Source organism: Pseudomonas sp. UBA4194 (assembly GCF_002379585.1).
Lineage (GTDB): Bacteria > Pseudomonadota > Gammaproteobacteria > Pseudomonadales > Pseudomonadaceae > Aquipseudomonas.
This window is the reverse complement of the sequence record NZ_DFUE01000028.1, coordinates 1-54,390: the sequence shown is the minus strand read 5'-3', so window position 1 is coordinate 54,390 and position 54,390 is coordinate 1. Positions and strand designations below refer to the sequence as shown.

The window sequence follows — 54,390 nt, the reverse complement described above, 5'->3', positions numbered from 1 at the left end:
GAGCACAGCCGTTGGTACAGTGAGCCTTGGCCATCCAGCGGCAGCGAAGGGGGGACCCGCGGTTGCAGGATGCCGTAGCCGGTGACCACGCGGCGCCCGTCCGTGCTCATCCGTGGCCGGTTGAGTGGATGCGCGAGCTTGCCGACCAAGCGCTGGGCGGCGTCTCTGGGCAGGCGGGTGTCGGCGTCCAAAGTAATCACGAAACGGACGTCGGCAGGCACCTGGGAAGGATCGCCAAAACTGGTATCGGTGGCACCGCGCAGCAATTGATTGAGTTCATGCAGCTTGCCGCGCTTGCGCTCCCAGCCCATCCAGCAACGCTGCGCCCGGTTATAGCGGCGCTCACGGTACAGCAGCAGGAAGCGCGGCCCAGCAGGGGTGGCCGGGTAGCGCTGGTTAAGGCTCGCCAGGGCAGCGCGTCCGGCCAACAGCAACGCTGCGTCGCCGGGCATGACTTGTTCGGCGGCGTCGGCGCCGTCCACCAGCAGCGCAAAACACAAGTCGCCCCCGGTGCCGGACAGATAATGGACTTCCAGTTGCTCGATCTCGCCCAGCAGTTGTGCTTCGCTGCCCAGCAAGGTGGGGACCACGACAAGGCTGCGCCACTGCGTGGGCACGCCGTCGAGCATTTCCAGCCCCGGCAGCGTCACGGCACCAAACGAGCGGGCGACGGCCCGGTTGAGCAGGCTGCCGGCCAGCTCGGAAGCCGGCAGCAAGCCCAGCAGGCCCAGTATCACCAGCAATATCAGCGGGGCGCCCGCCAGTGCCGCCAGCGTAATGCCTACCAGTGTCAGGGTCAGGACCAACAGAATACCCACGTAGCCGCCGACGCCCAGCGCGCGGTGCCAGCGCAGCAAGCGCAAGCCCGAAGAGGGGCGAAAGCCGATGGCCTTTTCCAACGCCGGCCGACCTTCGGCAATCAGCAGGTAGCCTGGGTCCGCGCTGCGCGCGTCGGCGGCTGCGCTCCCCAGCAACAAGGCCTGCTCGACGATTTCCAGCTCTGAACGCGGCGCCCCCCGGGCCAGCTGTTCGACGGCGCTGCGGTACAGGTTACGCGTAGCGAAATCCATGCTGGCGAACGGGCTGGCCGCGCGCAGGCAGGCATCCACCAGGCTGACATCTTCGAACAGCTGTGCCCAGTCGATGGCGGAAATGCTGCGCATGCTGTTGATGATGTTGCGCATGCTCAAGTTGGAAGCGCCTTGGCGCTGCTGGGCATGGCTGACCGCCAGCTCGATGGTGCTGTGCTGTTGCGCCAATCGCTGGATCAGCCAGGCCAGCGCCGGGGTGGTGCTTGGGTCCTTGTCGCGCAAACGCTTGGCCAGGTGGGCGGCGAACAGCTCGGACAGCGGCGCGGTGTCGCGGCTCAGGATGTCGCTGTCCAGCGCAGTGCGTCCACAACCGACACTGAACAAACGCTCGGCAAGTCGCTCGGCGTCCGCGCGGGCCAGTCGCGCCACGCTGATCTGGTCGGCCAGACGGCGCAGGTTCTCGATCAGCACGATGCGCAAGGTGATCGCCACTGCCCAGAGCTCACCGATGGTCAGCGGCTGGACCTTCTGGTAGGCGTCGATGAAGCGGCGCAGCGTCTGCGGGTCGAAATAGCTGTCGGTGTGGGCCACGAACGCCCAGGCCAGACCAAACACCCGCGGATAGCCGGCGAAAGGGCCAGTGGCCAGTTTGGGCAACTGGCGGTAGTAACCAGGGGGCAGGTCCTCACGGACTTCGCGCACCTGTTGTTCGACCAGATGATAGTTGTCCAGCAGCCACTGCGCCGCAGGCACCACCCCCACCTCCGAGGCCGCAGCCTCGGCTGCTTCGTTGTAAGCCAGCCTGAGTACGCTGGCATTATCCTTGAGTCGCTTGTGCAGAGAGCTGACTCGCGGAGGCCTGCTGCTTATGGTCTGGGCCGTGGCAAGGCTCTGAGCGTGCTGTTCAAGACGCTCGATGCCGAACAGCTCTTCACGTACGGGGGCGGTGGAGTGCCAGGGAGAATTGCGCACGGCCGGGCCGAAGGGGGTATTCAGAAACGCGTTCATTGCGGTTATCCGTTACCCAGGGGGGCAAGGCAGCATGGCACATCCGCGGGGTGCACACGTGATAGTTCGGCTCAGCGGGTGGTGGGGAGGGTGGGAGGGCTGGAGATTCTCGGTGAATGGTCTCCTCACCCCAGCCCTCTCCCTGGGGAGAGGGGGCTAAAAGCAGGTCGCGTTCATCCGCAATATCGCCGTACGGCTCCCTCTCGCGTTCGCTGAAGTGATTTATTCTGGTTCACGGTTCGCCTTGTCTGTATAGGCGAATGCGGCTACGCAAATAACTCCAAGCACAAATGTGGTCGCGCTGAGTACATATAGAAGTGTGCTGAATGCACGGGAAAAGATTTCCGCGTCTTGGGCATCATTCAATTTTCCCATGGCCATCTGAGCGGGTAGGGTGGACGAAGTTTTGCTAAACCCATCCGCGCTCAGCTCCAGGCCAATGATGGTGGAGAAAATCGCAAGCGCTCCAGCAACACAGATCGCCTCGCCGCACGCGCGCATAGTCGTGAATATTCCAGTTGCCATTCCTGAGCGTTCGAGCGGCACAACGCTTATGGAAAGGTCATCCATGAGCCCCCATGGAAGCCCGGCACCTATTCCGATGACTACCATGGGAGCCGCAAATCGATACCACGACGCTTCGGTTGGCACCGTGGCCAGCCAGGCGAGGGCGGCCGCGGCGATTAGCAAGCCCACGCAACAGATAAGGGTCGCCGGAGCATGTCTGGAAAGCACTGACGCTCCGTAAGGGATGATCATCATCGGGCCGCACAGCGCTATCATCAGCGTCCCAGCCTCAATCGCGGGCATGTTCTGTGCGGCTATCAGCCGAATCGGCAAGACTATCAAGAGGACGATGAAGCACACTGCTGTTGCAATGGGCAGGAGCTGGACACCGACGAAACGCCAATCGCCAAACAGCGAAAGATCGAGCATTGGCCTCTGGTGGTTCCGTTCAAGGCCTATGAACAGAACGAAAACCGCCATTGCCAGTATCAGAGTGCTGCAGGTTTCCAGCTCAGAAACCTCGCTCCCGGTCAGCCGCATGATTGCAGTAGTGAACAGCAACAGGCTGACCGTGAAGGTGATCAAGCCCCGCAGGTCCAGTAGCGCGGCATCGGGGTCCCGGGTGTCACGCATCGTGGGTAAGGCAATGAGCAGCGCCAACGTGCCGAAAACGCTACCCAACCAAAAGATCGACCGCCACCCTAGCGTGTCAACCATTAGCCCTGCCAACACCGGGCCAGAGGCTAGGCCCAGCCCAAATGCGGTCCCCAGTAGGCTGTAGGCCTTGGTGCGCTCGTGGCCATGAAATTCCTGCGCCAGTGATGCCGACCCGCCAGCCATCGTCAAGGCCGCCGCAATACCTTGAGCGCCTCGGAGAACGTCGAGTAGCACGACGCCGTCTGCCATGCTTGCTGAGGCCGACAGGAACACAAAAGCCGCAAGGCCTGCGCAGAATACTTTCTTGCGTCCCCACTGATCTGCCAGCGATCCGGCGGCCATCACCAGACACCCGAAGCCCAATGCAAACGCGTTAACGACCCAAGCAAGTGCTACGGGCGTTCCGCCCAACTCCGCTTGGATCGCGATCAGCGCCATCGCGGGTCCTGTGTATTCCAAGGGCAGTATGAGCCCCGCGACGCACACTGAGAGCAGTACCAGCCAACGGCGCTCGGACGGTAGAGGGACAACGGTAAGCATGAGAGATCCAGCGGGAGTAAAAGACATACCCAGACTATTCAGGTGTTTACCGCATTGACATGGCTCAGAATCCATAAGCTAATTGCGTTATGCGCATGAATAACGAAATCGATCTTTGGCGTCTGTTCTTTCGGATTGTCGAGCGAGGCAGCCTGACCAAGGCTGCAGATGATTTGAATCTCGAGCCATCATCTGTCAGTCGACGGCTGACGGGTCTTGAGCAGCGATTGAACGTTCAGTTGCTGAACCGCTCCACCCGACGCGTCACTCTCACCGACGCAGGTGCACGGGCGTATGAACAAATGCGCCCACTCATCGATGAAATGGAGGGGATACTGGCTGACCTCGACGGCCAAGCACCCCAGGTCCTAGGGCCGATCAGAGTCACTGCGCCGGTCAACTTCGGTGAGCGCTTTGTTACCCAGTGGCTTACCGCGTTCCAGCGCGCCCACCCAGGCGTCCGATTCGACCTGGTCCTGGCTGATAGTCGTTTGGATTTGATGGCCGAAGGACTGGATCTAGCGCTCAGAATCGGCGAAGTTCCCTCTTGCGACCTCATCGCACGGCGAATCGGCAGCATGCCTCATCTGCTATGCGCCAGCCCTGGATACCTGGCTAAATATGGTCGGCCACAGACACCTGCCGATTTGCCTTCCCATCGGGCGATCCTCTATTCACTGGCGCGGGATCGCAAGAGCACGCTACTCAGGTTGCATCGCAACGGAACTGAAGCGAAGGTAGAGCTCAACGGTGCGTTCTTCTTGAACAATGTGGGCGCCATTCACGCTGCGGTACTCGACGGAGCAGGTCTGCATGCCGGTCCTAGCTGGCTATTCGAAGACGCGATTGCCTCGGGTAGCCTGGAAGAGTTGCTGGTTGGCTGGCGTATAGCGCCGATGCCCGTTCACCTGCTCCGGCTCAAGGGCCGCTATGTGCCGAGAAGGGTAGAGGTACTGGTGCAATGGTTGGAGCAGAGCTGGCGGGAAGCAGGTCTCCCGGAATGAAGGCTTGCCGTCCGCTGGAAGGGTGAACACAAGAACAGCTGGAGCAAGGTCCCCTCACTACGGTGAGAGGACCCTTTACCAACCATCTCATCCCATTCTCAGTGCGCAATATTCTCCAACGCCAGGTTCCGCGTCCGTGGCCCGAACACGCCGATGGTGATCATCACGATCAACATGCTGCTGACGATGAACGCCAGCACCCCTGGCGTGCCGGCCTGCTCCAGCAGGAAGCCGATGATCAGGCTGCTGAACACCGTGGACAGGCGGCTGAACGAATAGCAAAAGCCCACCGCGCGGGCGCGGATGTGGGTGGGGAACATTTCGCTCTGGTAGGAGTGATAGCTGAAGGTCAGCCAAGCGTTGCAGAACGTGATCATGGCGCCGCAAAGAATCAGCCCCAGGGCCGAGGTCTGGAAGGCGAACAAGGTGCCGAAGGTCATGGTGCCCAAGGCCGAGCCAACGATGCCCCATTTGTTCTCCACGCGGTTGGCGAAGCGCACGAACAGCAACGGGCCCAGCGGGTAGGCCAGAGTGATGACGAAGGCATACGCCAGGCTGTGGGTGACGCTGACGCCCTGGCCATTGATCAGGGCGGGCAGCCAGTTGCCGAAGCCGAAGAAGCCGATGGCCTGGAAGATGTTGAAGACGATGAGCATCACTGCGCGGCGGCGATAGGGCGGCTGCCAGATGTCGGCAAAGCGGCCATTGGCTTGTACCGGTACGTCTTCGAGCTGAGGGGTGTCCAGCGCTTGGCCGTGGTCCTTGACGCAGCGCGCTTCGATGTCGTCCAGGATCGCTTCGGCTTCATCCAGGCGGCCGTGTTGGGCCAGCCAGCGAGGCGATTCGGGCAGTCGCGACCGCAGCCACCAGATGAACAGCGCAAACACCGCGCTGGCCAACACCACCCAACGCCAGCCGGACACACCGAACGGCGCCTGTGGTACCAGCCACCAGGACATCAGCGCGACCGCGGGCACCGACAGAAACTGTACGAAGAAGGCGAAGGCGAATGCCGAGCTGCGCATGCGCTTGGGCACCAGTTCCGACAGGTAGGTGTCGATGGTGACCAGCTCGATACCCAGACCGATGCCTACCAGAAAGCGGCACAGGATCAGCCCCAGGGCGCTGTCCTGCAGGCCCATCAGTACGGTGGCGGCGGTGTACCAGATCAAGGCGAAGGTGAAGATGGTGCGTCTACCCAGACGGTCGGCGATCGGGCTAAGCAGGCTGGCACCGAAAAACAGACCTAGAAAGGTTGCCGAAGCGAAAGCGGCCTGGTCTGACACGCCGAACACGCCTTGAGCCCCCGTAGCGAAAATGCCGTCCTTGATCAGACCGGGGCTGATGTAGGCGGTCTGGAACAGGTCGTACAGTTCGAAGAAACCGCCGATGGATAGCAGCGCTACCAGCTTCCATAGAGTGGCCACGGCTGGCAGGCGATCGATACGGGCGCTGACGAGGGCGGCGCGCCGGGTGTCCACCACCGCACCGGCGGTGGATGTAGCACTGAAGGCAGACATGCTTGTTATCCAGAGTTTTTGTAGTCAGCCATTCTAGGCAGATGTTGCAGGATGTGTTTGCGGAATACACCTTCACCAACCCCCCGAAGGGTGAATTATTGCGCATCCCGTAGCAGCGGCGTAAGCCGCGTCCAGTTTCCCCCCATTAATCCGCAGTGAAATACAGATTTTCCAGTAAAGGGAGGGGAAGCGGACGCGGCTTACGCCGCTGCTACGGTTGACGGCGGCGGGAAACGTAACAATACTTTGCAGAGATTCATATATATGACTACATAACTACAACATCGAGCCATGACCATGAACAGCCTCCTCAGCGATGTTCGTCTGCCCTTGTATCAACGTCTGCGCGACCAGCTCGCCCAGCAAATTGCCGCCAATCGCTGGCGTGCCGGTGAAGCCATCCCTACCGAGGCCACCTTGGCCAGCGAATATGGCTTGTCGGTAGGCACCGTGCGCAAAGCGATCGACATGCTGGTGAGCGAGCACATTCTGGAGCGCCAGCAAGGTCGCGGCACCTTCATCCGCCGCCCGCAGTTCGATTCATCACTGTTTCGCTTTTTCCGCTTCCAGAGCCTTTCGGGTGAGCGCCAGGTGCCCGAGAGCCGGGTGCTGGTGGTGGAGCCGATGAGTGCGCCTTCCGCCGTCAGCGAGTCCTTGCGGCTCAGGCCTGAGGCGGACGTGATTCGTTTGCTGCGCCTGCGTCTGCTGGAAAGCGAGCCGGTACTGGTTGAAGAAATCTGGCTGCCGCGCGAACCCTTCGAGGCGATCCTGGATATCGACCTCAACGAACAGGGCCCTCTGCTGTACCCCATCTATGAGCAATTGTGCGGGCAAGTGGTGGCCTCGGCCGACGAAACCCTCACCGCCGAACCGGTGAGCGACGTTCACGGCCGGTTACTGCGCATCGCCGAAGGCAGCCCCGTGGTGGTCATCGAGCGTCTGGCCCGGGACTACGCCGGCCAACCCCTGGAATGGCGCCGCTCCCGCGGCCGTGCCAGCCACTTTCGCTACAGCGTGGAGATTCGCTAGACGGGCCAGCGGCTCTATCTGCCGCCGCCAGGCCCGCATCCGCGACCTTGAAAAACAACACAACCAATAAGGACAACCCCCTCATGTTCAAGTGGTATCGAGACGTCACCGCGCGCGAGCGCAAAACTTTCTGGGCCTGTTTCGGCGGCTGGGCCCTGGACGCGCTGGAAGTGCAGATGTTCGGCCTGGCCATTCCGGCTTTGATCGCGGCGTTTGCCCTGACCAAGGGTGAAGCTGGCGCCATCAGTGGTGTGACCCTGGTGACATCGGCCCTCGGTGGCTGGCTCGGCGGTACCCTGTCCGACCGCTACGGGCGGGTGCGCACGCTGCAATGGATGATCCTGTGGTTCTCGTTCTTCACCTTCCTGTCGGCATTCGTTACCGGCTACGAACAATTGCTGGTGGTCAAGGCGCTGCAAGGCTTCGGCATCGGTGGTGAGTGGGCAGCAGGCGCGGTGCTGATGGCCGAAACCATCCAAGCCAAATACCGCGGCAAGGTCATGGGCACGGTGCAGAGCGCCTGGGCAGTGGGTTGGGGTGCCGCCGTGGGCGTGTTTACCTTGATCTACACCTTCGTACCTGAGGATATTGCGTGGCGGGTGATGTTTCTGGTGGGCTTGCTGCCGGCACTGTTGATCGTCTGGGTGCGCCGCCATGTCGAAGAACCCGACGCGTTTCAGCGTCAGCAGAAAGCCAAGACCCCGCCCAAGAGCTTCGCCGCTTCGATGGCCGGAATCTTCCGTCCGCAGTTGCTGCGCGTGACGCTGCTCGGCGGGTTGCTGGGCCTCGGCGCCCATGGGGGTTATCACGCGGTGATGACCTGGTTGCCCACCTTCCTCAAGACCGAACGTCAGCTGTCGGTGCTCAGTTCGGGGGGCTATCTGGCGGTGATCATCGTTGCATTCTTCTGCGGCTGCGTGGCCAGCGGGTTCCTGGTTGACCGCCTGGGCCGGCGCAAGAACATCATCCTGTTCGCGTTGTGCTGCACCCTGACAGTCCAGGCTTACCTGTTCCTGCCGCTGACCAACAGCCAGATGCTGTTCCTGGGCTTTCCCCTGGGGTTCTTCGCCGCGGGTATTCCAGCCAGCCTGGGCTCGTTCTTCAACGAGCTGTACCCGGCCGACGTTCGCGGTGCGGGCGTGGGCTTCTGCTACAACTTCGGTCGTGTGCTGTCCGCGGTGTTCCCGTTCATGGTCGGCCACATGAGCGAATCCATGTCGCTGGGTTCGGCCATCGGCATCGATGCCGGTATTGCCTATGGCGTTGCGGTAATCGCTGCCCTGGCATTGCCGGAAACCCGCGGTCGCAATCTCGACAGCGACCAACCTGCCACACAGGCCGCCACGCCCGCCGGCGCTTCGCGAGCCTGATTCCTTTACCCGGGCGCTGCGTGCGCCCCTGCAATGAAGATCTGTGCCATGTCCGCAACACCCCGTGCGCCGATGCTCGGCGTCGACGCCCACGCTCACGTTTTCGATCGATCCCTGGCGATGGTCGCCGAGCGTCGCTACAGCCCTGACTACGACGCCACCCTGGCGCAGTGGCTGGTGCATCTGGATCGCTGTGGCCTGAGCCATGGCGTGCTGGTGCAACCGAGTTTCCTCGGTACCGACAACCGCCACCTGTTGCATGCGCTGCAAACCGCCCCTCAGCGTTTGCGCGGTGTAGCCGTGGTGGACCCCACGATCAGTGCCGCGCAGTTGCAGCGTATGGCCGGCCTGGGCGTGGTCGGCATTCGCCTGAACCTGATGGGCCAAGCTTTGCCTGACCTGACCAGTCCTGCGTGGCGACCGCTGCTGGAACAGGTAGCCGAATTGGGCTGGCATGTCGAACTGCACCGGCCTATCGAAGACATCCCGTGCCTGGTGAGCAAGCTGGCGGTGTATGGCTGCAAGGTGGTGATCGACCACTTCGGTCGACCCCGGGCCAGCTTCGGCGCGCAGCACTCCACGTTTCAGGAGATGCTCCGGCTGGGCGATTCAGGGAATGTCTGGGTAAAGACGTCCGGCGTGTATCGGCTGGGCGGTACCCATGCGGAGAACCTGAGCTTTGCCCGCGCTGCGATGCCGATGCTGATCGAGCACTTCGGTTGCGAGCGCCTGGTGTGGGGCAGTGACTGGCCCCACACCCAGCATGAAGCCGAAGTGGATTACGCGGGCCAGTTTGCACTGTTCAAGGAGATGGTGCCGGGGCAAGCGCAGCGCCAGACCATCCTGTGTCAGGGGGCCCAGGCGCTGTTCGGGTTCTGAGCAACTAGAGGCTCGAGCGCAGGGGGATCTCTTCCCGTGGGGCAACGGTGCCGTCTTCGGCGTGGCCGATCATCTCGTCATGGGCGCTGCCTTGCACCAGGTACAGGCGCACGTCGCTGACGCCTGAGAGTACCTTGCGCGCTTCCTCTACCGAGGCCACGTGCAGGGTCGCGCCATGGCTGTCGGCCACCGGCACCGAGGCGCCGTCGACCAGGGCGTGCAGGACGTAGGAGCCGCCTTCCATGGACATCAGGTTGAGTTCCTGGATCTCGCCGTTCTTGATGTGGCTGTTGAGCTTGTCGATGTTCATCTGGACCTCGGGGACGGGGGGTGGTGGCCTTGGGGGCATTGTCATATCGAGGTGGGGTGGGAGGGGGAGTTCAATTTGTGAGGTTGTGAGGTTTTGGTGCTGGGGTGAGGGGACCATCCACCACAAATCCAAGATCAAATCTTCCACCGCCCAGCCGTCTTCGCCAGCAATCCCTGCAACCCATCCAGATTGTTCACCAGTTGCAGGGTCAACAACCGATACCCCACCAGCTCTCCGGGAATCACCCCATGGACCTCTTCATCGGGCGTCTGGGGCTTGCGCTCCAGGCGGTCGGTGGCGCCATCGCGCAGGGCCCGGGCCATGCCCACCAGTTGCCGGCGGATCTGCCGATGCTCACCGCTCAGGCAGGCCTGCAATTGGGCCATGGCGTTCTGATCGGTGCCGCTGGGGCGCAGGTTGGCGAGAATTTCCAGGGTGCTGAGGCACATCCGGTAATGCCCCTGAATGGCATCGAGCTCGGTCATGGAAATCTTCACTTCCTTGGACACCGAAGGCATCAGTGAGCGCAGTTGCACCATGTTGGCGTTGAGTTTGGACATCAGCTTCAGGTGCTCGTCGGCGGTCACCGGTTGGCCGCTGATGATGCGGGCATGAATGGTGGCGCAGTTGCGCAGGCCGGTGGCCAGGTTGTAACGCCAGGAGTACACCGCGTACAGCGGCAGGGCGAAGGAAAAGGCCAGCGCCAGGACGATGCCGATGAGGATGTCGACGGTGCGCCACAGGCCATCGGTGATCGGGTTGTCGCCATGCCCGGCAACGATGAACAGGGTAATGGCCGAGAGCAGGGCGGTGTAGCCGCCCTTGCCGATGGCGTGGTAGGCAAAGAAGCCGCAGGCCACCGACATCAGCAGGTAGGTTGCCACCGGCACTTCGAAGTAGTTTTCCTGGGCCACCACCGCCAGGCCCAGGGCGGCGCCAATCAACGTCCCGTAGGCACGCTCCACGGATTTCTTGCCGATGTTACCGTGGTGCTGCAGGCCGCCGATGACGATCAGCAGGGTGACCGAGGCCCACTCGCCATGGGGCAGGTTCAGGCCGGTAGTAAGCATGATCGATACCAGCAGCGCCGCGACGATGCGTGCGGCGTGGATCAGGCGCGCGTGGCGATAGCGGCGGTAGGGGTCGAGCAGAGGGCGCAAGAAGCGGCGCAACCAGACGGGTAGGGCGATAGATTTGAATGCATTCATCCGTTAAATGACCATGGGTGTCTGGAATAAGTCCGAACCGCGGCTGTCGACTTTGGGTCCGATGCGGAATTGTGTCATGGCTGCGGCCATTTTTCTTGTTCAAGGAATGCTTTTGTCGATGGGTGCGCTCAGCCGTTTCAAGGTTTTCATCAGTCAGGGCCGGCGCGCCGTGCAGCTGGTTTGGTCAACGTCACCGGGGCTGTTGCTGGGATTGGTACTGGCGACCCTGGCCGCAGGCATCCTGCCGGCGTTGGCCGCCTGGCTGGGCCAGCGCATCGTCGATGCGGTGGTAGCGGCCATGCGGGTGCACAGTGAAAGTGGCGTCGCCCCGCTGTGGCCGGTGCTGCGCTATGTGCTGATGGAAGCCGGGGTGCTGGCATTGCTGGCCGCAGCGCAGCGGGCACTGTCGGTGCAACAGGCGTTGCTGCGCGTACAGCTGGGGCAGAAGGTCAACACCCTGATCCTGGAAAAAGCTCAGACCCTGACATTGATGCAATTCGAGGACTCGGAGTTCTACGACAAGCTGGTGCGCGTACGCCGCGAGGCTTCCACCCGGCCGCTGGCATTGGTGAGCAAATCCCTGGGCCTGGTGCAGAACCTGATTTCCCTGGTCAGCTTCGGCGTGCTGCTGGTGCACTTCTCGCCCTGGGCGCTGGTGATTCTGGTGATCGGCGCGTTGCCGGTGTTCTTCGCCGAGGCGCATTTTTCCGGCAATGCCTTCCGCCTGTTCAGCCGCCGGGCGCCGGAAACGCGTCGACAGAACTACATCGAGACGCTGCTCTCGCACGAGGGCTACATCAAGGAGGTCAAGCTGTTTGGCTTCGCGCCGTTGCTGCTGCAGCGCTACCGCGACACCTTTGCCAAGCTCTATGCCGAAGACCGCAAGCTCACCTTGCGTCGCGACGGTTGGGGCTTTCTACTGGGCCTGCTGGGCACCGCGGCGTTTTACCTGGCCTATGGCTGGATCGTTATCGACACCATCAACGGCGCCATCACCCTGGGGCAGATGACCATGTACCTGGTGTTGTTCAAGCAAGGTCAGGCGGCGGTGAGCAGCAGCCTGACCGCCATCGGCGGGCTGTATGAAGATGGCTTGTACCTGGCCGACCTGTACGATTACCTGGCGTATCCAGTGCAACTCAGTCCCGGTGAGCTGACCGAGGGGATCAAGCCTGGCGACGGGCTGCGCTGCGAGAACCTGGGCTTTCGCTATCCGGGCGCTGCTGCTGCAACGCTTCAGGGCATCGACCTGCACCTGACCCCTGGACGCAGCCTGGCACTGGTGGGCGAGAACGGTTCGGGCAAGACCACCCTGATCAAGCTGCTGACCCGCCTTTACCGACCTGACGAGGGCCGCATCCTGCTGGACGGCAGTGACCTGCAGGACTGGCAGGAAGACGCGCTGCGCCAGCGTATCGGGGTGATCTTCCAGGATTTCATCCGCTATCAGTTCAGTGTCGGCGAGAACCTGGGTGTGGGTGACATTCGCGCCTTCGACGATGGGCAACGCTGGCGCGAAGCAGCCGATCAGGGCATGGCCGCGCCGTTCATCGAGCGTATGGAGCAGGGCTATGCCACGCAGCTCGGACGCTGGTTTGCCGGCGGCCAGGAACTGTCCGGCGGGCAGTGGCAGAAGCTGGCGCTGTCGCGCGCCTACATGCGCCGCGACGCCGATATCCTGATCCTCGACGAACCTACGGCAGCGCTGGATGCCGGCGCCGAAGCGGCGGTGTTCGAGCATTTTCGCGAATACGCCAAGGGCCGCATGACGCTGCTCATCTCGCACCGCTTTTCCAGCGTGCGCAACGCCGATCATATTGTGGTGCTGGAGCAGGGTAGAGTGCTGGAGCGGGGCGATCACGCCACGCTGATGGCTGCCGGGGGACGGTATGCCGAGTTGTTCAGCCTGCAGGCCGAGGGCTATCGTTGAGCCATAGCTTTTGCCGGTGACGGCCATAGGTTTTACACATTGGCCGTCTAGACTGTGGCGGCTAAGCTTTTGGGGGCCGGTTCGCTGAGTGCCTCCAACGAAGCGATATCGAGATGATGAGTGAACAAGAATGGGCTCGACGCCCACTTGCCGTACAAACCGACCAAGGGTGAACTACGCATGTCCAATGAATCGAAATGTCCTTTCAATCACGCGGCGGGCGGCGGGACCACCAACCGCGACTGGTGGCCCGACCAGCTGAACCTGAAAATCCTGCACCAGCATTCGTCCCTGTCCGACCCCATGGGCGACGGCTTCGACTACGCCAAGGAATTCAAGAGCCTGGACCTCAACGAGGTCAAGAAAGACCTGCTGGCCGTGATGACCGACTCCCAGGACTGGTGGCCGGCTGACTTCGGCCACTACGGGCCGTTGTTCATCCGCATGGCCTGGCACAGCGCCGGGACCTACCGCACCGGCGACGGCCGCGGCGGTGCGGGTGCCGGGCAACAACGCTTCGCGCCGCTCAACAGTTGGCCCGATAACGTCAGCCTGGACAAGGCGCGGCGGTTGATCTGGCCGGTGAAGCAGAAATACGGGCGCAAGATCTCCTGGGCCGACCTCATCGTGCTCACCGGTAACGTCGCCCTGGAATCCATGGGCTTCAAGACCTTCGGCTATTCCGGTGGCCGGCCCGACGTCTGGGAACCCGACGAAGACGTGTACTGGGGCAACGAGAAAACCTGGCTGGGCGGGGATACTCGCTACGGCAAGGATGCCCAGCCGCCGGGCGAAGGTGTGATCACGGCGGAAGCGGACAAGCACGGCACCGAGGAAAGCCGCACCGACAACCCCGAGCGGACCCTGGAAAACCCTTTGGCGGCTGTGCAGATGGGCCTGATCTACGTCAACCCGGAAGGGCCGGAAGGCCACCCCGACCCCGTGGAATCGGCCAAGGACATTCGCGAGACCTTCGGCCGCATGGCCATGAACGATGAAGAAACCGTGGCGTTGATCGCCGGTGGGCATGCCTTCGGCAAGACCCACGGTGCCGGCCCGGCCGACAACGTGGGCGCCGAGCCTGAGGCCGCCGGGCTGGAGGCGCAAGGCTTCGGTTGGCACAACCGTTTTGGCACCGGCAAGGGCGGCGACGCCATCACCAGTGGCCTGGAAGTGACCTGGACCTCGACGCCGACCCGCTGGAGCAACGAATACCTGGAGAACATGTTCAAGTTCGACTGGGAACTGACCAAGAGCCCGGCTGGCGCCCACCAGTGGACGCCCAAGAACGGCGGCGGAGCCGGTACCATTCCCGATGCCCATGACCCTGGCAAGCGTCATGCGCCGACCATGCTGACCTCCGACCTGGCGCTGCGTTTCGACCCGGCCTATGAACAGATCGCTCGGCGCTTTCGAGACAACCCCGAGCAGTTGGCCGACGCCTTCGCCCGCGCCTGGTTCAAGCTGACCCACCGCGACATGGGCCCGTTGAGCCGCTACCTGGGCCCGGAAATGCCAGGCGAGGAACTGTTGTGGCAAGACCCGCTGCCGGATGTCAGCCATCCGCTGGTGGACGAGCAGGATGTTGCTGATCTGAAAGCCAAGGTGCTGGCTTCCGGGCTGTCGGTTTCGCAACTGGTTTCAACCGCCTGGGCGTCGGCTTCGACCTTCCGGGGTTCCGACAAGCGGGGTGGGGCCAACGGCGCGCGCATTCGCCTGGCGCCGCAGAAGGATTGGCCGGTCAATCAACCCGACAAACTGGCGGTGGTGCTCAAGACCCTGGAGGGCATCCAGAGCGCGTTCAACGCAGGGGCGTCGGGCAAGAAGATCTCCCTGGCCGACCTGATCGTGCTGGCCGGTGCTGCGGGTGTGGAGAAGGCCGCGCAGAACGCTGGCCATTCGGTGAAGGTGCCGTTCAGTCCAGGACGGGTGGATGCCTCGCAGGAACAAACCGACGTGGAGTCCTTCAGTTTCCTGGAACCGGCGGCCGATGGCTTCCGTAACTACCTCAAGCGTCGGTACACCGTGGCGGCGGAAAAGCTGTTGGTGGACAAGGCGCAGTTACTGACTCTGAGTGCGCCGCAGATGAGTGTTCTGCTGGCGGGTCTGCGGGTGCTCAAGACCAATGCCGACGGAGGGGCCCATGGGGTATTCACCGAACGCCCTGAAGCCCTGACCAACGATTTCTTCGTGAACCTGTTGGACATGAACACCGAATGGAAGCCGACTTCCGGGGCCAATGAGCAGTTCGAAGGCCGTGACCGCAAGACCGGTGCTGCCCGCTGGACTGCCACGCGGGTTGATTTGGTGTTCGGCTCCAATGCGCAGTTGCGGGCAATTGCCGAGGTGTATGGCAGTGCGGATGCGCAGCCGAAGTTCGTCGAAGACTTCGTGGCGGCCTGGCACAAAGTGATGAACCTGGATCGCTTTGATCTTCAGGAACGATGAGGCTGGTTCATATCCGAAAAGTGTAGGGCCCTTGCCGGCCCCATCGCGGGCAGAGCCCGCTCCCACAGGGGATTGGGGTTGTATCACCCCCTGTGGAAGCGGGCTCTGCCCGCGATAGCCACCCACCAATCCCAGGCCTCCCCCACACCCCCTGTGGGAGCGGGCTCTGCCCGCGATAGCCGCACCGCTATTCTCGCCTTGGAATCCTCGCTCAATCAGCCCTGATCCCTGCTTTGGCAATGATTGACTTGCTCAACTCATAGTTCGCACGGATCACTGCTTCGCTCTGCTCGGTAGTCAAACGCTGAGGCGCCATGCCCAGTGCTTTCAGTTCGGCAATGGTCTGCTGCTCGGCGAGCACGTCATCCAACGCTTTGCGCAAGGTCGCCAGCACTTCAGGCGGCGTGCCCGACGGCGCCATGGCCAGAAACGCCCCGGAGAAATTCCACTCGGGGAATGTCTCTGTCAGCGACGGTACCCCTGGCAAGTCCGGGGCCTTGTCTGTGCCGAAGAACGCCAGCCCGCGCAGTTTACCCGCCTGTACGAAGCTGTTGGCCAAGGGGTCACTGACCAGATCGATGTGGCCGGCCGCCGCGTCCGACAACGCTTGGGCGCTGCCCTTGTAAGGCACGTGCAGCAGATCGATGCCGCTCAGCAGCTTGAGATATTCGGTGGAGATATGCCCAGGCGTGCCATTGCCTGAGGTGCCGTAGGTCAGCTTGCCGGGATGGGCCTTGGCATAGCTGATCAGCTCGGCGATGGAATGGATCGGCAATTTCGGATTGACCGCGATCACCGAACGCGACCCCGCCAGGTGGGCGATGGGCGTCAGATCCTTGAAGGGGTCGAACTGCACCGGCACCAGTTGCGGCGCAATGGCCAGGTTGCCAATCGAGGCATTGAACAACGTATAGCCATCCGCCTGCGCATGGGCCACGTAGGCGGCGCCCACCGTGCCCGCCGCGCCGGGCTTGTTCTCGACCACCACTGGCTGGCCGAGGCGATCGGCCAGATGCTTGGCGACGATACGGGCGATGTTGTCGTTGGTGCCACCGGGGGTATAGGGCACCACGTAAGTAATGGCTTTTTCGGGAAAGGCGGCCTGAGCCAGCATGCTCAGGGATGCCAGCAGCGACATCGTTGCCAGGTGCAGAAGGGGACGCATGAAAACCTCGGAATGCGAATGAAGATGGACATATAAGATCATTTATTCTTATTATAAATCTATCGATACATGCGCATCCGTAATAACCATTTCGTCTATCCTTATGACCGCCGAGGAATGCCAATGCCCACCGGCACCACATTGACCCGTCAATGGGCCGAGCACTTGCTGGCACTGCAACCGCAGCAGCATGCCGCCGTCATGTCCGCTGCCAGAGCCGGACTGGTGGACTACCTGGCCTGCGCCCTGGGTGGCGCGCACGACCCTGGCCTGCACATCGTCGAATCGGTGTACCCGGGCACCGCCACCGGTACGGCCACGGTATTGGGCCGCGGCTATGCCACCGACGCGGGCCGCGCCGCGCTGCTCAATGGCTACAGCGGCCACGCCCTGGACTACGACGATGTCCAGCGCAGCGTCCGTGGCCATCCCAGTACCGTCTTGCTCCCAGCATTGCTGGCGCTGGCCGAGATCCGAGGGGCGTCGGCCGAGCGCCTGCTTGGCGCCTATGCGGTGGGGGTGCAGGCCATGGCGAGCCTGGGCCTGGCCACCGGTCCTGCACACTATGAAGCGGGCTACCACAACACGGCGACCCTGGGCGCCATTGCCGCCGCCGCGGCGTGTGGTTGGCTGATCGACTTGCCAGCAGCGCCGTTGACCGTCGCCATCGGCATCGCGGTTACCCAGGCCAGCGGTCTGCGCGCGCAGTTCGGCAGCCAGGTCAAGCCGCTGCACGCGGGCCTTGCCGCCCAGGCTGGACTGAACAGTGCGTTACTTGCAGAGGCCGGGTTGACCGGCGCCACGGAAGCGTTGGACGGCGAGGGTGGATTCTTCGCGCTGACCAGCCACGGTGCTGCGACACCCCTTGAACTGCTCGCGCCAGTAGACGTCTGGCAGATCGTCCAGCCCGGGCTTGTTTTCAAACGCTACGCCTCCTGCGCCGCCACCCACCACGCCGCCGATGCGGCCCTGGCACTGCACGCTGCCGGGCAAATCCACGCGCCGGCTATCGAAACCCTGCGGGTGATATTTCCTCCCGGTTTGACGGCGCCACTGGCCAAGACCTTGCCCACCGATCGCAGCGCTGGACGCTTCAGCGTCGAATACGTGGTCGCCCATGCCCTGGTGCATGGGCATCTGGATTTCGCCGCCTTTGGCAGTGGCCCGATCGACCCGTCCACCGCCGAGCTGATGAAGCGGGTGCAGGTCGATATCGACCCCTCGGCCCCGGCCATCGGTACATCGCCACTGGCCCGTTTCAGCGTGCTGCAAGTCACCCAGATCCAGGGGGCGCCGCAAGCATTGCGCGTCGATGCGCCACGCCCCGGCGTGCCGGCGGAGAAATTCGCCGCTGCCCTGGGGCGGGCGCCTCGTGCCCGGGTGCTGCTCGAGCAGATTCAAACCATGCACAGCGCCGACGACCTGCAGAGCTTGTTGGCGGCCCTGGCTCTACCCCCTACCCGTGATGAGAACGCAGAATGAGTCAGACCCTCAAACAGATGCGCCTAGGCCTGTTCATCCAGGCCGCCGGCCACCACGCCGCGGGCTGGCGCTACCCTGGCGCGCAGAGCGGCAGCGAGAACTTTGCGCTGGTCAAGCAACTGACCCTGGCCGCCGAGCGCGCCAAGCTGGACATGGTGTTCTTCGGCGACAAGCTGGTGACCGGGCCCAAGGAACACCCCTCGATGATCGTGCGTTTCGAACCGCTGACCCTGCTCGGCGCACTGGCTTCGATCACCGAACGTATTGGCCTGGCGGCCACCGCCTCGACCACCTACGGCGAGCCATACACCCTTGCGCGGCAGTTCGGCACCCTGGACAAGATCTCCGACGGGCGCGCCGCGTGGAATGTGGTCACCACCGGCTACGACAGCGCCGCCAACTTCACCCTGGCCAAGCACCCCGACCACGAGCGCCGCTATGCCGTGGCCGAAGAGTTCGTCGAAGTGGTGCGCGGGCTGTGGGACAGTTTCGAAGATGACGCGTACGTGCGCGATGCCGACACCGGGGTCTACCTGGACCCGGCCAAAATGCATGCGTTGCAGCACAAGGGCGAGTTCTTCGATATCGCCGGTCCGTTGAACCTCACCCGCGGGCCCCAGGGCCACCCGGTGCTGATCCAGGCGGGCTCGTCCGGTCCCGGCATGGCGCTGGCCGCGCGGGTCGCCGAGGTGGTGTTCACGGCTCAGCAGGATCTGGGCTCGGCGCAGCAGTTCTATCGTCAACTCAAGGAGCTGGTGGTTGCCAACGGCCGCTCGCCGGAGCATTGCCTGGTGATGCCCGGGATCATGCCGATCATTGGCAGCACCGAAGCCGATGCCCACGCCCGTTTCGAACGCCTGCAACAATGGACCGACCTGGACGCCGCGTTGCTGCTGGTGGGCGATCGCCTGGGACAGGACCTGAGCGGCTTCGACCTCGACCAGCCGCTGCCGGATCTCCCCCTGCCGGAAAACATGAAAAGCCGTGCGCAGCTATTGCTGGATCTGTCCCACCGTGACGGCCTGACCCTGCGCCAGATCTGCAATCTGGCTGCTGGCGCGCGTGGCCACAAGATCGTGGTCGGCACGGCGCAACGGGTGGCCGATGAGCTGATTGCCTGGTTCGAAGGGCAGGCGGCCGACGGCTTCAACCTGATGCCTTCGCATTTCCCCGAAGGCCTGGATATGTTCGTCGATGGCGTGCTGCCGATTCTGCGCAGCCGTGGCCTGTTCCGACAGGACTACGAGGGGCGCACCCTGCGCGAGCACCTGGGGCTGCCGATCCCGCGTAACCGCCATGGCGGTGCGGGCCGATGAGCGCGCCACGGCAACGGGTCGATTTCAGTGTCGGTCTGCTCTATCTGGTGTTGGGCATGGGCAGCGCCTGGCTCGCTCAGGGCTACGGTCTGGGTACGGCTGCGCGGATGGGCGCCGGTTTCTTTCCTTTCTGGCTGGGCATCGGGTTAGCGCTGCTCGGCGTGGGCTCGCTGCTCGGCGCCTGGTCGCGGCAACGGCAGGCGCAACAGATGGCTGCCTGGGCCTGGCGCCCGCTGGGCTGGGTGCTCGGTGGCATCTGTCTGTTTGCCCTGCTGCTGCAACCGGCGGGCCTGGTACTGGCGACCATCACCCTGGTGGTGACCAGCAGCCGCGCCAGTCATGCCTTCACCTGGCGGGCAGCACTGTTCAGTGCCGCCTTGCTCAGCACCTTCTGCGCGCTGGTGTTCGTCGCCGGCCTTGGCCTGCCGCTGCCGCTGTGGCCCGCTTTTACTCGGTAATCATTCCATGGAACTGCTTGACCATCTGGCGCTGGGTTTCACCACCGCGCTGACCCTGCAAAACCTGATGTATGCCTTCATTGGCTGCCTGTTGGGCACGCTGGTGGGGGTCCTTCCGGGCCTTGGCCCAGTGGCCACCATTGCCATGCTGCTGCCGGCTACCTATGCGCTGCCGCCGACCTCGGCGCTGATCATGCTGGCCGGTATCTACTACGGTGCCCAATACGGCGGCTCGACCACGGCGATCCTGGTCAACCTGCCGGGGGAATCGTCCTCGGTGGTGACGACGCTGGACGGGCACCAGATGGCTCGCCAGGGGCGGGCAGGGGTGGCGCTGGCCACGGCGGCGCTGGGCTCGTTCTTCGCGGGCACCGTTGGCACCGTGCTGCTGGCCGCGTTTGCCAGCCCGTTGACCGACCTGGCCATGGACTTCGGCCCCGCCGACTATTTCTCCTTGATGATTTTCGGCTTGATCGGCGCGGTGGTCCTGGCCTCGGGCTCGGTGTACCAGGCCATCGGCATGATTCTGATCGGCCTGTTGCTCGGCCTGGTCGGCACGGACGTGACCTCCGGCGTGGCGCGCTTCACCCTGGGGCGTCTGGAGTTGATCGATGGCCTCAATTTCGTTTGCCTGGCCATGGGCGTATTCGGCGTCGCCGAGATCGTGCGCAACCTGGAAGGCGATCAGCGTCGCGAGACGTTCACTCAAGGCCTGGATCGCCTGTGGCCCGGGCGCAAGGATTTCAAGCGCATGTACCCGGCGGTACTGCGCGGCACTGCATTGGGCAGCGTGCTGGGCATCCTGCCCGGTGGCGGTGCTGCGCTGGCGTCGTTTTCGGCCTATTCGCTGGAAAAGAAAGTGTCGCGCCACCCGGAACAGTTCGGTCAGGGTGCTATCGAGGGGGTGGCTGGGCCAGAGTCGGCCAACAATGCCGCCGCGCAGACCTCATTCGTGCCGCTGCTGACCTTGGGCATTCCGTCCAACGCGGTCATGGCCATGATGATCGGCGCCATGGTCATCCATAACATTCAGCCCGGCCCCATGGTCATGAGCCAGAACCCGGAGCTGTTCTGGGGGCTGATTGTCTCGATGTGGCTGGGTAACCTGATGCTGTTGGCACTGAACCTGCCGATGCTGGGTATCTGGGTGAAGTTGCTCAAGGTGCCGTATCGCCTCATGTATCCGGCGATTCTGGTGTTCTGCGCCATTGGGGTGTTCTCGGTGCAGAACGCGGTGGCCGATATCTGGCAGATGGCGTTGTTCGGCGTACTCGGTTACCTGCTGGGGAAATTGCGTCTGGAACCAGCGCCGCTGCTGTTGGGCTTCGTGCTGGGGCCGTTGATGGAAGAGAACCTGCGCCGGGCGTTGCTGATTTCCCGAGGCGATTTTTCGGTGTTCGTGCAGCGGCCCATTTCATTGGGTCTGCTATGCGCCGCCGTGGCCCTGGTTCTGCTGTTGGTGGCTCCTGCTCTGCGCAGAAAACGCCAGGTGGCGTTCGAGGAACCCTAGGCAGCGTCGTGGGTGGTGTTTAAACAAAATGTGACACCTTGCTAGGCAAAGGACGGTAGCCAACCCTTAAACTACCGCCCTCCTTACAAGGCGATAGCGCATGAACGATCAACTCACCCGGCGCCGCGTGCTGGCCGGCATGGGCATACTCAGCCTCGGCGCCCTGGCCGGCTGCAGTGACAGCAACAAGCTTTCGTTCAAGTACGGCAAGGACTTGAGCAACCAGATCCTGGGCCGCACCTTCCGGCTCAAGGACCCGCAAGGCAACGAGAAAACCTTGTCGAGCTTTCGCGGCATGATGCCCATGGTGTTCTTCGGTTTCACCCAGTGCCCGGCAGTGTGCCCGACCACCCTGGCGCGGGCGGCACAGGCCAAGAAACTGATGGGGCGCGACGGCGATCGTCTGCAGGTGATCTTCATCACCCTGGACCCGGAACGCGACACGCCTGAAGTGCTCGATGCCTATGTGAAGGTCTTCGACCCCACCTTCGTCGCGCTGCGCGGCACCCTGGAGCAGACCGCAGCGGTGGCCAAGGAATTCGGCATTTTCTACGAGAAGGTGCCGATCGGCTACACCTACACTATGTCCCATACCTCCACCAGCTATGTCTATGACTCCCGTGGCACCTTGCGCCTGGGGCTGTCCCAATCCCTCAACGCACAAGAGTGCGCCGAGGACCTGCTCACTGTGATGGAAGTTTGCTGATGATCCGTACTGCCTTTATCAAGACGACCCTGATGCGTACGCTGCTGGGGCTGACCCTGGCTGGCACGGCCAGCCTTGCCCTGGCACAGACGGTGGTCACCGACCCCTGGGCCCGCGCCACGGTGCCCGGCCAGCCGGCCACCGGCGCCTTCATGACCTTGACGGCCGAGACCGATAGCACCCTCGTGGCGGTCGCCTCGCCGGTGGCCAAACTGGCGCAGGTCCATCAGTCGTCGATCGACAACGACGTGATGAGCATGCATCAAGTGCAGCGCGTGGCATTGCCGGCGGGCAAGCCGGTGGTGTTCGATCCCAGCGGTTATCACGTGATGCTGATGCAATTGACCGGGCAGGTGAAGGAGGGCGACGTGGTGCCATTGACCCTGACCATCGAAGACGCCAAAGGCGGCACGCAAACCCTCGAGGTAAACGCGCCGGTCCGGGCATTGAACGGCATGACGCATGAACACGGGCATGGCATGAAGCATTAAGAGTTTTCCGAAACCGCACCGTACGGCTCCCTCTCCCCTAGGGCGATACGGCGATCCGGGAGGGCTGGGGTGAGGGGACCATCCCCACAATTCCCCCTCCTGGCCACACTCCCCTAATCCCTAATCCCCATGCGCAGACAAAGGCCGCGCCACACTCTCCAACGACCGCCGCTCCGCAGCCACCCCCCAGCGCGCCTGCACCCCAGCCGCCACCAGCATCAACCCGGCCCCGATCAGATACCCGACAAACACATTGCTGCGCTCGCCACTTTCAATCAAGGCGCCAAACAGCGTCGGACCAATGATCCCGCCCAGGCCGGTGCCGAACGCGTAGAACACCGCAATCGCCAAGGCCCGGATTTCCAGTGGAAACGTCTCTGCCACCGTCAGGTAAGCCGAACTGGCCGCGGCCGAAGCGAAAAAGAAGATCACCATCCACGCCACTGTCTGCTGCACGACGGTGAGCAGCTCCTGCTCAAACAGATAGCCGCTGATGGCCAGCAGGATGCCGGACACCGCATAGGTCAAGCTGATCATTACCCGCCGCCCGACCACATCGAACAACCGTCCCAACAACAACGGCCCGCAGAAATTACCCAGGGCGAATGGCAGTACATACCAGCCGATATGCTCGGCCTGCACGCCATAAAACTCCGCCAGGACCAGCGCGTAGGTGAAGAAGATCGCATTGTAGAAAAAGGCCTGGGCGGTCAGCAGTACCGTGCCCACCAGCGCCCGCTGCCGATGCAGCACAAACAGCGTGCTGAACACCTCCTGCAGCGGTGTATGGTCACGGGCTCTCAGGCGTAGCGGCGGCTCGGTTACCGGTGGCAATGGCTGGCCGCGGTCGCGATAGCCTTGCTCGATCTGCTCGACAATCCGCAAGGCCTCTTCGGGGCGGTTGTGGATCATCAGCCAGCGAGGACTTTCTGGCAGCCACAGGCGCATCAGCATGATCAAAAGGCCGAGCAGGGCGCCGATACCGAAACACCAGCGCCAGCCCAGGTCGCCACCCACGATGTCCGGGTCCAGCAGAATGATCGAGCCGAACGCACCCAAGGCTGCACCGATCCAGAACGTGCCGTTGATGGTCAGGTCGACCCAGCCGCGAAAGCGCGCCGGGGTGAACTCCTGGATGGTCGAGTTGATGGCGGTGTACTCACCGCCGATGCCGGCGCCAGTCAGGAAGCGAAACAGCAGGAAGCTCCACAGGCTCCAGGAGAACGCGGTAGCCGCCGTAGCGCCGATGTACAGAAACAAGGTAATGAAGAACAACTTGCGCCGCCCCAAGCGGTCGGTAAGCCAACCGAAGAACAAGGCACCGAGTACAGCACCGGCGATATACACGGCGCCGGCCAGGCCAATATCGCTGTTACTCATCTGCAACGCCGGACTGTTCTTCAGCGCACCCGATACCGAACCCGCCAGGGTGACCTCCAGCCCATCCAGCAGCCAGGTGATGCCCAAGGCAAATACCAGCAAGGTGTGAAAACGGCTCCATGGCAGACGATCGAGGCGGGCGGGTAGGTCGGTTTCGTAGATCCGGGCGTGATCGTCGGTGCGAGTGTCCATGGCGAATCCCTTGCGTGGGGGGGGATCAAGCAGATGTGAGCATGTGAGTGACGCGGGTGAGCGCCAGTTCCCACACTCAGGTTGCGGCGCAGCGACCGCCGACGTTGAACGCTATGCTTGCTTCCGCCAGGGTGCGCCCATCCGCCGCAGCAAACTAATTGCACATGGCAACGGTCTGTATCGATAGACGACCCTGGCACCCAATCTGCAAGGGTGCTACCGCCAAGAGATTAATCAAGGTTTCCGATCTATGAAGCAGCTTGATCTACAGGTCATTCAGCAGGCCCGAGCGTGGCTCGCCCAAGGCCAGCCGATCTGGTTGTGCACGGTGCTGTCCACCTTCGGCTCGGCGCCACGCGGCCCGGGTGCGATGCTGGTGGCGCTGCCGTCGGGTGAACATTGCGGGTCGCTGTCGGGCGGTTGTGTAGAGGATGATTTTCTGGAGCGCGTAGGCGCCGGTTATTTCGCCCCACACAACCAGGTGGTGCGTTATGGCGAGGGCGGTCTGGCGCCGACGATGGCGCTGCCGTGCGGTGGCGTGCTGGACGTGTTGGTGGAGCATGTGACGCCCAGCGACGAGGCACATCAGCATCTGGAGCAGGTGGAGCAGGCGTTTGCCGGTGGTCAACTGGTGTCGCGTCAAGTGCGGCCCGGTGGACAGCAGCGGCGCATTCGCCCAGGCCATATGAGCGACCCCAGGGTGCAGGTCAACGACGAAGAAATCAGCATTCGCCTGGGCGCCGTGCAGCGCCTGGTACTCGCTGGCCTGTCACCCGTGGCGGAGTTCTGCGCAGGTTTCGCGCTGACCTTGGGTTACGAAGTGATTCTGTGCGAGCCGCGCCCGGAGGTACTGGCGCGGTTCAACATGCCAGGCGTGGATGTCCGTCCGGTATTGCCGGCCGTGTTCATCGCCGAAGGCGGCTGCCATGCCGCCACCGCAGTGGTGGCCCTGACCCACGATCCGCGCCTGGACGATCTGACCCTGCTGGAGGCCGTGCGTACCGATGCGTTCTATGTGGGCGCCATGGGCTCGATGCGCACCAGCGAGAAGCGTTTCGAAAGGCTGGCCCGCATCGGCGGGCTGGATGCCGCAACACTCGAACGCATTCATGCGCCGATTGGCCTGCGCCTGGGCAGCAAGACACCAGCCGAAATTGCCCTGGCAGTGATGGCAGATGTGCTGCGCGCCGCCAACGGAGTGGACCGGCGAACCCTTTAAGATCAGCGATGCATCAGCCACGACAATCCGCTTCTAGCCCCCTCTCCCCCAGGGAGAGGGCTGGGGTGAGGGGACCATTCACCGCTAATCCCGCCCCTTACCTACACCCACACCCACCCCAACCCGCTTCAACCGCAACGCATTCCCCAGCACAAACACCGAAGACATCGCCATCGCTCCCGCTGCAAATTCCGGCGACAACCTCACCCCAGCCCACGGATACAAAACTCCCGCTGCAACCGGAATCAGCGCAGCGTTGTACGCAAAGGCCCAAAACAGGTTCTGCCGAATATTGCTCAGGGTCGCCCTGGACAACGCAAGGGCCGTGGACACACCCATCAGGCTGCCTGACATCAGCACCACATCCGCCGCTTCGATGGCCGCATCGGTGCCGGCGCCCATCGCCATGCCGACGTCGGCCTGGGCCAGCGCCGGCGCATCGTTGATGCCATCGCCAACGAACACTGTGGTGCCGTAGGCCTGTTGCAGGCGCTTGATGGCGGCCACCTTGCCGTCGGGCAGCACCTGGGCTACCACTTCGTCGATCCCCAGCTGGCGGGCAATGGCCTGGGCGGTGCGCTGATTGTCACCGGTGATCATGGCCACCTTCAGGCCCAAGCGGTGCAGGTGCTCAACGGCCTGCACGCTGCTGGGCTTGAGGGGGTCGCTGACGGCGATGATTGCCACCAGTTGTCCGTCGATGGCCGCATACAGGGGCGTTTTGCTCTGTTCGGCAAGCTGCGTGGCGCTGTCGCCAAACTGGGCAGGGTCCAGGCCCAGGCGCGTCATGTAGCGGTCGGCACCGATGGCGACAGCGCGCCCCGCCACGGTGCCGCTGACGCCGTAGCCGGTGACCGAGTCGAAATCCGACACGGTCAGAGCCGGTGCGTCGATGGCGACCGCAGCGTCGACGATGGCCCGGGCCACCGGGTGCTCGGAATGCGCTTCCAGGGCCGCCAGGGCTGCCAGCACGTCGTTGCGTTCCAGGCCCGGTGCCAGAATCAGGTCGGTGAGGCGCGGCTTGCCTTCGGTCAGGGTGCCGGTCTTGTCCAAAGCGATGACGCGGGCTTGCTGCAGCGACTGCAACGCCTCGCCCTTGCGAAACAGCACGCCCAATTGTGCCCCACGGCCGGTGCCGACCATGATGGAGGTGGGGGTAGCCAGGCCCATGGCGCACGGACAGGCGATGATGAGCACCGACACTGCATTGATCAGCGCCATGCCCAGGGCCGGTTCAGGGCCCAGCAGATACCAGGCTAGAAAGGTCAGCAGTGCCAACAGCATCACCGCGGGCACGAACCACAGCGTGACGCGGTCGACCAGCGCCTGAATCGGCAGTTTGGCGCTCTGCGCCTGCTCGACCATCGCGATGATGCGTGCAAGTACGCTGCTGGCACCCACGGCGGTGGCTTGAACCTGCAGTGCGCCGTTCTGATTGAGCGTGCCGCCGACCACGCCATCGCCCGGCCCCTTGTGCACTGGCAACGGTTCGCCGGTGACCATCGATGCGTCGACGAAGCTGCTGCCCTCCAGCACGGTCCCGTCTACCGGAATGCTTTCGCCGGGGCGCACCTGGACCGTATTGCCAAGCTGCACCTGATCCAAGGGCAGTTCGACGAAATCGTTATCACGCTGCACCCGCGCTGTTTTCGCACCCAGGGTCAGCAGCCGTTCAATGGCCTGGGAGGTACGGCCCCTGGCGCCGGCCTCGAGATAACGGCCCAGCAGTATCAAGCTGACGATGACTGCGGCGGCTTCGTAGTACACCGCCACTGTGCCCTCAGGCAGCACCTGCGGCGCAAAGGTTGCCACCAGCGAAAAGCTGTAGGCCGCGCTGGCGCCCAGCACCACCAGCGAGTTCATGTCCGGTGCGCCGCGTAGCAAGGCTGGCACGCCTTTGGCGAAGAATCGTGCGCCGCACACGAACAGGATCAGGGTGGTCAGCGCGCACTGGATCAGCCAGCTGTTGCGCAGGCCCAGGGTGCTGCTGACCCAGTGGTGGAAAGCGGGGATCAGGTGTGCGCCCATTTCCAGAGCGAATACCGGGGCAGTCAGCGCTGCTGATACGAGCAAATCGCGGCGCAGTACGCGGCCGTCCTCGGCATGGCGCTGACGGCTGCCGTTGGCGCCCTGGGGTTCGAGCAGCGCCGCGCTGTAGCCGGCTTTGTCGATGGCTTGAATCAGCGCCTGCACCTCGACCGCACCTTCGGTCACGATATGGCTGCGTTCGGTCGCCAGGTTCACGGCGGCCGAGCTGACCCCGGGCACCTTCAGCAAGGCCCGCTCGACACGCCCGACGCACGAGGCACAGGTCATGCCCTGGACGCTGAGATCGATGACGGGGTTCGGCATGGCGGTAAGTCCTTTTCTATGGAGTGGCGCTTGCAGGATCAGCCCTGCCACCGTGGCAAGGTCAAGGGCGGCGTTGTGTGCATCGGACCAAATATAGGCAGTCGGCGTTGTGCGCAGGCCATTCGCCGACCCTGATGAAAAAATGGCAGGATGTGCCTACAAGAAACCGGAGACCTGCCATGAAGATCGTTATCGCCCCCGATTCGTTCAAAGACAGCCTGAGCGCCGCCGGCGTTGCCGCGGCCATTGCCCAAGGTGCGCGGCAGGCGCTGCCTGACGCCGAATTGATCGAGATCCCCATGGCCGATGGCGGGGAGGGCACCATGGAGGCGATCATGGCGGCCTGTCACGGCGAGCTGCGCTCCCTGACGGTGGATGGGCCCTTGGGCGAGCCTGCCCAGGCGCGCTGGGGCTGGCTCCCGGATACTCGCACGGCGATCATCGAGATGGCTGAAGCCAGCGGCTTGCAACTGGTGCGTCGAGACCAGCGCGATGCCTGCGTCAGCAGCACCTTCGGTACCGGCCAGTTGATCGGCGCGGCGGTGCAGGCCGGGGCCGAGCGGGTGGTACTGGCCATTGGTGGCAGCGCCACCAACGATGCCGGCACGGGTATGCTGCGGGCACTGGGCATGCAACTGTTCGATGCTCAGGGCGCCGAGCTGCCCCGGGGTGGGCTGGCACTGGCGCAGTTGGGAGAGGTCGATATCAGCGACCTCGATCCGCGCCTGGCGAAGGTGCGTTTTGAAGTGGCTGCCGACGTCGATAATCCCCTCTGCGGGCCCCACGGCGCCTCCCATATTTTCGGGCCGCAGAAAGGTGCGTCACCCGAGCAGGTGTTGGCACTGGACCATGCCCTGGGGCATTTCGCCGATCACAGCGCCAAGGTGCTGGGTGAGGATGTGCGCGATGTGCCGGGTTGTGGCGCGGCAGGGGGCATGGGGTTTGCGGCCAGGGCGTATCTGGGCGCATCGTTTCGCCCCGGCGTGGAAGTCGTGGCCGAACTGGCGGGGCTGGCGGCAGCGGTGAAGGGCGCAGACCTGGTGATCACCGGCGAGGGACGTTTCGATGCCCAGACCTTGCGCGGCAAAACCCCTTTCGGCGTGGCCCGCGTGGCCAGGGCCGCCGGTGTGCCGGTGGTGGTGATCGCTGGCACCTTGGGCGAGGGCTATGAAGCGATGTACGAGCACGGGGTGGCTGCCGCGTTTTCGCTGACCAGCGGGCCGATGACGCTGGAGCAGGCGTGCGGCGAGGCGGCGGGTCTGTTGGCTGACCGAGCACGGGATGTGCTCAGGGTCTGGGCGTTGGGACGGCGGTGAAGGGTCGCCATTCCCAGATCCCCGCCCTAGACCCGCTCGCGCATGAAAAAACCCGCCACGTACTTGCGAAACGTGTCCAGGCTCTTGAAGTCCGCCAACCGCTTGAACGTCTCCGAACTGGGTTCCGGGCCCAACGGCTCTTTCATCAGGGACACCGACAGCACCCGGTCCAGATCGGAACTCAGCACTAGCTCATCCATCACCGCGCCACCGATCACCGGCCGGCGCATCAGCACCTTCACACCTTTACCCGCCATCCAGTCGATCAGCGAGATGAGCATCTTCAACGGCTCGCGCTCCTCGTCGCGAAACACCGGAAACAGATGACCACGGGTCAACACCGGTACGGTGGCTACATGCACCATCTCGTAGAACTGACTGCCCGCAGTCGTCGGCGAATACAGCGCCAAAGCGAGCAACGGCCCGCTGGTACGCGATCCGCCCCAAAGCAGGTGATGCCCCTGGAAATCGAAGCCCGCGGCATTGCGATCATTGAGCATCTTGCGTCCCTTGACGTCGCTGACGCAGTCCAGCAACAGCCCGTAGCGGCGCGAGCTACCAAAGGCGGTGGAATCCTTGAGACGACTCTTGAGCATCATCATGTGCTTCATGTCGATGCGCGTTTCCAGGTAATTACTCGCCGGAACTCGCTCCACCAACGGGTAGCGCAGGGCCACTTCACGCAGGTCGGCAAACTGGCGGGTCAGGTCCTTCTTCAGGTGAGTGGCGTAGACGTTCAGCCCTGAGGCCTCGATGAAGGTCAGCAGCAGCGACAGCAAACGATGTTGCTCGCGGCGTGCGGCTTGGCTGGCTGCAAGGCCGTCACCCGTCCCGGTGCCGGGAGCGCGAAATTCACCGATCAGCCGCAGCGGCACGTCCGGGGGCAACCACGCCGCCGGGGCCTGGGTCTCGCCGTCAGGCTGGGCGCCGCTTTCGCGATCGTCGCGGATGAAAGTGCAATCGCTGGCATGCTCAGGGGTGCCGGGATTGTTTTTCAGGAACAGCGTGCCGGTGCTGCTGTTCAGCGTGACGTTCAGCACCGGTTGCGTCTGGGCCTGACAGTCGCAGGCCAGCCACTGGCCTTGTGCGCGAACCTTCATCAGCCACTGGTTGGCCTGCATCAACCGCGGCCCATCGAGACGGCCCTCGGCGAAGTCAGCGACCATGGCCTGCTCGGCAGGTGTGAGGGTGCGCACCAGCGCGCCGGTTTTCTCGATGATTCTCATGAAGCTGAAGCGGTCTCCCGGCTGAACATGGCTGCAACGCTTGGAGGGATGTGTTCCGGCGTCCGGTATTTTTCACTCCTCGCCACGCGCCTGACAATAATGCCCCTTGCTGCCCAGGTTGTCGCCCGTTACCTTGGCACGCCTGTTCACTGGATTGGAGCCTAAGCATGGCCAGCACACAAGCAAGCGTGGAAGTACCGGCATCGGCCGACAAGGTCTGGGCCCTGGTGGGTGGCTTCGATGCCCTGCCGGATTGGCTGCCGATGATCAGCAGCAGCGTTGCTCAGGAAGGCGGGCGCCTGCGCCACCTGACCTTGGGCGACGGCACCGTCATCGTCGAACGGCTGGAAACCTACGACAACGCGGCGCGGACCTACAGCTATTCGATCGTTCAGGGGCCATTCCCGGCTACCGATTACCTGGCGACCTTGAGAGTGATTGCGCTGCCAGGCGCGGATCAGTGTCGAGTGGAGTGGGGCGGGCAGTTCACCCCGGTAGGCGTGTCCGATGCCGAAGTGGTAGCGATTTTCGATGAGGTCTACAGGGGTGGGTTGCAGGCGCTGCTGCGCAACTTCGCTTCCTGACCCGGCACGGCGGCTGACCGCTGCAAGGCAAGCGGTCAGCCGCACCGGGCAAAAGTCTAGAAGATGTAGTCGGTGGTCAGGAAGCTCGACTGCCGGTTACGGATGATATCGCTGACCAACGTCTTGTTCGCGTCCGAAAACTTGGTCGCGACCAAGGTGCGGATCGAGAACGTACGCAAGGCATCGTGTACCGAGAGTGTGCCTTCGGCTGAATTCTTGCGCCCGTTGAAGGGGTATTGGTCAGGCCCTCGCTGGCACTGCGCGTTGAGGTTGATGCGCCCTACCTGATTGGCGAAGGTATCCACCAGACGGCCCACCGTCTGCGGGTCGGTACCAAAGATACTCAATTGCTGGCCGAAGTCGGAGTCCAGCACGTAGTCGATCACCGTATCCAGATTGCTGTACGGAACGATGGGCACCACGGGCCCGAATTGCTCCTCGTTATAGACCCGCATCTGCGGGGTGACCGGGTACAGCACCGCCGGATAGAAGAACGACTGGCGTGTGGCGCCGCCATTGGCGTTGACCACCTGGGCACCTTTCTCCACGGCGTCAGCCACCAGGTCGGCCAGATAGTCGGGCTTGCTCGGCTCGGGCAACGGGGTGAGAGACACACCGGTATCCCACGGCATGCCTGACTTCAAGCCGGCGAGCTTGGCGTTGAATTTCTCGATGAAGCTGTCGACTACGTCTTCGTGCACGAAAAGGATCTTCAACGCCGTACAACGCTGGCCATTGAACGACAGTGCACCGGTGACGGCTTCGTTCACCGCATTGTCGAGATCGACCTGAGGCAGGATGATGCCTGGGTTCTTGGCATCCAGACCTAGCGCAGCACGCAGGCGATGCGGCTTGGGGTGCAGTTTCTTGAGGTCGCTGGCGGCCTTGTGGGTACCGATGAAGGCAAAGATGTCGATCTTGCCGCTGGCCATGAGTGCGCTGACGGTTTCCCTGCCACTGCCGTAGATGACATTGATGACGCCGGCGGGAAAGCTGTCGCGAAACGCCTCCAGCAGAGGACGAATCAGCAGCACACCAAACTTGGCCGGTTTGAAGACCACGGTGTTGCCCATGATCAAAGCCGGAATCAGCGTGGTGAAGGTTTCGTTCAGCGGGTAGTTGTAGGGCCCCATGCACAAGGCCACGCCCAGCGGCGCGCGACGGATCTGGCCAAGGGTGTCCTGCTCCAGTTCGAAACGGCTGGAGCGACGGTCCAGCTCTTTCAGGGCATTGATGGTGTCGACGATGTAGTCGCAGGTGCGGTCGAACTCCTTCTCGGAATCCTTGAGGTTCTTGCCGATTTCCCACATCAGCAACTTGACCACGGCCTGGCGCTGCTCGCGCATGCGCTTGAGGAAGCCTTCCACGTGCTGGATGCGCTCGGCCACACGCAGGGTGGGCCAGTGACCGCGGCCTTTGTCGTAGGCACGCACGGCCGCGTCCAGGGCCGTCATGGCCGTGTCGGCATCAAGCAGCGGTGTGCTGCCCAGAATCACCGGCTGGTCGCCTTCGTCAGTGCTCAACCACACCGGGCTGCGGACCTTTGCCAACGCACCCTGCCAGGTGCGCAGGGTGCCATCGACGAGGTATTCGCGCTGCTCGACCTGTCCTTGATAACGGTACTGTTCGGGAATATCCGCAGCTTTTGGGAACAGATCGTTCAGCGGGTTCACGGGGTTCATCACAGGACCTCCTTGGGGGGAATTGAATTCCAGCTTAAACCTTTCACTGGGCCTGTGCATACCTGGCGTCCTGCTCGACCGGCAGTCCACCCCCGCAGGCTCGCAATGCTAGAATGGCGGCCCCTGATTATCGCCAGCCCAAGGATCGCCCCGGTTTGTCTGACCTGCAAAACCCTCTGCTGCAATACCTCGCTCGGTTGATGCCGTCCAGCCGCATGACCATGCAGTACGTGCTGCAGGATGCTGCCGACCGGCTTGGCTTCGGCGATACCGACATCCGCGACGTGCCATGGCATCTGCTGGAACCCGGTCATATCACTCTGCTGGTGGCCGTGCTGCGCGAAGATGGCTACGCCCCCAACACCTCATCGCTGTACGTCAATGCGGTGCGTGGGGTCATGAACGAAGCCTGGCGCCTGAGCCTCATCAGCCAGGATCAGTTGCTCAAGATCCGCTCGGTGAAGGCTTCTCCGGGCACGCGACTGGGCAATGGTCGCAACCTCAAGCGCAGCCTGATCCGCGAATTGATGGATGCCTGCGCCAGTGACCCCCGCCCTCAAGGCCTGCGTGATGCAGCGGTGATCGCGATCCTGTACGGCACCGGCATGCGCAAGTCCGAGTCAGTCAACCTGGATCTGGCCGAAGTGAACATGGCCGAGCGCAGCCTGCGGGTCATGGGCAAGGGCAACAAAGAGCTGATCAAGTACGCTCCCACCTGGGCGTTCGACAAGCTCAACGCCTGGCTCGAGCTGCGCCGCAGTCAATTGCCGGAAGGGCAGGCGGACGACACCTTTCTGTTCAATCGAATCCGCCGAGGCGCTCACATCACCCGTGAGCGCATCACCAAGCACGCGATCTACTACATTGCCCGGCAGCGCGGTGCAGAGGTGGGGGTAAAGATCATGCCCCATGACTTTCGCCGTTCGTTCATCACTCGGGTGATCGAAGAGCACGATCTCTCGATTGCGCAGAAACTGGCGCATCACACCAATATCCAGACCACCGCCGCCTACGACATGCGTGACGACAACGAGCGGCGTCGTGCGGTGGATCGCTTCGACCTCTGAGTGTGCGCCGCCCGTTCTGCAGACCAAAAAAAGCCCGCCGAAGCGGGCTTTATCATGTGTCGGACGGTATCAGTCGTCGCGACCCATGATACCAAACAGTTGCAGCAGGCTGACGAACAGGTTGTAGATCGAAACGTAGAGGCTGATGGTAGCCATGATGTAGTTACGTTCGCCGCCATGAATGATGGCGCTGGTCTGGAACAGGATGCACACCGACGAGAACAGCACGAAGCCGGCGCTTATCGCCAACTGCAGGCCGGCGATTTGGAAAAAGAAGCTCGCCAGTACCGCACCCAGCAACACGAAGAAACCAGCGGTGATGAAACCGCCCAGGAAGCTCATGTCCTTGCGAGTGATCAGCACGTAGGCCGACAGGCCGCCGAACACCAGAGCAGTCATGGCAAATGCCGAGCTTACCACTTCAGCGCCGCCCTGCATGCCGAGGTAACGGTTCAGGATCGGGCCCAGCAAGAAGCCCATGAAGCCGGTCAGAGCGAAGGTCGACACCAGACCCCACGCCGAATCACGCAACTTGTTGGTGAGGAAGAACAGACCGTAGAAGCCGATCAGCACGACGAAGATATTCGGGTAGCCGACGCGCATCTGTTGTGCCACGAAAGCCATCACGCCGCTGAAAGCCAGGGTGAGGGCCAGCAGGCCGTAGGTGTTGCGCAGGACGCGGCTAACTTCTAGCTGCTGCGCCTGCGAGCCTTGATTAACTGCATAATCCTGTTCGCGCATGGCGAGACTCCTTAGGGTTTGAACACGTCTGAAACGTTCAGATGCAAAGATCATAACAGACCCATGCAAGGCGGCTACACAGAGAGTTTGACAGTGTGTTTCATTACGGTATTATGGCGCCCGCAAAGCAGCTGGAAGCGTGGCCGAGTGGTTTAAGGCAACGGTCTTGAAAACCGTCGATGGGCAACTATCCTAGAGTTCGAATCTCTACGCTTCCGCCATATCTAGTAAGAAAAAGCCCCGGTAATCCGGGGCTTTTTCGTTTCTGGCCGTCAATCCCCGGCCGCATGGCGACGTTTCCATTCATCCGCCACGTCCCCCATCGATGCAGGCCCGGTGTCGGCGATCCACGCCATGAACGGCCGATCGAACTTGAACGCATCGCCACACTGCTCGATCAGAAATCGACGAACGTTCTGGGTTTTCCGAAAATTCTTGTCCAGCGCGGTTGCCCGCGTAATCGTGCTTGCGTGCCAATCAAAAGCCATTGTTTGTCCCTGACAATAAGTAGTGGCGGACAGTCAGGATAATGGGTCAGAACAGGGTGGTCACTACGAGGAGTATTGCCAGCGACGGTGGCGGCACATGAACTGTGCTGCAGCCGGGTAGGGAGGAAGGCTCGGACAAGGCCGAGCCGAAACTGTCAGAACACCAGCTTGAACAGGGCGATCACAACGATCAGGCCAATCAGGAAGATAATACCGACGGTGCTACCAAGAAACTTCAACATACAGACTCCAGATCACTTCATTGTGTTAACCACTCTGACTCTGGCGTAGGGCGGGTCGTTCCAAATAATGTGGGTTGAGTTGAGGAGATGCTCGTTCTCGCTGCCCAACTGAACCCCACGGAACTATTCCCAACCGCGGAGCCCCTAATGCATGCAGCAGGCTCCGGTCGAAGTGTCTGGAATGTTCCTGGAACTGCGAACAGGCAAACCACGGTAGGATTAACCATGAAAAGTGAGCAGATCGAAGGCGTCGCCGAAAAAGTAGCGGGTAAAGCCCAGGGCGCAGTGGGTAAACTGTTTGGTGATTCGAAGCTGGAAGCCGAGGGCGCCGGTCACGAGGTGGCGGGTCAGCTCACCAAGACCTACGGTGATGCACTGAACAATGTCTCGGTTTTCGTCAAGGAGAAGCCGATCGCGGCACTGGCCATCGGTGCTGCAGTGGGCGTGCTGATCAGCCGCTTCCTGCGTCGCTGAGCCGGTAGCGCGGCTGCTCGAAGCGGGCAGCCTCAGCTTTACACAAAGCCCTGTTCGACAGGGCTTTGTCGTGTCTGGCGGTCGGTGAACGCTTGCTGACTGGGTGACCAGACCCGAGCATGTGTTCCAGGCATGGCGTTGAAAGAGACACTTGCTATCTGCTCAGGATAAAGACCAGAATAAAGCCCTGAAAAGAGGGCTATCTCCATGCAAAATGTTTTCGCCGATATTGCTGTGAGCGTTTCGGAGCTTAAAAAAAATCCGTCTGCCATCATGTCGAGTGCCGACGGGATGCCGGTCGCTGTGCTCAATCACAATCGTGTGATGGGCTATATGGTGCCCGCAGAGCTCTACGAATCGATGATCGAGCGCCTCGACGACCTGGATCTTGCGAAAGTGGTCGAGTCCCGCGCTAGCGAACTTCCCATCCCGGTAAGTCTGGATGACCTATAAGCTCGAATTCCTTCCCTCCGCGCTCAAGGAGTGGGGAAAGCTGGGACATACCATTCGAGATCAGATCAAGAAGAAGCTGGCCCAGCGACTCGACGCGCCCAAGGTACAGGCCGATGCGCTGCACGACTTGCCCGGTCACTACAAGATCAAGCTCAAAGCGTCGGGGTATCGTTTGGTTTACCGCGTCGAGGATGAGCGCGTGGTGGTGATCGTGGTTGCGGTAGGGAAGCGCGAACGGGGTACTGTCTACCGCACAGCTCAGGACCGTTAGCAGGTTATCGAGTTTTCGGGCTTGTCACTCGCACGCGGCGCCAAGGCTGCCTAACACCGATTGAACCCCTGCGCCGTGTTGTGGCCCCAATCTAGAAGCCCTAATGCGGAGCAGTACGATGACCGACCCTAAGCAACCTCCTGCCGAGCCGGAACAGAAAGACACTCCGGCGCATTCCACTCCCGAGGAAAAGGAGCGCCTGAAAGACTTCAACAAGAACGGCATACCGCCGGGTGCCTCTTGATTCAACCGCTCATCCGGTCGCCCGCACGCCTGACCTCGGGCGCCTCTCAAAATCATAGGGTGCGGAAAATCCGTTCCCACTGGAGGTGTTCATGAACAGCCAATCGCACACTATCAACGCCGGCGGCCCCGACGTACAGCCGGTGCCGACCGACCCATCGCTGGATCCCGAGTCGGAAGACCTCGTTGATGCGCCAATTCCCAGTACCGAAGACCGGCCCGAGGATTGGGTATCTCCTATCGACGACCCCAATGTTCCAAGCTCGAACTGAGCATTCAGCACTTAGTTGTTACAAGGAGCGACAATGACTACTGCAACTCACCCCGACGACGAACTGGGTTTCGACCCTGACTCCCCGGACGTCTCCGACCCTCAGGTCGATCCTCCCAAGCCGGCCAAGAAGCCGGAGTCGCAAGAGACCGGCGAGGGCAATGGCGGGGATGACTATCCGCCCTACGGGACCGATCAGTGATCGACGACGCCAATCGTTACAAACAGTCCACGCAGAGCAATTCCAATGCTCTGCGTGGCGCTGTGCGCTACGTTGATCCGAAGAAATCTCTACGCACATCTACCCAGGATTGTGCGAAAGTGATGGCCTTATGAATCAGCCGCCAGGAGGACTCGCCATGATCCCGACTACCGAGATGCGCCGCATCGTCGAGTCGAGCTTTGGCCCGCTGAAGTGCCATTGCACATTGAATCCCGGTGGAACGATGACGGTGGAAGTGTCGGACCCGGCCACCGGCCAGGTCGATCTGTTGATGGTCGGCATCGACACCAAGCCGTTGACCACCAGCCGCGCCATCGCCGATCTGGTGGCCGAGCTACGCGCGGACCTCAAGGCCAATCAGGAGTGGTTCGGCCGATACGACGGCCGAGACGCCACCGGCAAGCATTGATCAGACCCGCGCTTTCTCCTGTGCGGGGATCGCCTGCTCGTTGTTCTCGATGGCCCATAGTGGCCTGAACAGGCGCGTCCACAAGCCCACGATGGCCAGGGTACTGATTGCCCCGAACAACGCCGCCGGTACCGTGCCCAGTGCCGTTGCGCTGAGCCCCGCACGAAACTCGCCCAGCTCGTTGGATGAGCCGATGAACAGCATGTTCACAGCGCTCACGCGCCCGCGCATGTCGTCTGGGGTGGCGAACTGGATCAGCGACGAGCGGATGTACACGCTGATCATATCGGCGGCGCCGGCAATCAGCAGTGCGATGCAGGACACCCAGAACCAGGTAGACAGGGCGAACACCAGGTTGGCGACGCCGAAAACCCCGACGGCCAGGAACATGCGTTTGCCCATTTTCGCGTTCAATGGCCGGATGCTCAGATAGAAGCCCATCGCCAATTCACCTACCGCGATGGCGCTGCGCAGCAACCCCAGGCCCGCTGGTCCGACATGAAGAATCTCGGCGGCATAGATCGGCAGCAGCGCAACCACACCCCCGAGCAGTACCGCGAACAAGTCCAGTGAGATCGCCCCGAGGATGATCGGCCGCGACGTGATGAAACGGATTCCGGCGGTGAAACGGGTGACCGCAGTGGTCTGGTCGTCGACGGGGCGCGGGATCTTGACGCTTGGTACCCATTGCAACAGCACCACGCCAGCGGCGAAGCCGAGCAGACAGATGCCGAACGTCCAGCCGCCTAGTCCCGCGTAGAGCAGGCCGCCCAGCAAGGGACCAGCGATGACGGCCACCTTCATGATCATGCTGTTGGTGGCGATGGCCTGGGCCAGATGCTCGCGAGCGACGATCTGCGGGAGCAGGCTTTGTACCGCAGGCCCGGTGAAGGCACGGGTGCAGCCAAATACGAACAGGGCGACGTAGTACGGCCAGGTGTCTGGAGTCTGCTTGAGTGCCAGCCACAGCAGGGCTGCCGACGAGAGCACGGACACACTCCAGCTCACTTGCAGAATACGTCGGCGGTCGAAGCGGTCCAGCAGGTCACCCGCGGGCAGCAACAGCAACACCATCGGAATGAACTGCGCCAGTCCCACGTAGGCCAGAGTCAGCGGGTGACGTGTCATGTCGTACATGTGCCAGGCAACCACAATGGCCTGGATCTGCATGGCGAACATGGCGGCGAGACGGACGAAGAGGAAAGCGCGGAAGCCAGGCTGGGAGAAGATTGCGGTGGATGAGCGTTTCAAAGTCGACGTTCTTATGGTTCGTGAGTAGGACTATGCACTCAGCGCATACGTTTCAAGATGTTTATTTGCTGAGTCAGTCTACGTCAAGTCGGCGTCGATGTGCAGTTGCAATCCCCGCCAGATGCAGGTCCCATCGGGACCGCCGCTGGCGGCGTGCGCTGTGAACCGCATGCCAGCTATCAATTCATCTGGCAGCCGTTGCCCATCACGGTGTATTGCATGTTGTGTTCCTGGCCTTTGGAATCTTCGTACAACATGGTGGCCTGAACGGGGGCGCAGACGTTGTTCGGAATGTCGCTCATGGAGATGACACGTTTGATATCCAGTTTCTGTGAATAGTCATACTGCACTGCGGGCGGAGTGCCTTGAGTACTATTCTGGGCAAGGGTGCGGTGCTCCAGACCATCTTCGGCCGAAGCCAGGGTGGAGAACAGCGAAAGGCCGGAAAGTGCAACAGCGGCGAGCAGCGTTTTCATGATGAGTACCTCGAAAGGGGAAATGTACAAGGGGTAGATAGACGGTTCGTCGATCTGTTGATGTTCAAGATACTGCGCCGACCTCCGTCGCGGAAATGGACGCTGTCAATAGCTGATATCGATGAAAGTGTGGAAGGTGTACTACACAGCGCCCGTCGATAATGACTATCGACAAACGCAATAGTGACAGGCGGCAGCCGGTGGTAAGGTGACTACCGAAGATTGAACACGCCCTCAGGCGCTTATTCTTCCCCGCGTAGTGGCTGGGGGCTTGCTCTGCTTCGACTCTCTTTGGTTAAGTTTTCAGCCACCGCACGCAAGTGTGGTGGCTTTTTTTTGAATTTTTGTCTGGCTGTGCAGTCGCTATGGATTATTACAGCACAGCGAACAGTGTGTTTCATGATGGGTACTAATAGCGCGAACAAATCAGCGCCCCCACATGATAAAAAACTCAGCCAGCGCAAATATCGTTGGCGATATAACAAGAACGAGCAACAGCGCGTGCCTGACTCTCTCGGACAGCGCACCTTGGAAGATCTGCCCAGTTGTGAATCCGAGACGTGATAGTTACCCTTGCATGGCTCATTAGTGGCCATCGAGGTGGCGGGTGCGGAACTTCTAATATTGCGTAAGGGGAACACTATGATGTCGCTGAAATGGAATCTCGTGGCACTGGCCGTGTCGGTTGGCAGCTCCCAGATGGCGCTGGCCGCAGCGGTGGAGAGTCAGTCCGAGGCCAGCGGTTTCGTCGAAGGCAGCAGCCTGAGCCTTGACCTGAAAAACTACTACTTCAATCGCGACGGCAAGAATGGCGGCGGCACCCAGAAAGACTGGACGCAAGGTGTACTGGGCAATTTCACCTCGGGCTATACCCAGGGCACCGTCGGCGTTGGCGTCGACGCCTTCGGCTACTGGGCGCTGCGCCTGGACGGAGGGGCAGGGACCTCGGGTACGGGCAACATGCCGGTGCGCAACGACGGCTCGCCCGAGGACGAATTCGGTACAGCCGGCGCGGCGATCAAGTTGCGGGTGTCCAAGACCGAGCTCAAGTTCGGCGACATGCAGCCCACTGCACCGGTATTCGGTGCAGGCGGCACACGCCTGATACCGCAAACGGCTACAGGCTTTCAATTGCTGAGCAGTGAAATCGATGGCCTGGATCTGGACGCCGGTCACTTCACTTCCGGCAATGGCGTCACCACCACCAATGGCCGGCACGGCCTGAACGCCAGCTACGCGTCCTATGGCGATGCGGGTTTGATCGATGCCAATTCGGTCAATTACGTGGGCGGCAAATACATCGTCAGCGACGCGCTCAACGTCAGTCTGTATGGCTCGGAGTTCGAAGACGTCTGGCGCCAGTACTACGGCAACGCCAACTACACCCTGCCGTTCAGCGCCGATCAGTCGCTGGTGCTGGACTTCAACATTTACCGCACCACCGATGAAGGCAAGGCTGAAGCGGGTTCCATCAACAACACCACCTGGTCGGCGCAGGCAGCCTACAGCTTCCTCGCCGCGCACACGGTTACCGTAGCGTTCCAGAAAGTCCACGGCGACACGCCTTTCGACTACGTGTCGTTCGGTGACAACGGCCCGGGCGATACCGGTGATTCGGTCTTTCTCAACAACTCGGTGCAGTACTCGGATTTCAACGGTCCTGGCGAAGAGTCCTGGCAGGTGCGTTATGACCTGAACCTGGCAACCTACGGTGTGCCAGGCCTGAGCTTCATGACCCGTTACGTCAGTGGCGACAACATCGACGGCACCAAGATGGCCGAAGACAGCCCGTATCGCGGTTATGGGTATGGTGCCGACGGCAAGCACCATGAGACCGATGTGGAAGCCAAGTACGTGGTGCAGAACGGACCGATCAAGGATATGTCGTTCCGCATGCGTCAGTCGTTCCACCGCGGCAACACGGATCAGGCCGAAGGCGATAACAACGAACTGCGCCTGATCGTGGACTACCCTATCTCCGTCTTCTGACCGCACGGCACCCCCCGTATCCGCCGCATACGCCAAACCCGTATCCGCGGCATACGCCAAACTCGTATCCGCGGCGCACGCCAGACCTGTAGCAGCGGCGTAAGCCGCGTCCACAGGCGCCGGGGTTTGACGGACGGATCGGGGGGGGGCTGGACGCGACTTACGCCGCTGCTACAGGGTGGAGAATTTCAGGATTGTGGTTTGGCGATAGGTCTGACCGGGATCCAGGCGCGTGCTGGCGAAGCCTCGCTGGTTCGGTGCGTCCGGGAAGTGTTGGGTTTCCAGGGTGAAACCACCCCAATGCGGATACACCTTGCCACCCTTGCCCTTGATGCTGCCATCCAGGAAGTTGCTGGTGTAGAACTGCACCCCTGGCTCAGTGGTGTACAGCGTCAGGGCACGCCCCGAGGCCGGGTCGGTTACCACGGCGGCGGGTTTCTTCACATCGCCTTTGCCATCCAGCGCCCAGTTGAAATCGAAGCCGCCCTGCTTGGGTTCGGCGAAGGCCAGTTGTGGGTGCTTGTCGGCAATATGCTGGCCGATCGGGGTCGGCTGCAGGAAGTCCATCGGCGTGCCCTTGACCGGTGCCAGCTCGCCCGTGGGGATCAGCTTGGCAGTGACCGGTGTGTAGTGGCTGGCGTGCAGCGTTGCCACCTGTTTCAGAATATCGCCATGGCCGGCGCCCGCCAGATTGAAGTAGCTGTGGTTGGTCAGGTTCAGCACCGTCGGCTTGTCGGTGGTGGCCTTGTACTCGATGCGCAGTTCATTGCGCTCGTTGAGGCTGTAGGTCACTTCAGTCTTGAGGTTGCCGGGGAAACCCATTTCGCCATCGGCCGAGGTGTAGCTGAAGGTTGCCGAGACGGCATCGGCGGTCTGGTTGGACTCGAGCGTCCAGACGTGCTTGTCGAAACCCTGGCTGCCGCCGTGCAGGGCGTTGCTCTTGTCGTTCTGGGGCACGCTGTACTGCTTGCCGTCGAGGCTGAACTTGCCATCGGCCAGACGATTGCCGAAGCGTCCGATGGTCGCGCCGAAATACACGGTCGGATTGGCCTGGTAGCCCTGGATATCGTCGAAACCCAGTACCACGTCGGCAACCTTGCCGTGCTTGTCGGGCACCTCGAGCGCTTGCAGGGTAGCGCCGTAGGTGATGATGCTGGCGCGCATGCCGTGGCTGTTGCTCAAGGTGATTTTTTCCAGCGCAGTGCCGTCCGGCAGGGTGCCGAAGCTTTCGCGGGTGGAAGTCAGGCTGGCGCTGTGGGCGGAAAGGGAGGTGAGCATGAATGTCAGTCCTAGGGCGCTGAGCAAGGCATGGTTTTTTAACATGGGGAACGCCTTCTATTGTTGTTTTGGTCGATACGGTCGGGCTTCGTCTGACTAATGACCGGGCAAAGCCGACGAACCTGAGGATTTATAGCCCAATATCGACCACCTGAAAAATAAATGGTAATACTATTGCTCCGTCCAACGCCGGGTGACGTTACGTTACATAGCGGCCTTCGGTTATATGGTATGACTATTCTTCGCTGTCGCTGGACGCTGTAGCTATTCAATAAAAATAAGGAGTTAGCTATGTTGAGTCGTCATGGGATTCGCTCCCTGTGCTGTGCCGCTTTGACCGTTGCCCTGGCCGGGGCCGCTGCCCAGGCCTTGGCCGAGGAAGTGAAGATCGGCTTTCTGGTCAAGCAAGCCGAGGAACCCTGGTTCCAGACCGAATGGGCCTTTGCTGAGAAAGCCGGCAAGGACAAAGGTTTCACCGTCATCAAGATCGCCGTGCCCGACGGCGAAAAAACCCTTTCTGCCATCGATAGCCTGGCCGCCAACGGCGTCAAGGGCTTCGTCATCTGCCCTCCCGATGTCTCCCTCGGCCCGGCCATCGTCGCCAAGGCCAAACTCAACGACATGAAGGTCATGGCCGTGGACGATCGTTTCGTCGACGCCAAGGGCAAGTTCATGGAGGACGTGCCGTACCTGGGCATGGCCGCGTTCGAGGTAGGGGAGAAACAGGGCGCGGCCATGGCCGCCGAAGCGAAGAAGCGCAACTGGGACTGGAAAGACACCTACGCGGTCATCAACACCTATAACGAACTGGATACCGGCAAGAAACGCACCGACGGTTCGGTCAAGGCACTCAAGGAGGCGGGCCTGCCAGAGGACCATATCCTCTTCGCACCGCAGAAAACCCTCGATGTACCCGGCAGCATGGATGCCACCAACTCCACCCTGGTGAAACTGCCTGGCGCGGCGAAGCACCTCATTATCGGCGGCATGAACGACAACACCGTGCTCGGTGGTGTGCGCGCCACTGAAAGCGCCGGGTTTGCGGCCGCCAATGTGATCGGTATCGGCATCAACGGCACCGATGCCATCGGCGAGTTGAAGAAACCCAATAGCGGCTTCTTCGGTTCGATGCTGCCCAGCCCGCATATCGAAGGCTACAACACCGCCAGCATGATGTTCGAGTGGGTCACCACCGGCAAGGAACCTCCCAAGTACACCGCCATGGACGACGTCACGCTGATCACCCGCGAAAACTTCAAGCAGGAACTGGAGAAGATCGGGCTGTGGAACTAGGCATTGGACTCAGGCGCTGAGGCAACTAGGTGATAGCGGTGCGAGGCGGGTCATATCGGTCGCCACGCAGGATTGGCGGTGATGCGGCTGGACGCGGCTTACGCCGCTGCTACGGGGGGTTTATGGTTGGGCAATCGTTACGGTTCAACGGGATCGGGAAGAATTTTCCGGGTGTGCGCGCGCTCTCGGACATCAGCTTCGAGGCGCGACCGGGCAGTGTACATGCGCTGATGGGGGAAAACGGCGCGGGCAAGTCCACCTTGCTCAAGATCCTGGGCGGGGCCTACCAGCCCAGCGCCGGCAGCCTGGAGATAGGTGGCCGCGCGGTGGCCTTCAAATCCGCTGCGGACAGCATCGGTGGTGGCGTTGCGGTGATCCACCAGGAGCTGCACCTGGTGCCCGAGATGACGGTGGCCGAAAACCTGCTGCTCGGCCACATGCCGGCACGGTTCGGCCTGGTCGACCGCGGCGCCATGGTCCGTCGGGCGCGGGAGCTGCTGCGCGGGCTGGCGGACGAAATCCACCCGCAGCAGCGCCTGGGCAGTCTGTCCCTGGGGCAGCGGCAATTGATCGAGATCGCCAAGGCGATGTCGCGCAACGCTCACGTGATCGCCTTCGACGAGCCAACCAGCAGTCTGTCGGCACGGGAGATCGATCGGTTGATGACGATCATCGCCCGATTGCGCGACGAGGGCAGGGTGCTGCTCTATGTCTCGCACCGCATGGAGGAGATCTTCCGCATCTGCGATGCCGTGACCGTGTTCAAGGACGGCCGCTACGTCCGTACCTTCGAGGCGATGTCCGAGCTCACCCACGATCAACTGGTCACCTGCATGGTTGGCCGTGACATCGAGGATATCTACGATTACCGCCCCCGCGCCCATCAAGGCGAAGCGCTCAAGGTGCAGGGGTTGCTCGGGCCGGGGCTGCAGGAGCCCATCAGCTTCACCGCGCACAAGGGTGAGATTCTCGGCTTTTTCGGCCTAGTGGGCGCCGGTCGCACCGAGCTGTTCCGCTTGCTGGCCGGCCTTGCACCGAGCAAGGCTGGCGCACTGCAGCTGTGTGGCAAGCCCCTGACGCTGAAAAGCCCTCGGGACGCCATTGCTGCGGGCATCCTGCTGTGTCCGGAAGATCGCAAGAAGGAAGGCATCGTGCCGTTGGCCAGTGTCGCCGAGAACATCAATATCGGCGCCCGCGACCAGCATGTCAGTCTCGGCTGCCTGGTGCAGGGCAAATGGGAGCGGGAGAACGCTGACAAGCAGATTCGCGCCCTGAACATCAAGACCCCGTCTCCCGACCAGCAGATCATGTACCTGTCCGGCGGCAACCAGCAGAAAGCCATTCTGGGTCGCTGGCTGTCGATGCCCATGAAAGTCTTGCTACTGGACGAGCCTACCCGCGGCATCGATGTCGGCGCCAAGGCCGAGATCTACCAGATCATCCATAACCTGGCGGCCAATGGCATTGCGGTGATCGTAGTGTCCAGCGACCTCATGGAAGTGATGGGAATCTGTGACCGTATCCTGGTCATGAGTGAAGGCGCACTGACTGGAGAGCTGGCCCGCGAGCAGGCTGACGAGTCCCGATTGCTGCAACTGGCACTGCCGCGCAGCCGCGGCTGAACAATAAAAATACCGAGGTGCTTATGTCCACGCAAAACACACTGCCGGCTCCCCGTCAGGGCCTCAACCTGCGGCGCTTTCTCGATGAGTGGGTCATGCTGCTGGCGGCGCTGGCCATCTTCGTGCTGTGCACGATGTTCATCGACAACTTCCTCTCGCCCCTGAACATGCGCGGACTGGGCCTGGCGATTTCCACTACCGGGATTGCGGCCTGCACCATGCTTTACTGTCTGGCGTCGGGACATTTCGACCTGTCGGTGGGCTCGGTCATCGCCTGTGCCGGGGTCATCGCCGCGGTGGTCATGCGCGACACCGAGAGCGTGTTTCTGGGGGTGGCGGCGGCACTGGCAATGGGCCTGGTGGTGGGGCTGATCAACGGCATCGTTATCGCCAAGCTGCGCATCAATGCGCTGATCGCCACGTTGGCCACCATGCAGATCGTTCGTGGGCTGGCCTACATCTTTTCCAACGGCAAAGCAGTGGGGGTGATGCAGGAAGACTTCTTCATCTTCGGCAACGGCCAACTGATGGGCGTACCGGTGCCCATCCTGATCACTATCCTGTGCTTCATCTTCTTCGGCTGGCTGCTCAACTACACCACCTACGGGCGCAACACCATGGCCATCGGTGGCAACCAGGAAGCGGCGCTGTTGGCCGGTGTGCACGTGGATCGGACCAAGATCATCATCTTTGCCGTGCACGGCGTGGTCGGGGCGCTGGCAGGTGTGGTGCTGGCGTCACGCATGACTTCAGGTCAGCCGATGATCGGGCAGGGCTTTGAACTGACGGTGATCTCGGCCTGTGTGCTGGGCGGGGTATCGCTGGCGGGTGGCATTGGCATGATTCGCCATGTGATTGCCGGTGTGCTGATCCTGGCGATCATCGAAAACGCCATGAATCTGAAGAATATCGATACGTTCTATCAGTATGTGATCCGCGGCACGATCCTGTTGATCGCGGTGATCATCGACCGCATGAAGCGGCGCTGAGGGGGAGGGTGGAGCGCCAGGCGCCCGGGTAGCCGGGCGCCTGGGTCGGGTCAAACGACCAGCGACAGCAGCAGGATGAAGATCAGGCCGACGACCGACAGGATGGTTTCCATCACGGTCCAGGTCTTCAGGGTTTCACTGACGGTCATGTTGAAGTACTGCTTGACCAGCCAGAAGCCTGCGTCGTTGACGTGAGACAGGATCACCGAGCCGGCGCCGGTGGCCAGCACCAGCAGCTCGCGATTGACGCCGGGGATCAAGCCGATCACGGGTGCCACGATGCCAGCGCCGGTGATCGTTGCCACCGTAGCCGAACCGGTCGCGACACGAATCACCGCCGCCACCAGCCAGGCCAGCAGAATCGGATTGACCTCGGCTTGCACCGCCATCTGCCCAATCACGTTGCCTACGCCGGTGTCGACCAGCATCTGCTTGAAGCCACCACCAGCACCGACGATCAGCACAATGGCTGCGGTCGGCGCGAGGCTCTGGTCCAGCAGCTTCATGATCTTGGCCTTGTCGAAACCGCGGGCCACACCAAAGGTGTAGAACGCCAGCAGCAAGGCGGCGAGCAGGGCGGTGATCGGGTGGCCGATGAAGTCCATCCACTGGCGGAACAGGCTCTCCGGGGCGAAGGCAATGTCAGCGAAGGTCTTGAGCAACATCAGGAACACTGGCAACAGGATGGTGATCAGCGTGACGGTGAAGCTGGGCAGGTTGGTGTTGTCCGACTCCTTGGCAATCTGATCCATCAGCTCCTTGGACGGGTTGCCCGGGATGTATTTGGAAATGAACGAGCCGAAGATCGGCCCGGCGATCATGGCGGTGGGCAGGCCTACGATCAGACCATAAAGAATGGTCTTGCCGATGTCGGCGTTGAAGATGCCGATGGCCAGCAGTGGGCCCGGGTGCGGCGGCACCAGGCCGTGAACCACGGACAGGCCGGCCAACAGCGGGATGCCGATCTTCACCAGTGATACGCCGGAACGGCGGGCAACGATGAACACCAGCGGGATCAACAGTACGAAGCCGATCTCGAAGAACAGCGGGATGCCCACCAGGAATGCCGAGAACATCATGGCCCAGTGGATCTTCGCCACGCCGAACTTGCGGATCAGCGTCTGCGCGATCTGGTCGGCGCCGCCGGAATCAGCCATGAGCTTACCGAGCATGGTGCCCAGCGCCAGGATGATGCCGACAAAGCCCAGCACCCCGCCGAAACCGTCCTGGAACGATTTCATGACCTTGACCACCGGCAGGCCGGAAGTCAGGCCCAGGAAAATGGCCGCGATGGTCAGGGCAACGAAGGGGTGGACCTTGAACTGGGTAATCAGCACGATCAAACCAATGATCGTGACCAGCGCATCCAGAAGCAGGAAGGTGTCGTGAGCTAAGCCAAACATAAAGGTTTGCCTCGTGTTGTCGTTGTTGTGGGCGCAACGGTTGTGGTTGGGAACATCAGCTACCCTGGCGAGCCCGGATAGCGCTGTCTTTGTAAACCGATCAAGCCAGCGTAGAAGCGCCGTGCTCGATCAGCCAGTTTTCCACCTGATGCGCCAGTTCCACGATGGGCTGGGTGGCATCGAGCGGCAGGGTCAGGTTTTCGCCGGTTGGCGGCTCGAGCGTGGCGAACTGGCTGTCGATCAGGCTCGCAGGCATGAAATGACCGGGGCGGTGGGCAACACGCTCGGCGGCTTCGGCGCGGCTCAGCTCGAGAAATACGAAACCCAGACCAGGCACGGCGTCGCGCAAGGCTTCACGGTATTTGAGCTTGAGGGCGGAGCAGGTCAGTACGGGACGCTCGCCAGCATTGACGCAGGCCAGCATTTCTTCACCCAGGCGTTGCAGCCAGCCTGCGCGGTCGTCGTCGTTGAGGGGAGTTCCCGCGCGCATCTTGGCGATGTTCGCTTCAGGGTGAAAGCTGTCGCCTTCGATCAGGCGGCCACCGCTTCGGCCAACAATGGCCGCACCGACGCTGCTCTTGCCGCAGCCGGATACACCCATTACCACCAAAGCGTTGAGGGGGGCATTCATCAAGTAACTCCTGCTGGGGGTACGACCGCTTGAGTATGCGGCACCCTCATCTTATTGATCTTGTCAAAGCAGTTTGGTGCAGTCTGCGCGATACGCAAGGCACGATTCATTATTGCTCTGGATTCGAGACAGCGCTACCTTACCTCAACTCTTTTTCATTGCAAGCAGATAACAACAAGAATCATGTCCCGAATCGGCTCCCGTGCTACCGGCCTGCCCACACTGGCTGAAGTGGCCAAGTTGTCAGGCGTATCCCCTATCACCGCCTCCCGTGCATTGCGCGGCGTGGCCACTGTTGCCCCGGAATTGGTACGCAAGGTTCAGGAGGCCGCGCTGGCGCTGGGTTATGTGGCGAATCCGGCAGCGCGTGCGCTGGCCTCGGCCCAGAGCCAGTCGGTGGTGGTCTTGATTCCGTCGCTGTCCAACCATTTGTTCATCGATACGCTGGAGGCCATTCACGAAGTGATGCGGCCGCGAGGTCTGGAAGTTCTGATCGGCAACTACCACTACGATGTGGTGGAAGAAGAGAATCTGATCCGCAACTACCTGGCGTATCAGCCGGGTGGCATGTTGCTAACCGGTTTCAGCCGCACCGAAGCGGCTCAGCGGATGCTGGCCAGTAGTGGTGTGCCGTGCGTGCACATGATGGAACTGGCCGGCGATGCGGGGCGGCCTTGCGTCGGCTTTTCCCAGGAACAAGCGGGCGTGGTAGCTGCACGGCACTTGCTGGGTCAGGGCCGCCGGCGCCTGGGTTATGTGGCGGCGCAGCTGGACCCGCGGGTGATGCAGCGCGCCGAGGGCTTTCGTCGTGAATTGCGTGGGGCAGGGGTGTATGACGCGCAGTTGGAAGTGATGTGTCCGTTGCCGTCGTCGATCGGTCTGGGGGGCGAGTTGTTCGCGGATCTGTTGCGGCGGCATCCGGATGTCGACGGGATCTTCTTCTGCAATGACGATTTGGCCCAAGGGGCGATCCATGAGGCGCAACGCCTGGGTATCGCCATTCCGGGGCAGGTGAGCATGGTCGGCTTCAACGACCTGCCCGGCTCGGCCCACCTAGTCCCACGCCTGACCTCCATCCGCACCCCACGCGCCGCCATCGGGCGCAAGGCCGCGCAAATGCTGCTGGCACGGCTCGACGGCAAGGCATGCCCGGCCGAAGCCGTGGACCTAGGCTTCGAACTGGTGATCCGCGAAAGCTGACCCCTACTTCCCAAGGCCGCACGTACAGCGGCATACCCGTAGGAGCGGCGTAAAGCCGCGAAAGCGTCCGCACGGGCATTGCGAATCAACGCTTGTAGACAATCGCCTTGGTACCACCTTCACAGGACCCCACCACTTGAAAGCCCTCATCCGGGGTGACGTTATCCACCACTTCGAGGGTGTATCCCGATGCCCCGTTGGCATCGATCTTCGCAGCGATCTCGCTTTTCAGTTCTTCACACGGCTTGCCTGCGGCGAAGGCACCGCCCGCCATACTCAGCAAACCCACAGCCAATAAAACTCGCTTCATCGGTCAAATCCTTGGTCTGGTTACAGCCGGTCAAAAACAAACGGCGAGTCTCCTGTTGTGCAGGCCGACGCGCCGAGGTGCTTTGTAGCTCAACCTATGGCAATCAGCCAGTCGGAAGATTCCGCAAATGTTGTCAGCTGTTTTCGATACGGAAGCCGACCTTCAGGGTCACCTGAAAGTGAGCAGCACGGCCGTTCTCGATATGGCCACGGGTTTCAGCCACTTCGAACCACTCCAGATGCTTGATGCTCTTGCTCGCTTCGCCCAGGGCATTGTTGATCGCGTCCTCGATGCTGGTAGTCGAGGAACCGACCAATTCGATCTTCTTGTACGTGTGATGGTCGCTCATGGTGCTCTCCTGTGGATGATTTCTTTAGCCTAGTCGCTTATCTGTGTGGGGATTTCGACGCTAAAAGTTCACACGCACTGCACTTTCGCGAAACGTCGCAGTCGGAAACTTACACACGCTACTCACCACACCGAAGGAGAGATACCCAATGGCCAGCTCGTTACGTAAAGCCTCGTTGCAAAGCATGGAAGCAGAGATCGAAAGCCTGCTTCGCTCGTTGGAAAGCCTGAAGGAGGACTCCACCGAGGAGTCGCGTAAAACCCTCAAGGCGCTGAAGGCCAATGCCGAAACCGCACTCAAGCACTCGCGCAGCCTGCTCAGCGACGCCTACGAGGAAGTGAAGGTCAAGACCAAGGAAACCGGCATCGCCACTCGCGACTACGCCCAGGAACACCCTTGGACCACCGCCAGCGTCGCCGTTGGTGCGCTGGGTCTGCTGGCAGCCTACCTGCTGTGCAAGCGTGACTAATCGACCTGGCGCTCCAGCTCTTGCCTGAGCCACTGCGCCAGCTGTCGGGCGCGCCCATCAGCGGCGCGCCGCGGTACCCATAGCGCCAGCCGCGCCGGGGTTTGTGTAAAGCCCCACGGCGCGGCCAGGCGTCCGGCCCGCAGGTCATCGACCACCAACGGCTGTGGGGCAATCGCCACGCCCAGCCCGGCGACCGCCGCCTCCAGCAAATAATACAAATGCTCGAATCCCTGCCCCTGGTTCAATGCCGCGGGATCCAGGCCGTTGCTTTGTGCCCAGCTGGGCCAGGCCTGGGGTCGCGAAGTGGTGTGCAATAACGGTTCATCCAGTAGCGCGCCAGCCTGAGCGTGCTGCAATCGCGCGTACCCCTCGAAACGCGGACTGATGACCGGGCCTATCCGTTCGTCGGCAAGCTCCAGTACGTCCATGTCCGCAGGCCACGGCGGCTCGGCGAATATCAGCAGGGCATCCAGCCCTGGGCGGCGTGGGTCCAGGTCGCCTTCACCGGCAGACAGGTGCAGGCGCAGATCGGGCAGATCGGCATTGAGGCGACCCAGCCGGGGTATGAACCAGCGCGCCAGCAGGCTGCCGGAGCAGCCCAGAACGAAGGGCGCGGCGCTGCCGGCCTGACTCAGCTCGCCACAGACCTGCCGCAATCGCTCGAAGGCTTCGCTGCTGACGTCTCGCAATCGACTGCCGGCATCTGTGAGTTTCAGGCCTCGACCTTCCTTCACGAAAAGCGCCAGTCCCAGGTGCTCTTCCAACACCTTGAGTTGCCGACTCACAGCACCGTGAGTCACGTTGAGCTGCTCGGCAGCCTGACTAACACTGTTCAACCGCGCCGTCGCTTCAAAGGCGCGCAAGGCATTCAGGGGAGGCAAGTCTCGGCTCATGGATGTGTGAGTTTTCCTGACAGGTTGATGCAATCTTATCGGTTTTAATCATGGGCTGTCATCGGTAAAGTAAACCCATTGCAGCCCATTTCCCTGCCTGGAGCCTCACATGACCCAGACCCATCTTCGCACCGGCCCCGACGCCAACGGCCTGTTCGGCGCTTTCGGCGGTCGCTACGTTGCTGAAACCCTCATGCCACTGGTGCTGGACCTGGCCCGTGAATACGAAGCAGCCAAGGCCGATCCTGAATTTCTCGAGCAACTGGCGTACTTCCAGCGCGACTACATCGGCCGTCCGAACCCGCTGTACTTCGCCGAGCGTCTGACCGAACACTGTGGCGGTGCGAAAATCTACTTCAAGCGCGAAGAGCTCAACCACACCGGCGCGCACAAGGTGAACAACTGCATCGGCCAGGTATTGCTGGCCAAGCGCATGGGCAAGAAACGCCTGATCGCGGAAACCGGCGCCGGCATGCATGGTGTGGCCACTGCCACCGTGGCCGCCCGCTTTGGCTTGCCCTGCGTGATCTACATGGGCGCCACCGACATCGAGCGCCAGCAGGCCAACGTGTTTCGCATGAAGCTTCTGGGCGCCGAGATCGTCCCGGTGACGTCCGGCACCGGCACCCTCAAAGACGCCATGAACGATGCCCTGCGCGACTGGGTCACCAATGTCGATGACACCTTCTACCTGATCGGCACCGTGGCCGGCCCACACCCTTACCCGGCGATGGTTCGCGACTTCCAGTCGATCATCGGCAAGGAAACCCGCGAGCAGTTGCAAGAGAAGGAAGGCCGCCTGCCTGACAGCCTGGTCGCCTGCGTCGGCGGCGGCTCCAACGCCATGGGCCTGTTCCACCCATTCCTGGATGACGCCAGCGTGGAGATCATCGGTGTGGAAGCCGCCGGTCACGGCGTGGATTCAGGCAAGCACGCGGCCAGCCTCAACGGCGGCGTGCCCGGTGTGCTGCACGGCAACCGCACCTATCTGCTGCAGGACGACGATGGGCAGATCACTGACGCCCACTCCATTTCCGCCGGCCTGGACTACCCCGGCATCGGTCCGGAACATGCCTGGTTGCACGAGATCAAGCGCGTGAAGTACACCAGCATCACCGACGACGAGGCCCTGGCCGCCTTCCACACCACCTGCCGACTGGAAGGCATCATCCCGGCACTGGAGACCGCCCACGCCCTGGCCGAAGCGATCAAGCGCGCGCCGAGTCTGCCCGCCGATCACCTGATGGTGGTGTGCCTGTCGGGCCGCGGTGACAAGGACATGCAAACCGTCATGAGCCACATGGGCGCCCACGACTCGCAGGAGAAACTGGCATGAGCCGTCTCGAACAACGCTTCGCCGATCTGAAGGCCGAAGGCCGTGCTGCGCTGGTGACATTCGTCACCGCAGGCGATCCTGGCTACGATGCCTCGCTGGCCATCCTCAAGGGGTTGCCTGCCGCAGGCGCCGATGTGATCGAGTTGGGCATGCCCTTCACCGATCCGATGGCCGACGGCGTGGCCATTCAGTTGGCCACCCTGCGCGCACTCAACGCGGGTCAGACGTTGGCGAAAACCCTGCAGATGGTCCGCGAGTTCCGTGTGGAGAACAGCACCACGCCGATCGTATTGATGGGTTACTACAATCCGATTCATCGTTTTGGCGTTGAGGCCTTCGTGGCCGACGCCAAGGCCGCAGGCGTAGACGGCCTGATCATCGTCGACCTGCCACCCGAGCACGACGGGGAACTGGCCACTCCGGCCCAGGCCGCAGGGATCGACTTCATCCGCCTGACCACTCCGACCACCGATGATGCGCGCCTGCCTCGGGTTCTGGAGCGCAGCTCGGGCTTCGTCTACTACGTGTCGGTGGCTGGCGTGACCGGCGCCGGCTCGGCCACCACCGAGCACGTCGGCGGCGCCATCGAGCGTCTGCGGCGCCACACCGACCTGCCGATCAGCGTCGGCTTCGGTATCCGTACCCCTGAGCAGGCGGCGGCCATTGCGCGCCTCGCCGAAGGCGTGGTGGTGGGCTCGGCATTGGTCGACAAGATCGCCCATGCCCAGCATCACGGCCAAGCCGTGGAAGATGTCCTGTCGCTGTGCAGTGCCTTGGCCCAAGGGGTTCGTAACGCCCGCGTCAGCTGAGGGTAAAGTTTCTGATACAGAGGAATTAGCCTCGTTTGCGCGGGACTAACCGGCAAGACCAAGGGGAATCGAACCTGTGTTCGATTCCCCTTTTTGCTGTTCAGACGTTAAGGAACCATGCGATGAAAATGCCCAGAATCCTGATTGCCGGCTTGAGTGTGGTGATGATCGGCGTGACGCCGCTGTTGCAAGCGGCGCCGGGGAACGGGGGCCCGGGCGGCCCGGATGAGCAGCGCCAGGGCGGCCCTGGCCCGCAGCAACAGGCACATCAGCAACCGGGCAGTCACGCTCAGCACGGAAATGGCAATGGCAATGGCAATGGCAATGGCAACCGTGGCAGTCAACCCGGCGGTAATCCAGGGGCTTCGCGAGGCGGCCCGCCACAGGACTTCGGCCCGGTGCGCCAGGTCATCCAGAACAACCGCGACGCCTTCCGTCCCGGTAACCCGCCCCCGGCCAACATTCGCGTCGTCAAAGGCCAACCGCTGCCGCGCGGTTATGGCGCACGCATGGATGCCCGGGCCTTGCAGCACCTGCCCCGTTACGACGGTTATGAATGGCGCCGCCTGGGTACCGACGTGGTGTTGATCGCCATCGGTACGGGAATTGTCTATGAGGTGTTGCAGGGCGTATTGAATTGATACGCGGCTGGATAGTGCAGTGCCTGGGCTGACGCCTTCGCGGCTGCAC

50 protein-coding genes, 1 tRNA gene and 2 pseudogenes are annotated in these 54,390 nt (G+C 62.1%); 33 read left to right on the top strand and 20 right to left on the bottom strand.

What is annotated here, in order from left to right:
- Window positions 1-2,039 (bottom strand): annotated as a pseudogene (locus tag B3397_RS08130) (glycosyl transferase); the annotation flags it as partial.
- A 222-nt stretch (window positions 2,040-2,261) separates the two neighbouring features.
- Window positions 2,262-3,743 carry an MFS transporter gene (locus B3397_RS08125; protein ID WP_296248884.1) on the bottom strand — a complete coding sequence of 494 codons (1,482 nt, stop codon included), beginning with the start codon at window positions 3,741-3,743 and terminating at the stop codon, window positions 2,262-2,264.
- A gap of 95 nt (window positions 3,744-3,838) precedes the next feature.
- Here B3397_RS08125 and B3397_RS08120 point away from each other — a divergent pair, with 95 nt between their 5' ends.
- Entirely contained in the window at window positions 3,839-4,747 is a 909-nt protein-coding gene (locus tag B3397_RS08120; RefSeq protein ID WP_296248882.1) for a LysR family transcriptional regulator, read from the top strand.
- Between the two features lie 98 nt (window positions 4,748-4,845).
- On the opposite strand, the gene B3397_RS08115 is transcribed toward B3397_RS08120, so the two are convergent.
- Window positions 4,846-6,267, bottom strand: a complete 1,422-nt coding sequence (locus tag B3397_RS08115; protein ID WP_296248881.1) for an MFS transporter — start codon at window positions 6,265-6,267, stop codon at window positions 4,846-4,848.
- Between the two features lie 297 nt (window positions 6,268-6,564).
- On the opposite strand from B3397_RS08115, the gene B3397_RS08110 reads away from it, so the two are divergent.
- From B3397_RS08110 to B3397_RS08100, 3 genes are all read left to right on the top strand, one after another.
- Entirely contained in the window at window positions 6,565-7,296 is a 732-nt protein-coding gene (locus tag B3397_RS08110) for a GntR family transcriptional regulator (protein WP_296248879.1), read from the top strand.
- An 83-nt stretch (window positions 7,297-7,379) separates the two neighbouring features.
- Window positions 7,380-8,666: an MFS transporter gene (locus tag B3397_RS08105; RefSeq protein WP_296248877.1), complete on the top strand. Its 1,287-nt coding sequence runs from the start codon at window positions 7,380-7,382 to the stop codon at window positions 8,664-8,666.
- A gap of 48 nt (window positions 8,667-8,714) precedes the next feature.
- Complete coding sequence (locus B3397_RS08100; protein WP_296248875.1) at window positions 8,715-9,545, top strand: amidohydrolase family protein; 831 nt, start codon at window positions 8,715-8,717, stop codon at window positions 9,543-9,545.
- 4 nt (window positions 9,546-9,549) lie between these two features.
- Here B3397_RS08100 and B3397_RS08095 read toward each other — a convergent pair whose 3' ends face one another.
- The gene (locus tag B3397_RS08095; RefSeq protein ID WP_296248873.1) at window positions 9,550-9,855 is read right to left on the bottom strand and encodes a DUF6482 family protein; all 306 of its coding nucleotides are present in this window, start codon (window positions 9,853-9,855) and stop codon (window positions 9,550-9,552) included.
- A gap of 134 nt (window positions 9,856-9,989) precedes the next feature.
- Entirely contained in the window at window positions 9,990-11,063 is a 1,074-nt protein-coding gene (locus B3397_RS08090) for an FUSC family protein (RefSeq protein WP_296248872.1), read from the bottom strand.
- Window positions 11,064-11,181: 118 nt separating this feature from the next.
- Between B3397_RS08090 and B3397_RS08085 the strand changes: the two genes are divergently transcribed.
- Window positions 11,182-12,993, top strand: a complete 1,812-nt coding sequence (locus B3397_RS08085) for an ABC transporter ATP-binding protein (protein ID WP_296248870.1) — start codon at window positions 11,182-11,184, stop codon at window positions 12,991-12,993.
- Between the two features lie 180 nt (window positions 12,994-13,173).
- Complete coding sequence (katG, locus tag B3397_RS08080) at window positions 13,174-15,441, top strand: catalase/peroxidase HPI (protein ID WP_296248886.1); 2,268 nt, start codon at window positions 13,174-13,176, stop codon at window positions 15,439-15,441.
- Between the two features lie 211 nt (window positions 15,442-15,652).
- On the opposite strand, the gene B3397_RS08075 is transcribed toward katG, so the two are convergent.
- Window positions 15,653-16,606, bottom strand: a complete 954-nt coding sequence (locus B3397_RS08075) for a Bug family tripartite tricarboxylate transporter substrate binding protein (RefSeq protein WP_296248868.1) — start codon at window positions 16,604-16,606, stop codon at window positions 15,653-15,655.
- 123 nt (window positions 16,607-16,729) lie between these two features.
- On the opposite strand from B3397_RS08075, the gene B3397_RS08070 reads away from it, so the two are divergent.
- The 6 genes from B3397_RS08070 (at window position 16,730) to B3397_RS08045 (ending at window position 22,569) form a co-directional block, all read left to right on the top strand.
- The gene (locus B3397_RS08070) at window positions 16,730-18,088 is read left to right on the top strand and encodes an MmgE/PrpD family protein (protein ID WP_296248866.1); all 1,359 of its coding nucleotides are present in this window, start codon (window positions 16,730-16,732) and stop codon (window positions 18,086-18,088) included.
- Window positions 18,085-19,404 carry an LLM class flavin-dependent oxidoreductase gene (locus tag B3397_RS08065; protein WP_296248865.1) on the top strand — a complete coding sequence of 440 codons (1,320 nt, stop codon included), beginning with the start codon at window positions 18,085-18,087 and terminating at the stop codon, window positions 19,402-19,404. Before B3397_RS08070 ends, B3397_RS08065 begins: the two co-directional genes overlap by 4 nt.
- Window positions 19,401-19,862: a tripartite tricarboxylate transporter TctB family protein gene (locus B3397_RS08060; protein WP_296248864.1), complete on the top strand. Its 462-nt coding sequence runs from the start codon at window positions 19,401-19,403 to the stop codon at window positions 19,860-19,862. The genes B3397_RS08065 and B3397_RS08060 overlap by 4 nt, the downstream gene beginning before the upstream one ends.
- A gap of 7 nt (window positions 19,863-19,869) precedes the next feature.
- Window positions 19,870-21,372: a tripartite tricarboxylate transporter permease gene (locus B3397_RS08055; protein WP_296248863.1), complete on the top strand. Its 1,503-nt coding sequence runs from the start codon at window positions 19,870-19,872 to the stop codon at window positions 21,370-21,372.
- Window positions 21,373-21,472: 100 nt separating this feature from the next.
- Window positions 21,473-22,078: an SCO family protein gene (locus B3397_RS08050; protein WP_296248862.1), complete on the top strand. Its 606-nt coding sequence runs from the start codon at window positions 21,473-21,475 to the stop codon at window positions 22,076-22,078.
- A complete protein-coding gene (locus B3397_RS08045) occupies window positions 22,078-22,569 on the top strand; it encodes a copper chaperone PCu(A)C (RefSeq protein ID WP_296248861.1) in 492 nt (163 codons plus the stop codon). Before B3397_RS08050 ends, B3397_RS08045 begins: the two co-directional genes overlap by 1 nt.
- A 120-nt stretch (window positions 22,570-22,689) precedes the next feature.
- Here the strand turns inward: B3397_RS08045 and B3397_RS08040 are convergent, their stop codons facing one another.
- Window positions 22,690-24,141: an MFS transporter gene (locus B3397_RS08040; protein ID WP_296248860.1), complete on the bottom strand. Its 1,452-nt coding sequence runs from the start codon at window positions 24,139-24,141 to the stop codon at window positions 22,690-22,692.
- A gap of 250 nt (window positions 24,142-24,391) precedes the next feature.
- Here B3397_RS08040 and B3397_RS08035 point away from each other — a divergent pair, with 250 nt between their 5' ends.
- Window positions 24,392-25,360, top strand: a complete 969-nt coding sequence (locus B3397_RS08035) for an XdhC family protein (protein WP_296248859.1) — start codon at window positions 24,392-24,394, stop codon at window positions 25,358-25,360.
- Between the two features lie 84 nt (window positions 25,361-25,444).
- Here B3397_RS08035 and B3397_RS08030 read toward each other — a convergent pair.
- Window positions 25,445-27,787: pseudogene (locus tag B3397_RS08030) on the bottom strand (heavy metal translocating P-type ATPase); the annotation flags it as partial.
- Between the two features lie 104 nt (window positions 27,788-27,891).
- Between B3397_RS08030 and B3397_RS08025 the strand changes: the two are divergent.
- Window positions 27,892-29,028, top strand: a complete 1,137-nt coding sequence (locus B3397_RS08025) for a glycerate kinase (RefSeq protein ID WP_296248858.1) — start codon at window positions 27,892-27,894, stop codon at window positions 29,026-29,028.
- Between the two features lie 26 nt (window positions 29,029-29,054).
- Here B3397_RS08025 and B3397_RS08020 read toward each other — a convergent pair whose 3' ends face one another.
- Complete coding sequence (locus B3397_RS08020) at window positions 29,055-30,254, bottom strand: hypothetical protein (protein ID WP_296248857.1); 1,200 nt, start codon at window positions 30,252-30,254, stop codon at window positions 29,055-29,057.
- A gap of 167 nt (window positions 30,255-30,421) precedes the next feature.
- On the opposite strand from B3397_RS08020, the gene B3397_RS08015 reads away from it, so the two are divergent.
- Window positions 30,422-30,838 carry an SRPBCC family protein gene (locus tag B3397_RS08015; RefSeq protein WP_296248855.1) on the top strand — a complete coding sequence of 139 codons (417 nt, stop codon included), beginning with the start codon at window positions 30,422-30,424 and terminating at the stop codon, window positions 30,836-30,838.
- 56 nt (window positions 30,839-30,894) lie between these two features.
- Here the strand turns inward: B3397_RS08015 and B3397_RS08010 are convergent, their stop codons facing one another.
- Window positions 30,895-32,520: an NADP-dependent glyceraldehyde-3-phosphate dehydrogenase gene (locus B3397_RS08010; protein WP_296248854.1), complete on the bottom strand. Its 1,626-nt coding sequence runs from the start codon at window positions 32,518-32,520 to the stop codon at window positions 30,895-30,897.
- Between the two features lie 113 nt (window positions 32,521-32,633).
- On the opposite strand from B3397_RS08010, the gene B3397_RS08005 reads away from it, so the two are divergent.
- On the top strand, window positions 32,634-33,587 hold the full coding sequence (locus B3397_RS08005; RefSeq protein ID WP_296248852.1) for a site-specific integrase: 954 nt from the start codon (window positions 32,634-32,636) through the stop codon (window positions 33,585-33,587).
- A gap of 69 nt (window positions 33,588-33,656) precedes the next feature.
- Here the strand turns inward: B3397_RS08005 and B3397_RS08000 are convergent, their stop codons facing one another.
- On the bottom strand, window positions 33,657-34,328 hold the full coding sequence (locus B3397_RS08000) for a Bax inhibitor-1/YccA family protein (RefSeq protein ID WP_296248851.1): 672 nt from the start codon (window positions 34,326-34,328) through the stop codon (window positions 33,657-33,659).
- 133 nt (window positions 34,329-34,461) lie between these two features.
- Between B3397_RS08000 and B3397_RS07995 the strand changes: the two genes are divergently transcribed.
- Window positions 34,462-34,549, top strand: a tRNA-Ser gene (locus B3397_RS07995).
- Between the two features lie 51 nt (window positions 34,550-34,600).
- Here B3397_RS07995 and B3397_RS07990 read toward each other — a convergent pair.
- Window positions 34,601-34,816 carry a DUF6434 domain-containing protein gene (locus B3397_RS07990; RefSeq protein ID WP_296248850.1) on the bottom strand — a complete coding sequence of 72 codons (216 nt, stop codon included), beginning with the start codon at window positions 34,814-34,816 and terminating at the stop codon, window positions 34,601-34,603.
- A 467-nt stretch (window positions 34,817-35,283) separates the two neighbouring features.
- Here B3397_RS07990 and B3397_RS07985 point away from each other — a divergent pair, with 467 nt between their 5' ends.
- The 7 genes from B3397_RS07985 to B3397_RS07955 all read left to right on the top strand — a co-directional run bounded on the left by B3397_RS07985 (window position 35,284) and on the right by B3397_RS07955 (window position 37,402).
- Window positions 35,284-35,532 (top strand): CsbD family protein, encoded by a 249-nt coding sequence (locus B3397_RS07985; protein ID WP_296248848.1) that lies wholly within the window; start codon window positions 35,284-35,286, stop codon window positions 35,530-35,532.
- Between the two features lie 207 nt (window positions 35,533-35,739).
- Window positions 35,740-35,985: a type II toxin-antitoxin system Phd/YefM family antitoxin gene (locus B3397_RS07980; RefSeq protein WP_296248846.1), complete on the top strand. Its 246-nt coding sequence runs from the start codon at window positions 35,740-35,742 to the stop codon at window positions 35,983-35,985.
- On the top strand, window positions 35,975-36,256 hold the full coding sequence (locus tag B3397_RS07975; RefSeq protein WP_296248845.1) for a type II toxin-antitoxin system RelE family toxin: 282 nt from the start codon (window positions 35,975-35,977) through the stop codon (window positions 36,254-36,256). The genes B3397_RS07980 and B3397_RS07975 overlap by 11 nt, the downstream gene beginning before the upstream one ends.
- A 118-nt stretch (window positions 36,257-36,374) precedes the next feature.
- Entirely contained in the window at window positions 36,375-36,500 is a 126-nt protein-coding gene (locus B3397_RS07970; protein ID WP_296248843.1) for a hypothetical protein, read from the top strand.
- 91 nt (window positions 36,501-36,591) lie between these two features.
- The gene (locus tag B3397_RS07965; RefSeq protein WP_296248842.1) at window positions 36,592-36,771 is read left to right on the top strand and encodes a hypothetical protein; all 180 of its coding nucleotides are present in this window, start codon (window positions 36,592-36,594) and stop codon (window positions 36,769-36,771) included.
- Window positions 36,772-36,804: 33 nt separating this feature from the next.
- The gene (locus B3397_RS07960) at window positions 36,805-36,972 is read left to right on the top strand and encodes a DUF6021 family protein (protein WP_296248840.1); all 168 of its coding nucleotides are present in this window, start codon (window positions 36,805-36,807) and stop codon (window positions 36,970-36,972) included.
- A 157-nt stretch (window positions 36,973-37,129) separates the two neighbouring features.
- Entirely contained in the window at window positions 37,130-37,402 is a 273-nt protein-coding gene (locus B3397_RS07955; protein WP_296248838.1) for a DUF1652 domain-containing protein, read from the top strand.
- Here the strand turns inward: B3397_RS07955 and B3397_RS07950 are convergent, their stop codons facing one another.
- Complete coding sequence (locus B3397_RS07950) at window positions 37,403-38,653, bottom strand: MFS transporter (RefSeq protein WP_296248837.1); 1,251 nt, start codon at window positions 38,651-38,653, stop codon at window positions 37,403-37,405.
- Window positions 38,654-38,832: 179 nt separating this feature from the next.
- Complete coding sequence (locus B3397_RS07945; RefSeq protein ID WP_296248835.1) at window positions 38,833-39,129, bottom strand: DUF2790 domain-containing protein; 297 nt, start codon at window positions 39,127-39,129, stop codon at window positions 38,833-38,835.
- Window positions 39,130-39,771: 642 nt separating this feature from the next.
- Here B3397_RS07945 and B3397_RS07940 point away from each other — a divergent pair.
- Complete coding sequence (locus B3397_RS07940) at window positions 39,772-41,118, top strand: OprD family porin (RefSeq protein ID WP_296248834.1); 1,347 nt, start codon at window positions 39,772-39,774, stop codon at window positions 41,116-41,118.
- A gap of 171 nt (window positions 41,119-41,289) precedes the next feature.
- On the opposite strand, the gene B3397_RS07935 is transcribed toward B3397_RS07940, so the two are convergent.
- Window positions 41,290-42,441 carry an aldose epimerase family protein gene (locus tag B3397_RS07935; protein WP_296248832.1) on the bottom strand — a complete coding sequence of 384 codons (1,152 nt, stop codon included), beginning with the start codon at window positions 42,439-42,441 and terminating at the stop codon, window positions 41,290-41,292.
- A gap of 246 nt (window positions 42,442-42,687) precedes the next feature.
- Between B3397_RS07935 and B3397_RS07930 the strand changes: the two genes are divergently transcribed.
- The 3 genes from B3397_RS07930 (at window position 42,688) to araH (ending at window position 46,300) form a co-directional block, all read left to right on the top strand.
- Complete coding sequence (locus B3397_RS07930; RefSeq protein WP_296248831.1) at window positions 42,688-43,689, top strand: substrate-binding domain-containing protein; 1,002 nt, start codon at window positions 42,688-42,690, stop codon at window positions 43,687-43,689.
- A 122-nt stretch (window positions 43,690-43,811) separates the two neighbouring features.
- On the top strand, window positions 43,812-45,311 hold the full coding sequence (gene araG / locus B3397_RS07925) for an L-arabinose ABC transporter ATP-binding protein AraG (protein ID WP_296248830.1): 1,500 nt from the start codon (window positions 43,812-43,814) through the stop codon (window positions 45,309-45,311).
- Between the two features lie 23 nt (window positions 45,312-45,334).
- On the top strand, window positions 45,335-46,300 hold the full coding sequence (araH, locus tag B3397_RS07920; RefSeq protein WP_296248829.1) for an L-arabinose ABC transporter permease AraH: 966 nt from the start codon (window positions 45,335-45,337) through the stop codon (window positions 46,298-46,300).
- A 50-nt stretch (window positions 46,301-46,350) separates the two neighbouring features.
- On the opposite strand, the gene B3397_RS07915 is transcribed toward araH, so the two are convergent.
- Both B3397_RS07915 and B3397_RS07910 read right to left on the bottom strand, forming a co-directional pair.
- Window positions 46,351-47,703, bottom strand: a complete 1,353-nt coding sequence (locus tag B3397_RS07915; protein ID WP_296248828.1) for a GntP family permease — start codon at window positions 47,701-47,703, stop codon at window positions 46,351-46,353.
- Between the two features lie 100 nt (window positions 47,704-47,803).
- Window positions 47,804-48,334 carry a gluconokinase gene (locus tag B3397_RS07910; RefSeq protein ID WP_296248826.1) on the bottom strand — a complete coding sequence of 177 codons (531 nt, stop codon included), beginning with the start codon at window positions 48,332-48,334 and terminating at the stop codon, window positions 47,804-47,806.
- 183 nt (window positions 48,335-48,517) lie between these two features.
- On the opposite strand from B3397_RS07910, the gene B3397_RS07905 reads away from it, so the two are divergent.
- Window positions 48,518-49,534 carry a LacI family DNA-binding transcriptional regulator gene (locus tag B3397_RS07905; protein WP_296248825.1) on the top strand — a complete coding sequence of 339 codons (1,017 nt, stop codon included), beginning with the start codon at window positions 48,518-48,520 and terminating at the stop codon, window positions 49,532-49,534.
- Between the two features lie 85 nt (window positions 49,535-49,619).
- Here the strand turns inward: B3397_RS07905 and B3397_RS07900 are convergent, their stop codons facing one another.
- Together B3397_RS07900 and B3397_RS07895 are read right to left on the bottom strand one after the other, a co-directional pair.
- Entirely contained in the window at window positions 49,620-49,844 is a 225-nt protein-coding gene (locus B3397_RS07900) for a DUF1161 domain-containing protein (RefSeq protein ID WP_296248823.1), read from the bottom strand.
- 133 nt (window positions 49,845-49,977) lie between these two features.
- Window positions 49,978-50,193 carry a dodecin gene (locus B3397_RS07895; RefSeq protein WP_296248819.1) on the bottom strand — a complete coding sequence of 72 codons (216 nt, stop codon included), beginning with the start codon at window positions 50,191-50,193 and terminating at the stop codon, window positions 49,978-49,980.
- A 148-nt stretch (window positions 50,194-50,341) separates the two neighbouring features.
- Between B3397_RS07895 and B3397_RS07890 the strand changes: the two genes are divergently transcribed.
- A complete protein-coding gene (locus B3397_RS07890; RefSeq protein WP_296248817.1) occupies window positions 50,342-50,662 on the top strand; it encodes a DUF883 family protein in 321 nt (106 codons plus the stop codon).
- Here the strand turns inward: B3397_RS07890 and B3397_RS07885 are convergent.
- Entirely contained in the window at window positions 50,659-51,555 is an 897-nt protein-coding gene (locus B3397_RS07885) for a LysR family transcriptional regulator (protein ID WP_296248816.1), read from the bottom strand. The two genes, B3397_RS07890 and B3397_RS07885, sit on opposite strands and share 4 nt — an antisense overlap.
- Before the next feature lie 109 nt (window positions 51,556-51,664).
- Here B3397_RS07885 and trpB point away from each other — a divergent pair, with 109 nt between their 5' ends.
- From trpB to B3397_RS07870, 3 genes are all read left to right on the top strand, one after another.
- On the top strand, window positions 51,665-52,891 hold the full coding sequence (trpB, locus tag B3397_RS07880; protein WP_296248814.1) for a tryptophan synthase subunit beta: 1,227 nt from the start codon (window positions 51,665-51,667) through the stop codon (window positions 52,889-52,891).
- On the top strand, window positions 52,888-53,700 hold the full coding sequence (gene trpA, locus B3397_RS07875) for a tryptophan synthase subunit alpha (protein WP_296248813.1): 813 nt from the start codon (window positions 52,888-52,890) through the stop codon (window positions 53,698-53,700). Before trpB ends, trpA begins: the two co-directional genes overlap by 4 nt.
- Before the next feature lie 122 nt (window positions 53,701-53,822).
- On the top strand, window positions 53,823-54,341 hold the full coding sequence (locus B3397_RS07870; RefSeq protein ID WP_296248811.1) for an anti-virulence regulator CigR family protein: 519 nt from the start codon (window positions 53,823-53,825) through the stop codon (window positions 54,339-54,341).
- Window positions 54,342-54,390: the final 49 nt, after the last annotated feature.

Bases quoted from the DNA above. Each gene is read 5' to 3' on its own strand.
- B3397_RS08070 (WP_296248866.1), top strand. From the start codon at position 16,730: ATGCCCACCGGCACCACATTGACCCGTCAATGGGCCGAGCACTTGCTG.
- B3397_RS07895 (WP_296248819.1), bottom strand. From the start codon at position 50,193: ATGAGCGACCATCACACGTACAAGAAGATCGAATTGGTCGGTTCCTCG.
- B3397_RS07915 (WP_296248828.1), bottom strand. From the start codon at position 47,703: ATGTTTGGCTTAGCTCACGACACCTTCCTGCTTCTGGATGCGCTGGTC.
- B3397_RS07945 (WP_296248835.1), bottom strand. From the start codon at position 39,129: ATGAAAACGCTGCTCGCCGCTGTTGCACTTTCCGGCCTTTCGCTGTTC.
- B3397_RS08115 (WP_296248881.1), bottom strand. From the start codon at position 6,267: ATGTCTGCCTTCAGTGCTACATCCACCGCCGGTGCGGTGGTGGACACC.
- B3397_RS08055 (WP_296248863.1), top strand. From the start codon at position 19,870: ATGGAACTGCTTGACCATCTGGCGCTGGGTTTCACCACCGCGCTGACC.
- trpB (WP_296248814.1), top strand. From the start codon at position 51,665: ATGACCCAGACCCATCTTCGCACCGGCCCCGACGCCAACGGCCTGTTC.
- B3397_RS07930 (WP_296248831.1), top strand. From the start codon at position 42,688: ATGTTGAGTCGTCATGGGATTCGCTCCCTGTGCTGTGCCGCTTTGACC.
- B3397_RS07955 (WP_296248838.1), top strand. From the start codon at position 37,130: ATGATCCCGACTACCGAGATGCGCCGCATCGTCGAGTCGAGCTTTGGC.
- B3397_RS07890 (WP_296248817.1), top strand. From the start codon at position 50,342: ATGGCCAGCTCGTTACGTAAAGCCTCGTTGCAAAGCATGGAAGCAGAG.
- B3397_RS08065 (WP_296248865.1), top strand. From the start codon at position 18,085: ATGAGTCAGACCCTCAAACAGATGCGCCTAGGCCTGTTCATCCAGGCC.
- B3397_RS07970 (WP_296248843.1), top strand. From the start codon at position 36,375: ATGACCGACCCTAAGCAACCTCCTGCCGAGCCGGAACAGAAAGACACT.
- B3397_RS07985 (WP_296248848.1), top strand. From the start codon at position 35,284: ATGAAAAGTGAGCAGATCGAAGGCGTCGCCGAAAAAGTAGCGGGTAAA.
- B3397_RS08085 (WP_296248870.1), top strand. From the start codon at position 11,182: ATGGGTGCGCTCAGCCGTTTCAAGGTTTTCATCAGTCAGGGCCGGCGC.
- B3397_RS07935 (WP_296248832.1), bottom strand. From the start codon at position 42,441: ATGTTAAAAAACCATGCCTTGCTCAGCGCCCTAGGACTGACATTCATG.
- B3397_RS08120 (WP_296248882.1), top strand. From the start codon at position 3,839: ATGAATAACGAAATCGATCTTTGGCGTCTGTTCTTTCGGATTGTCGAG.
- B3397_RS07975 (WP_296248845.1), top strand. From the start codon at position 35,975: ATGACCTATAAGCTCGAATTCCTTCCCTCCGCGCTCAAGGAGTGGGGA.
- B3397_RS08045 (WP_296248861.1), top strand. From the start codon at position 22,078: ATGATCCGTACTGCCTTTATCAAGACGACCCTGATGCGTACGCTGCTG.
- B3397_RS07905 (WP_296248825.1), top strand. From the start codon at position 48,518: ATGTCCCGAATCGGCTCCCGTGCTACCGGCCTGCCCACACTGGCTGAA.
- B3397_RS08110 (WP_296248879.1), top strand. From the start codon at position 6,565: ATGAACAGCCTCCTCAGCGATGTTCGTCTGCCCTTGTATCAACGTCTG.
- B3397_RS07965 (WP_296248842.1), top strand. From the start codon at position 36,592: ATGAACAGCCAATCGCACACTATCAACGCCGGCGGCCCCGACGTACAG.
- B3397_RS07990 (WP_296248850.1), bottom strand. From the start codon at position 34,816: ATGGCTTTTGATTGGCACGCAAGCACGATTACGCGGGCAACCGCGCTG.
- B3397_RS08005 (WP_296248852.1), top strand. From the start codon at position 32,634: ATGGCGGCCCCTGATTATCGCCAGCCCAAGGATCGCCCCGGTTTGTCT.
- B3397_RS08040 (WP_296248860.1), bottom strand. From the start codon at position 24,141: ATGGACACTCGCACCGACGATCACGCCCGGATCTACGAAACCGACCTA.
- B3397_RS07960 (WP_296248840.1), top strand. From the start codon at position 36,805: ATGACTACTGCAACTCACCCCGACGACGAACTGGGTTTCGACCCTGAC.
- B3397_RS08100 (WP_296248875.1), top strand. From the start codon at position 8,715: ATGTCCGCAACACCCCGTGCGCCGATGCTCGGCGTCGACGCCCACGCT.
- B3397_RS08075 (WP_296248868.1), bottom strand. From the start codon at position 16,606: ATGCGTCCCCTTCTGCACCTGGCAACGATGTCGCTGCTGGCATCCCTG.
- B3397_RS07885 (WP_296248816.1), bottom strand. From the start codon at position 51,555: ATGAGCCGAGACTTGCCTCCCCTGAATGCCTTGCGCGCCTTTGAAGCG.
- B3397_RS07910 (WP_296248826.1), bottom strand. From the start codon at position 48,334: ATGAATGCCCCCCTCAACGCTTTGGTGGTAATGGGTGTATCCGGCTGC.
- B3397_RS07870 (WP_296248811.1), top strand. From the start codon at position 53,823: ATGAAAATGCCCAGAATCCTGATTGCCGGCTTGAGTGTGGTGATGATC.
- B3397_RS08125 (WP_296248884.1), bottom strand. From the start codon at position 3,743: ATGCTTACCGTTGTCCCTCTACCGTCCGAGCGCCGTTGGCTGGTACTG.
- B3397_RS07940 (WP_296248834.1), top strand. From the start codon at position 39,772: ATGATGTCGCTGAAATGGAATCTCGTGGCACTGGCCGTGTCGGTTGGC.
- B3397_RS08060 (WP_296248864.1), top strand. From the start codon at position 19,401: ATGAGCGCGCCACGGCAACGGGTCGATTTCAGTGTCGGTCTGCTCTAT.
- araG (WP_296248830.1), top strand. From the start codon at position 43,812: ATGGTTGGGCAATCGTTACGGTTCAACGGGATCGGGAAGAATTTTCCG.
- B3397_RS08050 (WP_296248862.1), top strand. From the start codon at position 21,473: ATGAACGATCAACTCACCCGGCGCCGCGTGCTGGCCGGCATGGGCATA.
- trpA (WP_296248813.1), top strand. From the start codon at position 52,888: ATGAGCCGTCTCGAACAACGCTTCGCCGATCTGAAGGCCGAAGGCCGT.
- B3397_RS08105 (WP_296248877.1), top strand. From the start codon at position 7,380: ATGTTCAAGTGGTATCGAGACGTCACCGCGCGCGAGCGCAAAACTTTC.
- katG (WP_296248886.1), top strand. From the start codon at position 13,174: ATGTCCAATGAATCGAAATGTCCTTTCAATCACGCGGCGGGCGGCGGG.
- B3397_RS08090 (WP_296248872.1), bottom strand. From the start codon at position 11,063: ATGAATGCATTCAAATCTATCGCCCTACCCGTCTGGTTGCGCCGCTTC.
- B3397_RS07980 (WP_296248846.1), top strand. From the start codon at position 35,740: ATGCAAAATGTTTTCGCCGATATTGCTGTGAGCGTTTCGGAGCTTAAA.
- B3397_RS08015 (WP_296248855.1), top strand. From the start codon at position 30,422: ATGGCCAGCACACAAGCAAGCGTGGAAGTACCGGCATCGGCCGACAAG.
- B3397_RS08000 (WP_296248851.1), bottom strand. From the start codon at position 34,328: ATGCGCGAACAGGATTATGCAGTTAATCAAGGCTCGCAGGCGCAGCAG.
- B3397_RS08095 (WP_296248873.1), bottom strand. From the start codon at position 9,855: ATGAACATCGACAAGCTCAACAGCCACATCAAGAACGGCGAGATCCAG.
- B3397_RS07900 (WP_296248823.1), bottom strand. From the start codon at position 49,844: ATGAAGCGAGTTTTATTGGCTGTGGGTTTGCTGAGTATGGCGGGCGGT.
- B3397_RS08035 (WP_296248859.1), top strand. From the start codon at position 24,392: ATGAAGCAGCTTGATCTACAGGTCATTCAGCAGGCCCGAGCGTGGCTC.
- araH (WP_296248829.1), top strand. From the start codon at position 45,335: ATGTCCACGCAAAACACACTGCCGGCTCCCCGTCAGGGCCTCAACCTG.
- B3397_RS08020 (WP_296248857.1), bottom strand. From the start codon at position 30,254: ATGAGAATCATCGAGAAAACCGGCGCGCTGGTGCGCACCCTCACACCT.
- B3397_RS08010 (WP_296248854.1), bottom strand. From the start codon at position 32,520: ATGAACCCCGTGAACCCGCTGAACGATCTGTTCCCAAAAGCTGCGGAT.
- B3397_RS08025 (WP_296248858.1), top strand. From the start codon at position 27,892: ATGAAGATCGTTATCGCCCCCGATTCGTTCAAAGACAGCCTGAGCGCC.